The sequence below is a fragment of the Lentzea nigeriaca genome (assembly GCF_016907955.1).
GTDB lineage: Bacteria > Actinomycetota > Actinomycetes > Mycobacteriales > Pseudonocardiaceae > Lentzea > Lentzea nigeriaca.
On sequence record NZ_JAFBCX010000006.1, the window covers coordinates 455613 to 510912 of the forward strand.

Annotated in this window: 59 protein-coding genes (2 of these 59 only partly in view); 29 read left to right on the plus strand and 30 right to left on the minus strand. The window is 69.1% G+C overall.

What is annotated here, in order from left to right:
- Positions 1-506 carry the beginning of an alkaline phosphatase family protein gene (locus JOD27_RS23540; RefSeq protein WP_204764600.1) on the minus strand. Its footprint begins 1069 nt before the window's first position, so the window shows 506 of its 1575 coding nt (coding positions 1-506); the start codon lies at positions 504-506; its stop codon lies beyond the left edge, outside the window.
- 83 nt (positions 507-589) lie between these two features.
- On the opposite strand from JOD27_RS23540, the gene JOD27_RS23545 reads away from it, so the two are divergent.
- Positions 590-1252: a RibD family protein gene (locus tag JOD27_RS23545; RefSeq protein WP_204764405.1), complete on the plus strand. Its 663-nt coding sequence runs from the start codon at positions 590-592 to the stop codon at positions 1250-1252.
- Here the strand turns inward: JOD27_RS23545 and JOD27_RS23550 are convergent.
- Together JOD27_RS23550 and JOD27_RS23555 are read right to left on the minus strand one after the other, a co-directional pair.
- Positions 1233-1634 (minus strand): DoxX family protein, encoded by a 402-nt coding sequence (locus JOD27_RS23550; RefSeq protein ID WP_204764406.1) that lies wholly within the window; start codon positions 1632-1634, stop codon positions 1233-1235. The two genes, JOD27_RS23545 and JOD27_RS23550, sit on opposite strands and share 20 nt — an antisense overlap.
- Positions 1627-2361 carry a CDP-alcohol phosphatidyltransferase family protein gene (locus tag JOD27_RS23555; RefSeq protein ID WP_204764407.1) on the minus strand — a complete coding sequence of 245 codons (735 nt, stop codon included), beginning with the start codon at positions 2359-2361 and terminating at the stop codon, positions 1627-1629. Before JOD27_RS23555 ends, JOD27_RS23550 begins: the two co-directional genes overlap by 8 nt.
- A gap of 41 nt (positions 2362-2402) precedes the next feature.
- Here JOD27_RS23555 and JOD27_RS23560 point away from each other — a divergent pair, with 41 nt between their 5' ends.
- Together JOD27_RS23560 and JOD27_RS23565 are read left to right on the plus strand one after the other, a co-directional pair.
- A complete protein-coding gene (locus tag JOD27_RS23560) occupies positions 2403-3386 on the plus strand; it encodes a zinc-dependent alcohol dehydrogenase (RefSeq protein WP_204764408.1) in 984 nt (327 codons plus the stop codon).
- On the plus strand, positions 3373-4080 hold the full coding sequence (locus tag JOD27_RS23565; protein ID WP_204764409.1) for a creatininase family protein: 708 nt from the start codon (positions 3373-3375) through the stop codon (positions 4078-4080). Before JOD27_RS23560 ends, JOD27_RS23565 begins: the two co-directional genes overlap by 14 nt.
- Here the strand turns inward: JOD27_RS23565 and JOD27_RS23570 are convergent.
- From JOD27_RS23570 to JOD27_RS23585, 4 genes are read right to left on the minus strand one after another with little or no spacing between them, the layout of a single operon-like run.
- Positions 3994-4956 carry a lysylphosphatidylglycerol synthase transmembrane domain-containing protein gene (locus JOD27_RS23570; RefSeq protein WP_204764410.1) on the minus strand — a complete coding sequence of 321 codons (963 nt, stop codon included), beginning with the start codon at positions 4954-4956 and terminating at the stop codon, positions 3994-3996. The two genes, JOD27_RS23565 and JOD27_RS23570, sit on opposite strands and share 87 nt — an antisense overlap.
- A gap of 16 nt (positions 4957-4972) precedes the next feature.
- Positions 4973-5752 (minus strand): class I SAM-dependent methyltransferase, encoded by a 780-nt coding sequence (locus JOD27_RS23575; RefSeq protein ID WP_204764411.1) that lies wholly within the window; start codon positions 5750-5752, stop codon positions 4973-4975.
- On the minus strand, positions 5749-6744 hold the full coding sequence (locus tag JOD27_RS23580; protein WP_204764412.1) for a glycosyltransferase family 4 protein: 996 nt from the start codon (positions 6742-6744) through the stop codon (positions 5749-5751). The genes JOD27_RS23575 and JOD27_RS23580 overlap by 4 nt, the downstream gene beginning before the upstream one ends.
- Entirely contained in the window at positions 6698-7108 is a 411-nt protein-coding gene (locus tag JOD27_RS23585) for a 6-pyruvoyl trahydropterin synthase family protein (protein ID WP_204764601.1), read from the minus strand. The genes JOD27_RS23580 and JOD27_RS23585 overlap by 47 nt, the downstream gene beginning before the upstream one ends.
- Before the next feature lie 94 nt (positions 7109-7202).
- Between JOD27_RS23585 and ribA the strand changes: the two genes are divergently transcribed.
- Positions 7203-7838, plus strand: coding sequence for a GTP cyclohydrolase II (gene ribA / locus JOD27_RS23590; protein WP_204764413.1), 636 nt, complete (start codon positions 7203-7205; stop codon positions 7836-7838).
- Between the two features lie 38 nt (positions 7839-7876).
- A complete protein-coding gene (locus JOD27_RS23595) occupies positions 7877-9058 on the plus strand; it encodes a metal-dependent hydrolase family protein (protein ID WP_204764414.1) in 1182 nt (393 codons plus the stop codon).
- Here the strand turns inward: JOD27_RS23595 and JOD27_RS23600 are convergent.
- From JOD27_RS23600 to JOD27_RS23610, 3 genes are read right to left on the minus strand one after another with little or no spacing between them, the layout of a single operon-like run.
- Positions 9016-9960, minus strand: a complete 945-nt coding sequence (locus tag JOD27_RS23600) for an NAD(P)-dependent alcohol dehydrogenase (protein WP_204764415.1) — start codon at positions 9958-9960, stop codon at positions 9016-9018. The two genes, JOD27_RS23595 and JOD27_RS23600, sit on opposite strands and share 43 nt — an antisense overlap.
- Complete coding sequence (locus JOD27_RS23605; RefSeq protein WP_204764416.1) at positions 9957-10181, minus strand: helix-turn-helix transcriptional regulator; 225 nt, start codon at positions 10179-10181, stop codon at positions 9957-9959. The genes JOD27_RS23600 and JOD27_RS23605 overlap by 4 nt, the downstream gene beginning before the upstream one ends.
- Positions 10178-10600: a hypothetical protein gene (locus JOD27_RS23610; RefSeq protein WP_204764417.1), complete on the minus strand. Its 423-nt coding sequence runs from the start codon at positions 10598-10600 to the stop codon at positions 10178-10180. Before JOD27_RS23610 ends, JOD27_RS23605 begins: the two co-directional genes overlap by 4 nt.
- Before the next feature lie 150 nt (positions 10601-10750).
- Between JOD27_RS23610 and JOD27_RS23615 the strand changes: the two genes are divergently transcribed.
- A complete protein-coding gene (locus JOD27_RS23615) occupies positions 10751-11602 on the plus strand; it encodes a serine hydrolase (RefSeq protein WP_239568290.1) in 852 nt (283 codons plus the stop codon).
- Here the strand turns inward: JOD27_RS23615 and JOD27_RS23620 are convergent.
- Positions 11580-12266, minus strand: coding sequence for an SDR family oxidoreductase (locus JOD27_RS23620; protein WP_204764418.1), 687 nt, complete (start codon positions 12264-12266; stop codon positions 11580-11582). The genes JOD27_RS23615 and JOD27_RS23620 overlap by 23 nt on opposite strands.
- Before the next feature lie 67 nt (positions 12267-12333).
- On the opposite strand from JOD27_RS23620, the gene JOD27_RS45170 reads away from it, so the two are divergent.
- Complete coding sequence (locus JOD27_RS45170; protein ID WP_239568295.1) at positions 12334-13506, plus strand: hypothetical protein; 1173 nt, start codon at positions 12334-12336, stop codon at positions 13504-13506.
- Positions 13507-13521: 15 nt separating this feature from the next.
- Here JOD27_RS45170 and JOD27_RS23630 read toward each other — a convergent pair whose 3' ends face one another.
- The gene (locus JOD27_RS23630) at positions 13522-13869 is read right to left on the minus strand and encodes an MmcQ/YjbR family DNA-binding protein (RefSeq protein ID WP_204764419.1); all 348 of its coding nucleotides are present in this window, start codon (positions 13867-13869) and stop codon (positions 13522-13524) included.
- A gap of 39 nt (positions 13870-13908) precedes the next feature.
- Positions 13909-14823 carry a DMT family transporter gene (locus JOD27_RS23635; protein WP_204764420.1) on the minus strand — a complete coding sequence of 305 codons (915 nt, stop codon included), beginning with the start codon at positions 14821-14823 and terminating at the stop codon, positions 13909-13911.
- Between JOD27_RS23635 and JOD27_RS23640 the strand changes: the two genes are divergently transcribed.
- The 4 genes from JOD27_RS23640 (at position 14822) to JOD27_RS23655 (ending at position 20112) form a co-directional block, all read left to right on the plus strand.
- The gene (locus JOD27_RS23640; RefSeq protein ID WP_204764421.1) at positions 14822-16216 is read left to right on the plus strand and encodes an aminotransferase-like domain-containing protein; all 1395 of its coding nucleotides are present in this window, start codon (positions 14822-14824) and stop codon (positions 16214-16216) included. The genes JOD27_RS23635 and JOD27_RS23640 overlap by 2 nt on opposite strands.
- Positions 16217-16283: 67 nt before the next feature.
- Positions 16284-16718, plus strand: a complete 435-nt coding sequence (locus JOD27_RS23645; protein ID WP_204764422.1) for a Fur family transcriptional regulator — start codon at positions 16284-16286, stop codon at positions 16716-16718.
- Between the two features lie 17 nt (positions 16719-16735).
- Complete coding sequence (katG, locus tag JOD27_RS23650; protein WP_204764423.1) at positions 16736-18967, plus strand: catalase/peroxidase HPI; 2232 nt, start codon at positions 16736-16738, stop codon at positions 18965-18967.
- A gap of 119 nt (positions 18968-19086) precedes the next feature.
- Positions 19087-20112, plus strand: coding sequence for an amidohydrolase family protein (locus JOD27_RS23655; RefSeq protein ID WP_204764424.1), 1026 nt, complete (start codon positions 19087-19089; stop codon positions 20110-20112).
- Positions 20113-20163: 51 nt separating this feature from the next.
- Here JOD27_RS23655 and JOD27_RS23660 read toward each other — a convergent pair whose 3' ends face one another.
- Positions 20164-20805 carry a DedA family protein gene (locus JOD27_RS23660; protein WP_204764425.1) on the minus strand — a complete coding sequence of 214 codons (642 nt, stop codon included), beginning with the start codon at positions 20803-20805 and terminating at the stop codon, positions 20164-20166.
- Between the two features lie 167 nt (positions 20806-20972).
- On the opposite strand from JOD27_RS23660, the gene JOD27_RS46750 reads away from it, so the two are divergent.
- From JOD27_RS46750 to JOD27_RS23695, 7 genes are all read left to right on the plus strand, one after another.
- Positions 20973-22097 (plus strand): sensor histidine kinase, encoded by a 1125-nt coding sequence (locus JOD27_RS46750; RefSeq protein ID WP_204764426.1) that lies wholly within the window; start codon positions 20973-20975, stop codon positions 22095-22097.
- Positions 22088-22732 (plus strand): response regulator transcription factor, encoded by a 645-nt coding sequence (locus JOD27_RS23670; RefSeq protein ID WP_204764427.1) that lies wholly within the window; start codon positions 22088-22090, stop codon positions 22730-22732. The genes JOD27_RS46750 and JOD27_RS23670 overlap by 10 nt, the downstream gene beginning before the upstream one ends.
- Entirely contained in the window at positions 22729-22896 is a 168-nt protein-coding gene (locus JOD27_RS23675; RefSeq protein WP_204764428.1) for a hypothetical protein, read from the plus strand. The genes JOD27_RS23670 and JOD27_RS23675 overlap by 4 nt, the downstream gene beginning before the upstream one ends.
- On the plus strand, positions 22875-23684 hold the full coding sequence (locus JOD27_RS23680; protein WP_204764429.1) for a phosphotransferase: 810 nt from the start codon (positions 22875-22877) through the stop codon (positions 23682-23684). The genes JOD27_RS23675 and JOD27_RS23680 overlap by 22 nt, the downstream gene beginning before the upstream one ends.
- Before the next feature lie 108 nt (positions 23685-23792).
- Entirely contained in the window at positions 23793-25274 is a 1482-nt protein-coding gene (locus JOD27_RS23685) for a glycoside hydrolase family protein (RefSeq protein ID WP_204764430.1), read from the plus strand.
- Between the two features lie 43 nt (positions 25275-25317).
- The gene (locus JOD27_RS23690) at positions 25318-26637 is read left to right on the plus strand and encodes a hypothetical protein (RefSeq protein ID WP_204764431.1); all 1320 of its coding nucleotides are present in this window, start codon (positions 25318-25320) and stop codon (positions 26635-26637) included.
- Positions 26638-26702: 65 nt separating this feature from the next.
- Complete coding sequence (locus tag JOD27_RS23695) at positions 26703-27221, plus strand: pyridoxamine 5'-phosphate oxidase family protein (protein ID WP_204764432.1); 519 nt, start codon at positions 26703-26705, stop codon at positions 27219-27221.
- Here the strand turns inward: JOD27_RS23695 and JOD27_RS23700 are convergent.
- Entirely contained in the window at positions 27214-28008 is a 795-nt protein-coding gene (locus JOD27_RS23700; protein WP_204764433.1) for a Rossmann-fold NAD(P)-binding domain-containing protein, read from the minus strand. The genes JOD27_RS23695 and JOD27_RS23700 overlap by 8 nt on opposite strands.
- Positions 28005-28388, minus strand: coding sequence for a nuclear transport factor 2 family protein (locus tag JOD27_RS23705; protein WP_204764434.1), 384 nt, complete (start codon positions 28386-28388; stop codon positions 28005-28007). Before JOD27_RS23705 ends, JOD27_RS23700 begins: the two co-directional genes overlap by 4 nt.
- Before the next feature lie 95 nt (positions 28389-28483).
- Here JOD27_RS23705 and JOD27_RS23710 point away from each other — a divergent pair, with 95 nt between their 5' ends.
- Positions 28484-29071, plus strand: coding sequence for a TetR/AcrR family transcriptional regulator (locus JOD27_RS23710; protein ID WP_239568297.1), 588 nt, complete (start codon positions 28484-28486; stop codon positions 29069-29071).
- Here the strand turns inward: JOD27_RS23710 and JOD27_RS23715 are convergent.
- A complete protein-coding gene (locus tag JOD27_RS23715) occupies positions 29062-30111 on the minus strand; it encodes an alkene reductase (protein WP_204764436.1) in 1050 nt (349 codons plus the stop codon). The genes JOD27_RS23710 and JOD27_RS23715 overlap by 10 nt on opposite strands.
- Before the next feature lie 59 nt (positions 30112-30170).
- Between JOD27_RS23715 and JOD27_RS23720 the strand changes: the two genes are divergently transcribed.
- Entirely contained in the window at positions 30171-30542 is a 372-nt protein-coding gene (locus JOD27_RS23720; RefSeq protein ID WP_204764437.1) for a MerR family transcriptional regulator, read from the plus strand.
- Here JOD27_RS23720 and JOD27_RS23725 read toward each other — a convergent pair.
- Complete coding sequence (locus tag JOD27_RS23725) at positions 30539-31579, minus strand: NAD(P)-dependent alcohol dehydrogenase (protein WP_204764438.1); 1041 nt, start codon at positions 31577-31579, stop codon at positions 30539-30541. The two genes, JOD27_RS23720 and JOD27_RS23725, sit on opposite strands and share 4 nt — an antisense overlap.
- A 144-nt stretch (positions 31580-31723) precedes the next feature.
- Between JOD27_RS23725 and JOD27_RS23730 the strand changes: the two genes are divergently transcribed.
- The 3 genes from JOD27_RS23730 to JOD27_RS23740 are packed head-to-tail and all read left to right on the plus strand — an operon-like array spanning position 31724 to position 33586.
- Positions 31724-32593 (plus strand): helix-turn-helix transcriptional regulator, encoded by an 870-nt coding sequence (locus JOD27_RS23730; protein ID WP_204764439.1) that lies wholly within the window; start codon positions 31724-31726, stop codon positions 32591-32593.
- Complete coding sequence (locus JOD27_RS23735; RefSeq protein ID WP_204764440.1) at positions 32590-32883, plus strand: Rdx family protein; 294 nt, start codon at positions 32590-32592, stop codon at positions 32881-32883. The genes JOD27_RS23730 and JOD27_RS23735 overlap by 4 nt, the downstream gene beginning before the upstream one ends.
- 40 nt (positions 32884-32923) lie before the next feature.
- Entirely contained in the window at positions 32924-33586 is a 663-nt protein-coding gene (locus tag JOD27_RS23740) for an HAD family hydrolase (RefSeq protein ID WP_204764441.1), read from the plus strand.
- 12 nt (positions 33587-33598) lie between these two features.
- Here the strand turns inward: JOD27_RS23740 and JOD27_RS23745 are convergent, their stop codons facing one another.
- Positions 33599-34171 (minus strand): dihydrofolate reductase family protein, encoded by a 573-nt coding sequence (locus tag JOD27_RS23745; RefSeq protein ID WP_204764442.1) that lies wholly within the window; start codon positions 34169-34171, stop codon positions 33599-33601.
- Positions 34172-34352: 181 nt separating this feature from the next.
- Here JOD27_RS23745 and JOD27_RS23750 point away from each other — a divergent pair, with 181 nt between their 5' ends.
- Positions 34353-34574, plus strand: coding sequence for a hypothetical protein (locus JOD27_RS23750; RefSeq protein WP_204764443.1), 222 nt, complete (start codon positions 34353-34355; stop codon positions 34572-34574).
- Positions 34575-34765: 191 nt separating this feature from the next.
- Here the strand turns inward: JOD27_RS23750 and JOD27_RS23755 are convergent, their stop codons facing one another.
- Positions 34766-35314, minus strand: a complete 549-nt coding sequence (locus tag JOD27_RS23755; RefSeq protein WP_204764444.1) for a GMC family oxidoreductase N-terminal domain-containing protein — start codon at positions 35312-35314, stop codon at positions 34766-34768.
- Between the two features lie 10 nt (positions 35315-35324).
- Here JOD27_RS23755 and JOD27_RS23760 point away from each other — a divergent pair, with 10 nt between their 5' ends.
- Both JOD27_RS23760 and JOD27_RS23765 read left to right on the plus strand, forming a co-directional pair.
- Positions 35325-35684: a hypothetical protein gene (locus JOD27_RS23760; protein WP_204764445.1), complete on the plus strand. Its 360-nt coding sequence runs from the start codon at positions 35325-35327 to the stop codon at positions 35682-35684.
- 9 nt (positions 35685-35693) lie between these two features.
- Positions 35694-36053 (plus strand): MerR family transcriptional regulator, encoded by a 360-nt coding sequence (locus JOD27_RS23765; protein ID WP_204764446.1) that lies wholly within the window; start codon positions 35694-35696, stop codon positions 36051-36053.
- Here JOD27_RS23765 and JOD27_RS23770 read toward each other — a convergent pair.
- Positions 36025-38745, minus strand: a complete 2721-nt coding sequence (locus JOD27_RS23770) for an AfsR/SARP family transcriptional regulator (protein WP_204764447.1) — start codon at positions 38743-38745, stop codon at positions 36025-36027. The genes JOD27_RS23765 and JOD27_RS23770 overlap by 29 nt on opposite strands.
- A gap of 97 nt (positions 38746-38842) precedes the next feature.
- Here JOD27_RS23770 and JOD27_RS23775 point away from each other — a divergent pair, with 97 nt between their 5' ends.
- Positions 38843-39511 (plus strand): DNA alkylation repair protein, encoded by a 669-nt coding sequence (locus JOD27_RS23775; protein WP_204764448.1) that lies wholly within the window; start codon positions 38843-38845, stop codon positions 39509-39511.
- Here the strand turns inward: JOD27_RS23775 and JOD27_RS23780 are convergent.
- Positions 39480-39797, minus strand: a complete 318-nt coding sequence (locus JOD27_RS23780; RefSeq protein ID WP_204764449.1) for a hypothetical protein — start codon at positions 39795-39797, stop codon at positions 39480-39482. The genes JOD27_RS23775 and JOD27_RS23780 overlap by 32 nt on opposite strands.
- Before the next feature lie 229 nt (positions 39798-40026).
- Between JOD27_RS23780 and JOD27_RS23785 the strand changes: the two genes are divergently transcribed.
- Positions 40027-41244: a PucR family transcriptional regulator gene (locus JOD27_RS23785; RefSeq protein WP_204764450.1), complete on the plus strand. Its 1218-nt coding sequence runs from the start codon at positions 40027-40029 to the stop codon at positions 41242-41244.
- Between the two features lie 63 nt (positions 41245-41307).
- On the opposite strand, the gene JOD27_RS23790 is transcribed toward JOD27_RS23785, so the two are convergent.
- Positions 41308-42174 (minus strand): peptidase inhibitor family I36 protein, encoded by an 867-nt coding sequence (locus tag JOD27_RS23790; RefSeq protein ID WP_307830294.1) that lies wholly within the window; start codon positions 42172-42174, stop codon positions 41308-41310.
- Between the two features lie 256 nt (positions 42175-42430).
- Here JOD27_RS23790 and rph point away from each other — a divergent pair, with 256 nt between their 5' ends.
- Positions 42431-44932: a rifamycin-inactivating phosphotransferase gene (gene rph / locus JOD27_RS23795; protein WP_204764451.1), complete on the plus strand. Its 2502-nt coding sequence runs from the start codon at positions 42431-42433 to the stop codon at positions 44930-44932.
- Here rph and JOD27_RS23800 read toward each other — a convergent pair.
- From JOD27_RS23800 to JOD27_RS23830, 7 genes are all read right to left on the minus strand, one after another.
- Positions 44871-45578 (minus strand): phosphatase PAP2 family protein, encoded by a 708-nt coding sequence (locus tag JOD27_RS23800; RefSeq protein ID WP_204764452.1) that lies wholly within the window; start codon positions 45576-45578, stop codon positions 44871-44873. The genes rph and JOD27_RS23800 overlap by 62 nt on opposite strands.
- 15 nt (positions 45579-45593) lie before the next feature.
- Entirely contained in the window at positions 45594-46742 is a 1149-nt protein-coding gene (locus JOD27_RS23805) for a hypothetical protein (RefSeq protein ID WP_204764453.1), read from the minus strand.
- Between the two features lie 113 nt (positions 46743-46855).
- On the minus strand, positions 46856-47875 hold the full coding sequence (locus tag JOD27_RS23810; protein WP_307830296.1) for a Dyp-type peroxidase: 1020 nt from the start codon (positions 47873-47875) through the stop codon (positions 46856-46858).
- Positions 47876-47877: 2 nt separating this feature from the next.
- On the minus strand, positions 47878-51378 hold the full coding sequence (locus JOD27_RS23815) for a S8 family serine peptidase (protein WP_204764455.1): 3501 nt from the start codon (positions 51376-51378) through the stop codon (positions 47878-47880).
- 375 nt (positions 51379-51753) lie between these two features.
- A complete protein-coding gene (locus JOD27_RS23820) occupies positions 51754-52200 on the minus strand; it encodes a DUF4240 domain-containing protein (RefSeq protein WP_204764456.1) in 447 nt (148 codons plus the stop codon).
- Between the two features lie 19 nt (positions 52201-52219).
- On the minus strand, positions 52220-52699 hold the full coding sequence (locus tag JOD27_RS23825; protein WP_204764457.1) for a hypothetical protein: 480 nt from the start codon (positions 52697-52699) through the stop codon (positions 52220-52222).
- 80 nt (positions 52700-52779) lie between these two features.
- Positions 52780-55300: the final stretch of a DNRLRE domain-containing protein gene (locus JOD27_RS23830; protein ID WP_204764458.1), read on the minus strand. It continues 9752 nt past the right edge of the window; the window shows 2521 of its 12273 coding nt (coding positions 9753-12273); its start codon lies beyond the right edge, outside the window — the gene reads right to left on this strand; it ends in the stop codon at positions 52780-52782.

Below are 55300 nucleotides of genomic sequence, written 5' to 3' on the forward strand. Positions count from 1 at the left end.
ACCGGAACTCCAGGCACGGCAAGGGAAACGCATGCCACGACCGCGAGCGCGACGGCACGGATCGCGGCCGGACGCCGCCGAGCCGAGACGGAGCTGAGCCGCAGCACCGACAGCGAGGCCAGCGCCACGATCCCCACGACCAGCGCCACGGCGGCCAGCACGGCGAAGACGGAGGCGACGCGGCCGAACGTCACGTCCACGAAGTCGACGGCGGGCACCAGCAACGGCCAGTCCAGCACCAGGTCGAACGGCCGGTACAGCACCATGTCGAAGCCGATGTCCATGATCTTCACGACCGTGAACAGACCCAGCGCGACGCCGCCCGCGATGGCGAACGGCTTGCGGATGCGGTCCGGCAGCAGCACCAGCACCATGACGCCGATCAGGCCTTCGAGCGGCACCCGCAGGAACGCCTCGAACGTGAACTTCTCCAGGTCGCTCGGTGCGATGAGCACGAACAACACGAACAGCCCCGCCAAGACCGTGGCCGTCCGCCGCAGCATCATCTTCACCGAGAATCCCCTTTCCTGACCTATGAGGTAAACGCGGCACAACCCGCGCCCGGTTCAACTGCACTACCATCGAGCCTGTGACCCGCCCGCACGTTCTGCTGAGCGTCGCCGTCAGCCTCGACGGCCACATCGACGATCGCGGCACCGAGAGGTTTCCGCTTTCCAACGCCGAGGACTTCGATCACGTCGACCGGATGCGTGCGGAGTCGGACGCCATTCTGGCAGGGGCCGAGACACTGCGGCGCGACAACGCGCGGTTGCTCGTCTACAGCGACGAGCGGCGTGCGCAGAGAATAGCGGAGGGCAAACCGGAGTACCCGCTGCGGGTCACCGTCACGAGAAGCGGGCAACTGGACCCTGAGCTGCGGTTCTGGCACTGCGGCGGCGCTCGGCTGGTCTACACTGCGACGACTCCGACGACGGTGGACCACCTCGCCGAAACCAGAACTTTCAGCGATTTCTCAGAAATTCTGGACGATCTGGGCGCACGCGGCGTGAGAAAGCTCATGGTCGAAGGCGGCACGAGCATTCACACGGCGTTCCTCAAAGCAGGGCTCGTCGACGAGATCAGGGTCGCGGTCGCGCCGATGCTGATCGGACAGGCGACGGCCCCGCGTTTCGTGAATCCCGCCGAATTCCCCGGTGGACCGGCTCGCCGATTCCACCTGGAGGACGTCACGAAAGTCGGGGACGTCGCCGTGCTGCGCTACTTCCCGAAAGTCACTTCCGCACCAGTCTGAGCAGGCCGAGGATCTGCTCGCGGCGGTAGATCGCGATGATCAGCGCCCACACCATGAAGATGATCGGCATGGTGGCGCCCTTGAAGCCGCCGTTCGTCACGAGGAAGAGCTCGGTGAGGGCCGCGCCGCCCATGATCCCGGCCAGCGCCAGTGCCGCGATGCCGCAGACGCGCGGGATCAGCAGGCCCAGCGCGGCGGCGATCTCCAGCACGCCGGTGAAGTAGCGGAACCACTGGCCGAAGCCGATGTCGTCGAACTTGGCGACGAACTGGTCGGTGAAGAGCGCGTAGCCGTTCATCACGAACTGCACGGCGAGCACGATCTGCAGGATCCAGACGACGATGTTGCCGATCTTCGCCGCGGTTGAGGTCTGCTCAGGCATGGCGGGATCCTCCCACCGACACACTGGCGTTGCGCCAGAGCCAAAGGACATCGCGGCCGAAGGACCACACGAGCGAGGCCAGCGCGAGACCGACGAGAACACCGGCGAACGGGACCACGCCGGACGCCGCCACGACGAGGAAGATGCCCTGCACGGCGGCCACGACCTTGCGCGCGTAGCTCGCCGGCAGCGGCGCGTTCATCCAGCGGAACTTCCACGACACGGCCACGAACACGTACCGCATGAGCCCGATCGCGAGCACCCACGGCCCCATCTGCACGGCCACGTACGCGCTCAGGACCAGGATCAGGAACGCGTCGACCTCCATGTCGAACCGCGCGCCCAGCGCGGTCGACGTGCCGGTGCGGCGAGCGACCTGGCCGTCCACCCAGTCGAGTGACAAAGCCACTGCCGCGAGCGTCACGACCAGCGCCACCGGAACGTCCTGACCAGCACGATCTGCCACCAACGCCGTCACGGCGCCGACCATCAGGCCGCGGGCCAGGGTGACCCGGTCAGCGGGCCCCAACGACGCCGTGCGGTGCCGTTGCATGCCGTAGCCGAGGAACGCCCAGGTCGCGAACCCGTAGGCCAGGCCGGCGGCCCAGCCCAGCGGACCGAGGCCGGCGGTCACACCGACCACGCCCAGCAGGAGTACCTGAGCGGCTGCCCACGCGGCAGGCTCGCGTACGACAGGGGACGTCCTGGTGTGCTGAAGTGTGATCATCAGGTGCTCCTGGTGAACTTCGTGCGGCGGAGGTGTTGTGAGTGACACGTACGGCGAGTGCCTTTTGGCTCAATGAATCCGGAAAAGGAGAGGTTCGGCAGGTCACACTCGCCGAGCCGGGGCCGGACGAGGTGCAGGTGCGCACGCTGTTCTCCGGGGTCAGCCGCGGCACGGAGACCCTCGTGCACCGCGGTGCTGTGCCCGAGAACCAGTACGCGGTGATGAGGGCTCCCTTCCAGGAGGGCGAGTTCCCGTGGCCGGTGAAGTACGGGTACCTCAACGTCGGTGTCGTTGAACATGGCCCCGAACGACTGCGCGGGCGCACGGTGTTCTGCCTCTATCCACATCAGACTCGTTACGTGGTCCCGGAAACCGCCGTCACGGTCGTTCCGGACACGGTTCCGGCCGCGCGGGCGGTGCTCGCGGGCACCGTCGAGACGGCCGTGAACGCGGTGTGGGACGGGCATCCGCTGATCGGCGACCGGATCGCGGTGGTCGGCGGCGGCATGGTCGGGTCGAGCGTCGCAGGGGTGCTGGCGACGTTCCCCGGTGCGCGCGTCCAGCTCGTGGACGCCGATCCCAGCCGGCAGGCGGTCGCTGATCGGCTCGGTGTCGGATTCGCCTTGCCGGACAACGCTCTCGACGGCTGCGACCTCGTGTTCCACGCCAGCGCGACGGAACCCGGCCTCACGACCGCGCTCAACCTGCTCGCGCCGGAGGGCCGGGTCGTCGAGCTCAGCTGGTACGGCGACAAGAAGATCGCGGTGCCGCTGGGCGAGTTCTTCCACTCGCGCCGGCTCACGATCCGCAGCAGCCAGGTGGGCACGGTCGGCCGTCCGGACCGCACGTACGCCGAACGCATGGCGCTCGCCCTCGACCTGCTCGCCGACGACAGGTTCGACGCGCTCATCACGGGACACAGCGCGTTCGAGGAGTTGCCGGACGTGATGCCGAAGCTGGCCGACGGCGAGATCCCGGCGCTGTGCCACCGGATTGACTACGGTCGAACGCATGTTTCCGAGTGACACCACGGTCGACGTCCGCGACCACCGCGTGGCCGTGCTCCCGGTCGGCAGCACCGAACAGCACGGCCCGCACCTGCCGCTCGCCACGGATTCGGTGATCGCGTGGACGATCGCAGCGGAGATCGCCGCGCGGTACCCGGTCCGGCTGCTGCCGCCGATCCAGTTCTCGTGCTCGCAGGAGCACGCCGGCTGGCCGGGCACGGTCAGCATCTCCGCGCGCACGTTGGTCTCAGTCATCACGGACATCGCGGACTCTTTGCGGCGCAACGGTGTCACGGGCCTGGTCCTGGTCAACGGCCACGGCGGCAACTACGTGCTGTCGAACATCGTGCAGGAGAGCGAGGACCTGGCTGCCCAAAAAATGGCACTGTTTCCCGGACGTGACGACTGGGCGTTCGCGCGGGAGAAGGCCGGCATCGAGACCTCGGCGTACAGCGACATGCACGCGGGTGAGCTGGAGACCTCGATCCTGCTGCACGCTCACCCCGATCTGATCCGGCCCGGTTACGAGACTGCCGACCACCTGGCGGAGGATCGGCGGCACATGCTCACCCTGGGTCTGACGCCGTACACGGAGTCCGGCGTCATCGGGCGTCCCTCCCTGGCGTCAGCGCGCAAGGGCGAGCTCCTGCTCGCGGGACTCGCCGAGTCGTTCCGCCACTACCTCGGGCTTTTCGACCTTGGTCCGGCGTGAGAGGAACAGCACGGCCGCACCGGGCAGTGCCGCGATCAACGCCAGCACGCCGTAGACGATGCCCGTGGTGAAACCGTGCTGGGCGCCCAGTCCGGCGGCACCGAACGCCACCGCGAGGAACGCCTCGCGCGGCCCGAAGCCGCCGATGTTCACCGGGATCGCCATGATCAGCAACGCCAGCACGACGACCGGCGCGAGCTGCGTGATCGTGGCCTGCGACCCGGCGGCGCGGGCGGCGACCACGAACATCGCCACGTACCCGGCGACCGTGGCGGCCGACAGCGCGACGACCGCGGGCCAGGTCCTGAACGACAGCAGCCGGATGCCGTCCGCCAGCGTGTTGACCAGCACCCGGCGGACGGGCCTGATCTGCCAGCCGACGACCGCGGCAACGGCCAGACCAGCGAGGATCAGCCCGACCGCGGTGCCGCTCAGGTCGAGGTCGAAGCCGGGCGCGGGGTGCAGGAGGAGCACCGCGAGCCCGATCCCGATGAGCACCAGTTGCCCGGCGAAGCGCTCGAAGAACACGGCCCGCACGCCACGTCCGACGTCGCCGGACTCACGGCCGTGGTTGACCGCGCGGTGCACGTCGCCGAGCACGCCCGCGGGGAGCACGGCGTTGACCAGCAGCGCCCGGTAGTAGTCGCTGACCGCGGTGCGCATGGTCAGCGACAGGCCGAGGCGGCGCGCGACGATCACCCAGCGAGCAGCGCTGAGCAGGGTCGTCACGAACCCGATCGCCAGCGCGGCGGTGACGGAGAACGCGTCGATCGCGCGCAGTCCGTCCACGAACGCCCCGGTGCCGAGGCGCAGGCCCACCGCAATCAGGATCGCCACCGCCAGCAACAGCCGAAGCCACGGCCAGAACTTCTTCATCACACAGCACCCCGGATCATGGCTTGGCTGGTATCGCTAGCAGGTCGACGTGGTGGACCACCGCGGAGGCCTCTGACCTGCGGCGCAGGTAGTCATCAGCCTCAGCGGCAAGTGCGGGTTCCTGCTCGACCGCCGCACCGACCCAGCCCTTCAGCCATTCGCGCTGCAGGGCGTCGGAGTTCAGGCGCCACGGGCTCGAAGCCGTCCGAACCGAAGCGCCGGCTGCCACGAATGCCTCTTCGGCAGCGGCCGGAGCGTCCGGTCCAAGAAGTTTGCGCCCGTCCACGACGCGGCGCTGGTGAGCGTTGAACGCGTCCTGGAAGGCGGCGTCGAGCGACTCGGCCGGGTCGAACTCGATCCGGCCTGCCACCGAGAGCGTGAACAGTGCGGGCACATGTGCTTCTACGCATGCAACCGCCAGAGCGTTCATCTCGTTGGTAGTGAGCAAGTCGAGCAGCGCGGAGCAGGTGACCAGGTCAGCGCCCGCGAGGTCGGCGGCGGTGAGCGCGGTGAGGTCGCCCTCACGCGTCTCGACGGTGACGTCCTTCAGCTCGCTCATGCTGGCCTCCGCCAGCCCGAGCAGCCGGGGGTCGCGGTCGTGCAGCACCCAGTGCTGTACGCCGCCGAGCCTCCCGGCGAGCCATCGTCCCATCGATCCCGTGCCACAACCCAGGTCACGGATCGTCAGCGGGTTTCGGTTCACCAGAGTTTCGCGGAGCACGTCCACGAGCTCCGTCGAGCGTGCGGTTGCGTCGGCGTTTTCCCGCAGTGCCAGCCATTCCGGCGCGAAGGTCATGGCCGCAGACTAGCCAGCACCCTCCGCAGATCCTCTGTGGACTTGTCCCAAGTGGACAGAGTACCCCGTCGTGTCCGGGCTTTCGCGCGCAACTCGGCGCGGAATTCCCGATCTTGGAACCACCGCGTCAGTGCAGCTTCCCATGCATTTTCGTCGCCCGGCGGCAGCAGCAGGCCACCGTCTCCGAGGGCGTCCGGTACGGCACTCGCGATCACCGGCAGACCCCTGGCGAGCGCCTCGGTGACGACCATGCCGTACGTCTCGGCCCGGGACGCCAGCACGAACAGGTCGGCATCGGCATATGCCCTGGTCAAGGCGTCACCGACCAGCGGTCCCCGAAAGCTGACCCGATCGTCTTCCGGGAGTCGGCCGACGAACGGCCGCAGCGGCCCCACGCAGTCGAGCCGCCACTCGTAGTCGATCTTCTGCAACGCTCTGATCAGCAGGTCGTGGCCTTTGCGGGGTGTGATCGAGGCAACGCAGAGGAGTTGGCTGACGCCGTCCGTGCCGGGTGCTTCCGGCGCTGGATCCGTGCCGGGCACGACCACGTGCACGGTCTCGATGCCGTGGCGTGTCCTGATGTTGTTCGCGGCCGTCGGACTGGTCGCGATGACCGCGCTCGCAGCCCGCAGGACCTGCCGTTCCTTCTCGTCGAGCAGAGCGGCCGTCGTGGGATCGAGGCCCGTTTCGTCGGCCAGCGGCAGGTGGACCAGCACGGCGAGCTTCAAGCGTTGGGCATGCGGCACGACCACCTCGGGCACACCGCAGCCGACCAGGCCGTCCAGCAGCACCACGTCGCCGTCCGGGATGGCCGCAAGCGTTTGCTCCAACGCTGTGGTGTCGCGTGGACGCGGCCAGTCACCAGCGACGGTCAGGCGGGTGAGCCCTGCTCCGACCCTCAGGTCGTAGACGTTGCCGCCGCTGGGACTGGCCGGATCGTCGACGTCAGCCGGTAGGACGAAGTGCACGTTCGTAGCTCGCCCACGCGACATGAGACTCGTGGAGTGTGACGGCGATCGCATCGATGCCGTGAGCACCCTCACCCAGAGCGCCCTCGGAGATCTTCTCCGCAAGCTGGTCGGCGATGTGCTTCGCGAGGAACTCCGTGGACGTGTTGATGCCCTTGAACTGCGGTTCCTCGTCCAGGTTGCGGTAGTTGAACGCCGCCAGGACCTTGTTCAGCTCCTGCGTCGCGAGTCCGATGTCGACAACGATGTTGTCCGAATCGAGTTCAGCACGTTTGAACGTAGCGTCCACCAGGAACGTTGCTCCATGCAGACGTTGTGCCGGACCGAAGACCTCGCCGCGGAAACTGTGGGCGATCATCACGTGATCGCGGACGGTGATGCTGAACAGGATGACCTCCGCTGTGCGGTCGGGTTACGGTGCGACCTCGCATCCGAGCGTAGTTGACCGCTCGGAAGGCGCCAGGTTGACGAGGGGACCCGAGATGTTCGAACAGGCCTTCAACGACGAAGACGTGGCGGAGTCCGACCTGGTGACGCGCCGCGGCACCTTCCGTGCGGTGGCTTTCCGCGCGGACGGCCACGAGCACATGGCACTCGTCTACGGCAAGACGAAGCTGCGCGAGAACGTGCTGGTGCGCATCCACTCCGAGTGCATGACCGGTGACATCTTCGGCGCGATGCGCTGCGAGTGCGGCGAGCAGCTGGACGCCGCGCTGAGCACGATCGTGCGCGAGGGCAGCGGCATCCTGATCTACCTGCGGGGCCACGAGGGCCGCGGAATCGGTTTGGTGGCAAAGGTCCGCACGCACGTCCTGCAGGACGCGGGGCTCGACACCCTGGACTCGGCGACGTCGCTCGGCCTGCCCGTGGACATTCGCGACTACTCCCCCGCGGCTCGGGTGCTGAAGCACCTGCGCGTGCAGTCCGTTCGGTTGATGTCCAACAACCCGGACAAGATCGCGGCGTTGGAGGAGAACGGGATCTCCGTCACCTCGCGGGTGCCGCTGCTGATGGCGCCGAACACGCACAACATCGCGTACCTGACGGCCAAGCGGGACCGGCTCGGGCACGACCTGCCGCAGGTCGAGGAGTTCTCGCAGCTGCCGCACGCCCGCTGACCATTGCTTTCCCAGGATGTGGCGCTCAGAATGTCCCGATGCTGGCGCTGCGGGCGGAGCGTGCGTTCGACGGCGAGCACTCGCTCGCCGGACCGGTCACGGTCCTGACCGAGAACGGCACGATCAAGGCCGTCGAGCGGGGCCATCCGGACATCCCCGGTGCCGAGGTCGTCGACCTCGGCACCGCGACCGTCCTACCCGGACTGATCGACACCCACGTCCACCTGTGCGCGGACGGCCGGAACGGCGCCCTCGAACGCGTTCCGGGACTCAGCGCGGAGCAGCTCGACGCGGTGATCGCGGACAGCCTCGAACGTCACCTCAGGGCGGGCGTCACCACGGTCAGGGACCTGGGTGACCACCAGTGGGCCGTGATCGAGCAGCGAGGCCGGCACGTCCAGCGCGTCCTCGGTTCCGGACCGCCCATCACCAGCGTGGGGGGACACTGCTGGTCGATGGGCGGCGAGGCCTCCGGCGAGGACGAGCTGCGCCTGGCCGTGCGGACACGGGCCGAGCGCGGGGTGGACGTCGTCAAGGTCATGGCCAGCGGCGGGTTCGCTACGCCCGGCACGCAGGTCGGCGACTGCCAGTTCACCGAACAGGAACTCCGCGTGGTGGTCGAGGAAGCGCACGCCCACGGCCTGCCGGTGACCGCCCACGCCCACAGCCTGGCCGCGGCGCAACGGGCCGTGGCCGCGGGCGTGGACGGCATCGAACACCTCACCTGCCTCACCGACCGGGGCATCCAGGTTCCCGCCGACCTGATGGAAGCCCTGGCGGAAGCGGACATCGCGGTGTGTCACACGCTCGGCATCACGCAGGAACCACCGCCCTTCATGAAGGAGGCGTGGGACAGGATCGGCATGAGCTACACCGCCAAGGTCAGCATGGCGGGCCTGATGTACGACCACGGCGTGAAGACCGTCGCGGGCACGGATGGTGGCATCGCCGAGAGCAAACCGCACGGGGCGATCGCCTACTCGGTCGCCGATCTGGTGAGGAGCGGTGTGCCGAACGCGGGTGCGCTGGCGAGCGCCACCAGTCAGGCCGCGAAGGCGTGTGGTGTCGCGAAAGGAATGCTGAAGCCCGGCTGGGACGCGGACATCATTGCCGTGCAAGGAGATCCGATGCGGGACATCACGGCGTTGCACAACGTGCTCACCGTGGTCGTCGGCGGTCAGATCGTGACGACGACCTTGCCCCTCGACCGTCGCGTGTAGACGTAGTCGATCGCGTCGAGTGCTTCGGACAACGGGAACGTGCGGTCCACCGGCGGCTTGATCCTGCCCGCTTCGATCAGCACGCGCAGCTCGTCGAAGACGTCGGCGCGTTCCGTGGACATCAGAGGCACGAACTTCTGCGACACGAACGGATTCAGCGCGACCGAGGCCAGCGACCGCTCGAATCCGCCCGTCACCGAACCGCCGGTCTCGGCACCGACGAGCACGATCCGCCCACGTGGTGTCGAAGCCCTGCGCAGCCTGGACAACGGCCGTTCACCACCGCAGGACAGGATCAGGTCGTACGTGCCGGTGAAGTCCGCGACCGTGTAGTCGACGACCTCGTCCGCGCCCAACGACCGCACCAGCTCCACCTTGCTCGTGCTGCACACACCCGTGACGTGTGCGCCGAGGGCCTTCGCGATCTGCACTCCGTACGACCCGACACCACCACCGGCGCCGAGCACCAGAACCCGTTGTCCCGCTTGCACTCCGCGCAGCCCCTGCAGCGCGGTCCCGCCCGAGATCGGCACCGCGGCCGCCTCCGCGAACGAGATGCCGGCGGGCTTGCGCGCCAGCCGTGCGACCGGCGCGACCGCGTACTCGGCGAACGATCCGCCGCACGTACCGAACACCTCGTCGCCGGGCGCGAACTCGGTGACACCGGGCCCGACCGCCGCGACCACACCGGACACGTCCCTGCCCGGCACCGGCGACTTCGGGCCGCGGAACCCGAACCCGATGACCCGGATCAGGTACGGCTTCCCGGTCAGCAGGTGCCAGGTGCCCATGTCGACGCCCGCCGCCCGCACCTCCAGCAGAACCTCACCCTGCCCAGGCACAGGCACATCCAGCTCACCTAGCACCGCCGATCCATATCTTCGTTGCACCACAGCCTTCACGCCGTCTCCTCCTCCGGATACTGGAACACCTCTTCGAGCGACACCTGGAACACGCGCGCGATCTTGAACGCGACCTCCAGCGAGGGCGAGTACTTCCCCTGTTCGATGGCGATCAACGTCTGCCGCGTCACGCCGATGGCTTGGGCCAGATCGGCCTGCTTCATCTCGCCGTGGGCGAACCGCAGCGCGCGGATGGAGTTCGTGACCTTCGTGGGCTTCATTCCATCCCCCGCCGGTAGGCGGAGATCTTCGCCATCGAGCCGAGCACCGCGGACAGCACGAAGCACAGGTAGAGCACGTTCGCGATCCAGAAGTGCGCGGCCTCGACCATCGCCAGCGCCATCGCGGACACACCCCCGATCGCCACGAACGACTGACCGATGTGTTCGCCGAACCGGCCGATCTCGCGGTCGCGTTCGTCGCTCTGCAGGCCGTCGTCGCGCGCCGCGATGCCGAACCAGATCCCGGACACGATGCCGGCGACGATCCCGAGCCCGATCGTCCACAACATCGCGCCCGCGTACGGCACCTCGGCTAACGGCCGCCCATCGGCACGACCCAGGACAAGCAGCACATACACGGCGTATCCGACCACGGCGATGATCGCCAAGGCCCACGCGCGCTTCTCCTCGTACGCCATGGTCCCGCTCCAGATGTCAAAGAAACCTGACACGGCCAAGGTAAAGCGAAGCAGACACCGTGTCAAACATCTTTGACTTGACCCCCGTTCTTGATCGACGCGTCCGTATGGCGGTGGCCTCCTCCGATCGGAGGCGTTAGCGTGCGGCACATGCTCCGTCCGATCCTTGTTGCGCTCGCGCTTGCCCTGACCGCGTGCGGCCATGCCGAGACGGCGCAACCACAGGAACCGCCGCGGCACACGCCCGCGGCTGCGCCTCTCGTGGCGACGCCCGAGGTCTGCCCGATGCCCGACAGCGGATTCGACTGCGAGTTCCAGAAGCGCATCCAGAACGCGAAGAACTACGCCGAGACCAGGCCGGGCATCATCGGCATCGTGCTGCGGGACCGCAAGACCGGGGCGATGTGGCGCAACGACCACGCGGGCGAGCTGACGTGGACCGCGTCGACGATCAAACTCGCGATGATCGTGAACCTGCTGGAGCGCAACAGGTCCGGCAAGATCAAGCTGACCGCCGACGACCGCCGCCTCATGACCGCGATGCTGCACAGTTCCGACGACGACGCGGCGGACACGTTGTGGAAGCGCTACACCGGCACGACGTTCAACGCCGCGTTCCCCAAGTACGGGATGGCCGATCTGGTGGCCCAACGGGGTTATTCGGCCAACTTTCCCTACTGGGGCTTCGAGAAGTGCACGACGAACGACCTCGACCGGCTGATCAACTACGTGCTCGACACCGTGCCGGCCGAGGACCGCGCGTACATCGTCGAGCAGATGCGCCAGGTGGGGCCCGAACAGCAGTGGGGCGTCTGGGGTCCGGACTCCGGCGCAAAGAACGGCTGGTCGGAGGAGGACGGCGGCTGGGTGATGAACTCCGTCGGGTTCGTCGGGAAGGACGAGCGGTACACGCTCGCCATCATGAACAACCTCAAGGGTGAGGGCGGCTACAACGAGGGCCGCGAGACCGACACGGAGATCACCCGGATCCTGTTCCGCTGACCATCGGCTCGAAGTGGAACGAGCGGATGAAGCAGTCGCGTGGCTGATTCACGGCGAACAACACGCAATCGGCCACGGACTGCGCGGTCAGAACGCCGTGGCGCGGCGCGTGGTCGTCGTTGTCGAAGTCCGGTGGGTACACCGAGATCACGCGGATTCCCTCCGGCCGCAGCCGTTGCGACATGATCTCCGCGTGCCGGCCCTGTCCCGCCTTGGCCGCGTGGAACGCAGCGTGCGCGATGTGTTGCGGGTCACTGCGCGACTCGGCTTCCTGCGACACGATCGTCACGACGTCCGGACGGTCGGAACGCCGCAGCAACGGCAGGAAGTTCTCGGTCGCCAGCACAGTTCCGGCCGATCCGGACAGGATCGTCCGCACGATGCTCTCGTCGTCCGCTTCGGACTGTGCGAGAAACGCCGCACCGTTGTTGACCAGTACGTCGACGTGGCCGAGCAGCTGTTCTGCCTGTTCCGCACAGCGCCGGACCGACGCCGGATCCGTGAGGTCGCACTGCAGCGCATGGGCGTCCGGTAGTTCGTCGCAGGTGCGTTGCGCGGCAGCGAGATCGCGCGCCGTGACCACGACCGTCGCGCCCTGAGCCGCGAACCGCCGCGCGACCGTGCGCCCGAAACCCCTGCCACCACCGGTGATCACGACGTTCACACCGCACATGCTGCAACCTCGACCGAGCTGGAGGTCAAGTCGCAGGTGCCGCACTATCGTGATGCGGGTGATCTTCGCGGACCCACTCGGCCCCGGCCACGTCGCCCGGCAGCGCCTCTGTCGTCCCGGCGAGTCGCTGGTCTGGGCGACGTACCGGCGCACGTTCTACTACGCCGTCGACGGCCTCGACCGGCTCGGCGCGCCCGTCCGGTCGGTGTTCGCGCGCGGTGCCTCCGCCGTGGGCCGGGGTGTGGGTGAGCTGGCGCTGACGGTCGTCGGTGGCGGCGGCGATTCGGGCGACGACAAGGCTCCCGACGCTGATCATCTGGTGTTCGGACCCTCGGGCGAGTCGCTCGCCGTCCGGGCCGTGTCGGGGTTCGATCCGGGTGGGCGCCGGAACCGGTTGTGGGCGTTGACGTCCGAACGGCTGGTGCTCGCCGTGCGGGTCGAGGCTGCCGAGGTTCCTGCCGAACCCGCCCCGAAGTCGTTGCTGGGCAAGGCGATCGGCTTCGGCAAGGAGGTCGGCAAGATCCTCGCGGACAACCGCCGCAAGTTCGGCGAGCACGTCGAGGGCGAGCCGGTCGCCGTGCCGGACTTCCGGGTGGCCGTGGAGATTCCGCGCAACCAGATCGCCGATGTCCAGTCCGGCAAGACGTTGCGGGTGGTCCTGGTCGACGGGTCCGGGTTGGAGTTCCTGCTGGAGGCACCTGCCGTGGCCCAGGACGAGGTCGTCACCAGGGAGCTGGCGAAGTTCTGGCTGCGCGGCGACGAACGGCTGGTGCTCGGCCTGCCACCGATCGTCGGCTACGTGGGCGGGATCGTCGGCGGGTCGTTGCGGGTGCCGTGGACGGCTGTCAGCGCGATGCCGCCGCTCGAACTGGACAAACTCCGGTGGCCGCTGCCCGCGCCCCCGTCACCGCGGGACTGGATCGACGACCCGACGCTCGGCTACTGGGTCGAGGCACCCAGCACGTCGAGCTCCGCGGTACGGCTGGCCGACCACTTTGCCTTCAGCCGCGGCAACGCCCGGCTGGCCGCGAGCGACCAGCGGGTGGCCGTGGTGTACCCGACGCGGCTGTTCGAGGCCAAGCCTGCCGGCGTCTTCACCACGTTCGCGGAGATCCCGCGCAGCGCGGTGCGGTCGCTGGAAACCGTGCACGTCGGCCAGAGCCTGCCCGCACGGCCGGTGGTGAGGCTGACCTTCACCGACGGCTCGCGCCTTGACCTGCGTCAGTCCTGAATGGACTGACCCAGGTCATCGCGCCAGGTCCGGCACCTGGGCGACGAGGTCCTCCGGCGCCGACAACCGCCACGCCTCGAACACGAGCTCACCGAGCTCGTCGGACTCGACGCCCTCCAGGTACACGACGACCCAGCCGAACCCGCCCGACGTGAACTGCTCCTCGAACACGTCGGGGCGTTCGGCCACCAGCGCCTGCTGCTCGGACAGCGTCTGCTTGAGCCCGACGGTCTGCGTGCGCGGCCAGAAGTAGCCGAACACCTTGCCCCGCACGCGGAACGTGTCGTACTGCTGACCGGAGGACCGCTTCGCCTCCGCGAGCGCGTCCACGATCTTGAAGAGTTGCTTGCTCGTCGTCGCCACTGCCGACCCCCAAAGCCGAAGGCAGGCAGTATAAATCGGTCAGCGGACGGGTAGGGGTTCGGCGACCGGTGCCGGTGCGGTGCGGCTGCGCTGGGTCAGCACCACGCAGACGAGCACCACCACGGCGGTGGCGAGGGCGGGCCAGCCGACCGGTTCGCCGAGGACCGCGGCGGACCACAGCAGCGTCAGGACCGGTTGGGCCAGCTGGATCTGGCCGATCTTGGCCACGCCGCCCGCCGCGAGGCCCGCGTACCAGGCGAAGAAGCCCAGGAACATCGAGATCAGCGCCAGGTAGGCGAAGCCGAGCCAGACGACCGGTGTGGCGCGGGAGAAGTCGGCTGTGTACAGCGAAACCGGGACCGTCACGGGCAACGAGACGACCAGCGCCCAGCAGACGGTCCTGGCGCCGCCCAGTTCGCGGGCGAGCGCGCCGCCCTCGGCGTAACCCAGGCCGCACAGCACCACCGCGATGAACAGGTAGGCGTCGGCGAGGCTCAGGGAACCCGAGAAACCGCCGCCGGTCGCCACGAAGGCCACCACCGCGAGCAGGCCCGCGCCGCTGGAGAGCCAGAACGCCGTCGGTGGGCGTTCGGACGCGCGCAGGACGGCCCAGATCGCCGTCGACATGGGCAGCACGGTGACCACGACGGCGCCGTGGGCGGAAGTCTGAGTGGTGAGAGCCAGTGAGGTGAAGAGCGGGAAGCCGATCACGATGCCCGCGGCGACGATCACCAGGCGGCGGAGCTGCGCCGCCGACGGGAGCGGAGCGCGGGATAACGCGAGGTAGGCGATCGCCAGGACGGCGGCGACGAGGGCGCGGCCGAAGGCCACGAACCACGGGTCGAGTCCTGCCACTGCCAGGCGGGTCGCAGGCAGGGAGAAGCTGAAACCCAGGACGCCCAGCGCGCCGAGTGTTACCCCCGCCGGCACAATAACGTTACTCTTGGCTCTCATGAATGAGGATAACGCAGCCGTCCGCGTTATCGAGGATCTGAGAGCTGCGGCACGTGCCGGGCGGGCGGGCGACCGCATGCCGTCCGTGCGCGACCTGATGGCGCGGCACCGGGCCTCGCCGGCGACCGTGCAGCAGGCGATCCAGCGCGTGGCGGCCGAAGGGCTCGTCGAGGTGCGGCCGGGGCGGGGCAGTTTCGTCGCCCCGCGTCCGGCCACGAGCGAGCAGGACCTGTCGTGGCAGGCCGTCGCGCTCGGGGAGGGGCGGCCGGGCGAGGATCTCGTGGCGAACCTCCTCGCGGTGCCGAAACCCGAGGCCATCCCGTTGTCGAGCGGCTACCTCGACCCGGACCTGCAGCCGACCGAGGCGCTCGGCGCCGCGCTCAGCCGGGCGGCGCGCAGGCCCGCCTCGTGGGGCCGCGTGCCGGTCGAGGGCAAGGAGGAGTTGCGCGCCTGGTTCGCCAAGGAAGCCGGGGGTGAGCTCAGGGCCGGGGACATGACGGTGTGCGCGGGCGCGCAGGAGGCGCTGGCGACGGTGTTCCGCGGGCTGGCCGACCGCGGTGACACCGTCCTCGTCGAGTCGCCGACCTACCTCGGTGCCATCGCCGCCGCGCGCGACGCCGGGCTCAAGGTCGTGCCGGTGCCGGCGGACCAGGACGGCGTGCGGCCGGATCTGCTGCGGGCCGCGTTCGAACGGACCGGCGCGAAGCTCTTCTACTGCCAGCCCCTGCACGCGAACCCGCACGGCGCGGTGCTGTCCGAAGAGCGGCGGCCCGAGGTCGCGCGGATCGTCCGCGCGGCGGGCGCGTTCCTCGTCGAGGACGACTGGGCACGCGGCTTCACCGTCGACGGCGCCGCACCGCCGACGCTGGCCTCGCAGGACGCCGACGGGCACGTCGTCTACGTCCGGTCGCTCACCAAGGTCGCGGCGCCGGGGCTGCGGGTCGCGGTGATCGGGGCGCGCGGACCAGCGGGCATCCGGCTGAAGAACACGCGGTCCAAACAGGACCTCTACGTCGCGGGCCCGTTGCAGGAGGCCGCGATCGACTTCGTGACGTCGCCGGTGTGGCGCCGCCACCTGCGCACGCTCCAGCAGTCCCTGCGGGGAAGACGCGACTTCCTGGCTCGCGCGGTCCACGAGCACCTGCCGGAGTTCGAGATCGCTCCGTCGTCCGGTGGCCTGCACCTGTGGGCGGAGCTGCCGGACGGCGTGGACGACCTGGAGCTGACGGCGGCCGCCGCGGCACGCGACGTCGTGGTGTTTCCGGGACGGGCGTGGTTCGCCGCTGAACCACGCGGCAGTTTTCTCCGTTTGACCTACGGCGGAGCACCTGAGCACGTGCTCGCCGAGGGTGTGCGGCGGCTGGCCGACGCCATGGCCGCCGTGCGGCGGTGACCGGTTCGGGTGAATGGCATCGTTCAGTAACTTGACTCGCTCCAGAAAAGGCGGCATGGTGTTCCCCGTGCCCACGGCTTCCGACTTCGAGCGCATGTTGCGTGGAGTGTCACTGCGTGTGACCGCTCCGCGGATAGCTGTGCTGTCCGCGGTGCACGAACACCCGCACGCCGACACGGACTCGATCATCGGTGTCGTGCGACAGAACCTCGGCGCTGTCTCCCATCAGGCCGTGTACGACGTGCTGCGCGCGTTGACCGGGGCCGGACTGTTGCGCCGCATCGAGCCGCAGGGCTCGGTCGCGCGTTATGAGGCGCGCGTCGGGGACAACCACCATCACGTCGTGTGCAGATCCTGTGGCGCCATCGCCGACGTCGACTGTTCTGTCGGTTCCGCGCCGTGCCTGGACGCATCCGACGACCACGGGTTCGTCATCGACGAGGCCGAGGTCATCTACTGGGGCACCTGCCCCGAGTGCACGACCGCCGCGAAAAGTTCCTGAACACCGGAAGGATTCCCGTGTCCGACAGCACTGACGCCAAGGTGAGCGAGCTGAACGTGGAGGAGGCTGGCGGCTGCCCGGTCGCACACGGGCGGCTCAGCCACCCCACCGAGGGCGGCGGCAACCGCGACTGGTGGCCCAAGCAGCTCAACCTCCGGATCCTCCGCAAGCACCCCGTCCAGGCCAACCCCATGGGCGGTGAGTTCGACTACGGCAAGGAGTTCCTGACCGTCGACCTCGACGAGCTGGCGCGCGACGTCGACGCCGTGCTCACCGAGTCGAAGGACTGGTGGCCCGCGGACTTCGGGCACTACGGCCCGTTCATGATCCGCATGGCGTGGCACAGCGCGGGCACGTACCGCACGCACGACGGCCGCGGTGGCGCCGGCGCGGGCATGCAGCGGTTCGCGCCGCTGAACAGCTGGCCGGACAACGGAAACCTGGACAAGGCGCGCCGCCTGCTGTGGCCGGTCAAGAAGAAGTGGGGCAAGAAGGTCTCCTGGGCCGACCTCATGATCTTCACGGGCAACCGCGCGCTGGAGACCATGGGCTTCAAGACCTTCGGCTTCGCCGGTGGCCGCGCGGACGTGTGGGAGCCGGACGAGGACGTGTACTGGGGTCCGGAGACCGAGTGGCTCGGCGGCGACGCCCGCTACAGCGGTGAGCGCGACCTCGAGTCCCCGCTGGCCGCGGTCCAGATGGGTCTGATCTACGTCAACCCAGAGGGCCCCAACGGCAACCCGGACCCGCTGGCCGCCGCCCGCGACATCCGCGAGACGTTCGGCCGCATGGGCATGAACGACGAGGAGACCGTCGCGCTCATCGCCGGTGGCCACACCTTCGGCAAGGCGCACGGTGCCGGCGACCCGTCGCTGGTCGGCGCGGAGCCGGAGGGCGCGCTGATGGACGCGCAGGGCTTCGGCTGGATCAGCACGCACGGCACCGGCAAGGGCCGCGACACGATCACCTCCGGCCTCGAGGTGACCTGGACGCAGCAGCCCACCAAGTGGACGAACCTGTTCTTCAAGAACCTGTTCCAGTTCGAGTGGGAGCTCACCAAGTCCCCGGCGGGCGCGCACCAGTGGAAGCCGAAGGACGGCGCGGGCGCCAACACGGTGCCGGACCCCGAGGACGGCACGCTCAACCGCACGCCGATGATGCTGACCACGGACCTCGCGCTGCGCTTCGACCCGATCTACGAGCCGATCTCGCGCAAGTTCGCGGAGAGCCACGAGGCGTTCGCCGACGCGTTCGCCCGCGCGTGGTTCAAGCTGACCCACCGCGACATGGGCCCGATCCAGCGCTACCTCGGCCCGCAGGTGCCGCAGGAGGAGCTGATCTGGCAGGACCGCCTGCCCGTGCGCGACTACGAGCTGATCTCCGCTGAGGACGTGGCTTCGTTGAAGGCCAAGATCCTGGAGACGGGTCTCTCGGTGTCGCAGCTGGTCAAGACCGCGTGGGCGTCCGCGTCGACGTTCCGCCAGAGCGACAAGCGCGGTGGCGCGAACGGTGCCCGCATCCGCCTGGAGCCGCAGCGCAACTGGGAGGTCAACGAGCCGGACGAGCTCGCCCAGGTCCTGCGTGCGCTGGAAGGCGTGCAGGAGGCGTTCAACAGCTCCGCGACCGGCGGCAAGAAGGTCTCGCTGGCCGACCTGATCGTCCTCGGCGGCGCCGCGGCGATCGAGCAGGCCGCCAAGGCCGCCGGCCACTCGGTGGAGGTGCCGTTCCTCCCCGGCCGGACCGACGCCACGCAGGAGCAGACCGACGTCGAGTCGTTCGCGGTGCTGGAGCCCAAGGTCGACGGCTTCCGCAACTACGGCACCAAGGCCAACCCGCTGCCGTCGGAGTACCTGCTGATCGACAAGGCCAACCTGCTCGGCCTCTCCGCGCCGGAGATGACCGTGCTCGTCGGTGGCCTGCGGGTGCTGGGTGCGAACCACGGCGGCTCGACCGCCGGCGTGCTCACCCAGAAGCCGGAGACGCTGACCAACGACTTCTTCGTCAACCTGCTCGACATGGAGACGGAGTGGAAGTCGGTCACCGAGGACCAGGAGAACTTCGAGGGCCGCGACCGCGCCACCGGTGCCGTCCGCTGGACCGGCACGCGCAACGACCTGGTGTTCGGCTCGAACTCCGAGCTGCGCGCCCTCGCCGAGGTCTACGCGAGTGACGACGCGTCGGAGAAGTTCGTGCAGGACTTCGTCGCCGCGTGGAACAAGGTCATGAACGCGGACCGCTACGACGTCTGATCCAGCCCCTCCGGGTGCTGTGATCGGTAGCCGCCGCCCGTATTTCGACGCGGCGGAGGTGGCCGATCACAGCACCGCGTACCCCAGGCCACTCCCCCGGCCTGGGGTACCGTCGTCTCATGGGGGTCAGGATCTCGGGCATCGCGCTGCCAGCGCGGGAGCCGGTCTCGTTCGTGGTGGACGGAGAATTCCTGCGCGCCGCCGACGCGTCCACTTCGGACGGTCTCTGGCTGCTGCCGGGACTCGTCGACGTGCATTCGCATCCCGGGATCGAGGCCCCGGGCGACGTCTACGACCACGAGGTGTTCCGCCGGCACATGCTCGCCCACCGGGCCGCCGGCGTGTTGACCGTCCGGTCGCCGGGTTCCGCGGATCCCGTGCTGGACCGGCCTGACGATCCCGATCTGCCGCGCCTGGCCCGCGGTGGCCGGTGGCTCGCGACGCCGGGCCGGTTCTTCGAGGGCTACGGCCGCCGGGTCACCGAGGAGGACCTGCCGCGGGCCGCCGTCGAGGACTCGGTCTCCGGCTGGTGCAAGGTGATCGGCGACTGGGAGCCGGACGACCCGCCGGTACCGCTGGACGTGCTGACGGCGACGGTCGAAGCCGTGCACGCCGCCGGTGGGCGCGTCGCGGTGCACTGCCAGACCGCGGAGGGGTGCCGCAACGCGGTGCTGGCAGGCGCGGACAGCCTCGAACACGGAATGCATCTGGACCATTCGCTCCTTCCGCGGATGGCGGCGCAGGGGACGGCGTTCGTGCCGACGCTCACGACGTTCGGCAAGACGGTGCAGAACCTGGGCAACGCGAAGAACCCCCGGCGCGCGGAGTGGATCCGGAGCGGGTGGGAGCACGCGTTTCCCACCGTCCGCGCGGCTCACGAGGCCGGGGTGACCGTGTTGACCGGGACCGACACCCAGCCGTGCGGCGAGGTGGCCGGGGAGATCGCGTGGCTGATCGAGGCCGGGATGCCGGTGGAGGCCGCGATCGGGGCCGGGTCGTGGGTCGCGCGGGAGTGGCTCGGGTTGCCGGGGCTGGTGGACGGTGGCTTCGCGGACGTCGCCGGGTACGACGCGGATCCGGCCGAGGATCCGGGCGTGTTGTCGCGGCCCACGCGGATCGTGTTGCGCGGCAACGAGATCCGCTAAACGCCTCGCTCCGTTTTCGCAGCCGGGAGTGGAGTGTGTTGCGCGGCAACGTCATCGCCTGACACGCGGCAGCACCACCGTGGCTTCCGGATCGCCCTTTGCGCGTTGACGCAGGCGGATGACCACGAAGAGGAGCACGGCGATGGCCACCGCGGCCAGCACGAGCTTCTGGAAGATGCCGGCGTAGGACTCGACGCGGTGCCAGTTCTCGCCGAGTAGGTAGCCGGCGCCCACGAAGATGGTGTTCCAGATCAGGCTGCCCAGCGTGGTGAGCCATAAGAAGTGCGGGAAGTTCATTCGTTCCACGCCTGCGGGCAGGGAGATGAAGCTGCGGAACAAAGGCACCATTCGGCCGAGGAACACGGCTTTGGTGCCGTGGCGGGTGAACCAGGCCTCGGTCTTGTCGAAGTCGGTCACGTTCACCAGTGGAATGCGAGCTACCAGACGGCGGGTGCGGTCGCGACCGAGGAGCATGCCCGCGAAGTAGACGATGACGGCGCCCGCCACCGAGCCCAGGGTGGTCCAGAGCAGGGCCGCCGGGAGGCTGAACACGCCTTTGCTCGCGGAGAAGCCGGCCAGCGGCAACACCAGCTCGCTCGGGATCGGCGGAAACAGGTTGTCCAGGCCCACCACCACGGCGGCGCCCACCCCTCCCAGCGTTTCCATCAGGTCGACGGCCCACTCAGCCAGCATTGCGGAGTTCTCCTTGCGGTGACGGAGGAATTGGTCGGGGTCAACGCTAGGAATGGGGAGCGGGGAGGGCCATGAGGTAAGCCGTTGGGAATCGTGGGGGAAACCGCAGGGCGATACTGTGGAAAACCGCAATGCCGGGGTGCTGGGCGGACAGTACGGTTGGCGGTGTGCATCAGGATGGTCAGCTCAGCGCCGGATCGCTGGTGCTCGGGTGGCTCCGGATGCTCTTCGGGTTGTCTCTCGGGGCGGTGACCGGGCTGGTGGGTCTGGTCGCGGCGGCGCTGGGCACGCGGGTGGTCGTGCTGACCGAGTACGAACTCGGTCGCATCGCGCGGTTCGACCGGGTCGTGCACACCAACCCGCTCAGCAGGAGCGGGTGCCGGCGGTATCTCGCGGTGCGGTGGCTGGTCGGTGCGGTCGGTGCGGGCGTCATCTGCATGCTGATGTTCTGGTACGCCGTCGCGATCTCGATGGTGACGGCGTGGCTGTTCGACGGCACCTGGGGGATGATCAAGGACGGTGAGCACGTCACCGCGGTGCTGCTCGCGGCGGTGGCGGTGCCGGGTGCGCTGGTCATCTTCGTGACGACCGCCGGCGTGCCCGGAGTGGCGGCGCTGGACAGGTGGCTCGCCACCAGGATGCTCGGCACGAGTCAGCAAACGCTGCTGCGGCAACGGGTCGCGGAGCTGACGAGCACGCGCGCCGAGGTGATCGAGGCGATCGACGACGAGCGCAGGCGCATCGAGCGGGACCTGCACGACGGGGTTCAGCAGCGGCTCGTCGCACTCGGCATGCTGATCGGCAGGGCCCGGCGGGCCAAGGACGACGAGCAGCTGGGGCAGCTGCTGCGCCAGGCGCACGACACCGCGGCCGAGACCATCGACGAACTGCGCGAGGTCGCGACGCGCGTCTACCCCGCCGTGCTCGACGACTCCGGGCTGGACGCGGCGCTCGAGGTGCTGGCGGAACGGTCCAGCGTGCGCGTCGAGATCGACAACCTGCTGAAGTCCCCGCCGGGCACCGCACTGGAGACGGTGATCTACTTCGTCGTGTCCGAGGCCGTCAACAACGCGGCCAAGCACGCCGACCCGTCGGTGGTCGAGGTCTGCGTGTGGCCTGGCGAGGGCGACATCACGATCATGGTGTGGGACGACGGGATGGGCGGGGCGGACGAGACCGGCACCGGGCTGTCCGGCCTGGCGCGCCGGGTCAAGGCCGTGGACGGCGACTTCGAGGTGACCAGCCCGCTCGGTGGCCCCACCACGATCTACGCGAGGTTGCCGTGCGGGTGATCCTGGCCGAGGACTCGACGCTGCTGCGCGAGGGCCTGATCCGGCTGCTCGCCGAGGAGGGCCACGAGGTCGTCGCCGCCGTCGGCACCGCACCGGAGCTGCTCAGGGCCACCGAGGAACACGAGCCGGACATCGTGGTCACCGACGTCAGGATGCCGCCGGACCACAAGGACGACGGCATGCGCGCCGCGCTCACGATCCGCGAGAGGTGGCCGGACGTCGCGGTGCTCGTGCTCTCCCAGTACGTCGAGAACCGCTATGCCACCGAGCTGATCACCAGCACCGGCGGCAGGGTCGGCTACCTGCTCAAGGACCGCGTGGCCCAGGTCGACGAGTTCCTGGAGGCGCTCGACAGGGTGGCGGCGGGCGGGGCGGCGTTCGACCCGGAGGTCGTGCGCAGGCTGCTGACCAGGACCACGCACGTCGACCCGCTCGAAACGCTGACCCCGCGGGAGAAGGACGTCCTCGAGCTGATGGCGCAGGGCCTCACCAACGCGCGCATCTCCGAGCACCTGCACATCTCGCAGAGCGCAGCGGAGAAGCACATCAACGCGATCTTCGACAAGCTCGGTCTCGCCGGCTCGTCCGGCGTGAGCCGCCGGGTCATGGCCGTCGTCCGCTACCTGGGCAGTTGACCCAGCAGATGATGGAGATGCTGTGGCGCTCCGGGCTGAAGCCGCGGCTCTGGAACGACGGCGGCATCGCCGTGGTGCCGGAGGTTCCGCGCAGGCCCGTGGTTCTCTACCTTCTCGCGGTGCCGGCGGCAGTATTCGGAGAATGGCTGGTGACGACCCTGTGACGGAGTTCGAGGCGCTGCTCGCGACGCCGGGTGCGGAGGCGGCTCGGGGGACCTTCCACGACGCCGTTGTGGTGCGGGAAAAGTGGGTCGCCCGCTTTCCCCGTGCCGATCTGACCGATGCCCGGCGCCGCGCTCAGGCGCTCAGGCTGATCTCGCGGCTCGATCTGCCTTTCGCCGTGCCGGAGATCATCGAGGACCGGCTGGATCTGCCGTTGGGTCAGGCTCACGTCGTCGTCACGTACCTGCCCGGCGAACCGTCGGACACCGCGAGCGACGAGGCCGTCCTCGAAGTCCTCGACGCGCTCGCCTCGACAGAACTCGACGACGAGCTCCTCGCCGTGCTGGACGAACCCCTGCACCACGCGGGTGGTCACCAAGCGATCGAGACGATCACCGAGCTCGTGTTCCCGTTGCTCACCGCCGACGAGCGCGGTCAGGCTTCCGAAGTCCTGCAACGGTTCGCGGACCTGCCCACCGTGACGGGCTTCGTGCACGGAGACCTGGCCCCGGTGAACCTGCGCTGGCACGACGGGAAGATCAGCGGAATCATCGACTGGGACTTCGCCTGCGCGGGCGACCCCGCGCTCGACGCCGCCGCGTTCGCGAGCTACGGCTGGCCACTGGTCCGCCGCGTCCGGCCGGAACTCTACGAACGGGCGCGCACGCACGCGGCGATGTTCCCGCTGACCGGTGCGGTGGCCGTGCTCCGGCTGGGCGCCGACCCGGCGAAGTTCCTCGCCTGGTTCCGCCGCCGCTGTGCGGTTCGGGAACACCCGCCGGCCGGCTGACCGGGCGTGCTCACGGTCACAGTCGGGAAACGCGTGCTCACGAGCTGGAAGCGGGCCCGCGGTCACGGACTTCACCCGTCCGGAGGACTTGATCACTATGATGGATGAGTGCCCCTGCGACCTCGCCCCTTCGCGCTGCTGGCTGCGCTCGCGCTGCTCGGCGCGGTCACGGCGTGTACCAGCGCCGCGGTCGGCGACCCGGTCGGCGCGCAGATGGGACAGCCGCAGGTGCCGGAGAGCAACGCACCGGTCGCGCCGCGGGACCTCATCAAGCTCACGGTGGAGAACTCCCGGCAGAGCTCCGGCGTCGTCGTCGCGGGTGTCGAGGACGCGGTCTACAACTACGCGCCCGCCGTGATGCTCGACGGCGGCAAGGTCCGCACGTGGTGGTGCAGCCAGATGGGCAGCGCCAAGCCGAACGGCGACGACATCCTCTACAGCGAGGGGCCGAGCGCGGACGGCCCGTTCAGCACGGCGCGCGCGGTGCTGTCCGGCAGCGGCGGCAGCTTCGACGCGATGCACACGTGCGACCCGTCGCTGATCAAGGTCGGCGACACCTACTACATGTATTACACAGGGGCGTCGCGCGACAACCACGCGAACGGCAGCTCGGTCGGCGTCGCGACCAGCAAGGACGGCATCAACTGGTCCCGCGGCAACGGCGGCCAGCCGATCCTCGTCCCTTCCGGCGACGTCATCCGGGCCAACACCTACGGCGCCGGCCAGCAGTCCGCGATCTACCTCGACGGCTGGGTCTACCTGCTCTTCACCGACACCACCGGGTACGCGGCGGCCTCGAACGGCGCAGGCCAGTACGTGCTGCGGTCGAAGGACCCGCTGTTCGGCAAGGGTGTCGAGGCGCTGGGTCCGCAGGGCTTCCAGCCGGTGGAACGGACCAACCAGCCCCGCACCCGGTCGGTGGTCGAGGCGTTCAGCGCCGACTGGATGTGGATCGAGGCGGCGTCGGCGTTCGCAATCGCCCACTCGACCGAACACGGCACGACCGTCACGTTCTGGAACAAGGAGTTCACCCGGCACCCCTTCCAGTCCGTGCTGATCCCCGGCCCGTGGAAGGAAGGCCCCGGCCTGGTGCGCACGCCGGAAGGGCACGCGTCGGCCACCTACGACCCGTGCAACAGGATCGCGCTGGACGTCCTGCGCGCCACGTCGAGCGACGGGTCGGGAGCGCCGACGAACATCAGCCACTTCGGCATGGACGTCGTCGGGCTCAACGGGTGCCTCACGGCGGACGAGGCCAGGACGCTCAACGGCTTCGCGATGCCCTCGCCCGAACGCACGGCGGACGTCGTGATGAACGGCAAGATCATCCGGTTCGAGCGCGGCTCGGTCGCGGCCAAGTACGCCGTCGGCGTGCTGGCCAAGCGCCCGAAGATCGCCGACTCGATGAAGGTCGCGGTCCGCGTCCCGGCAGGCGCCCCCGCCGTGCGCAGCCTGAGCGACCAGCTGGGCTTCCTGGTCAACAACAAGCTGATCGTCATGAACTCGCTCGACGCGGCTCAGCTCAACTCCTCCGAGGTCACCGTCGTGACCCAGGAGCAGTGGGACCGGTACGAACGCCTGGTGACCTGACCCCGTACCGTTTCCCCGGTTCGAAAACGGACATGGGGGACCGATGACGGCGACGATCGAACGACAGAGGGCTCTCGCGGACAGCGTCATCCCGCTGCCCGCCGATCCTCCGCACGAACGGGCGTGGCTCGGCTTCACGGCCGCGTTCGTGGCAGCGGTGGCGTTCCTGCTGCTCATCCCGGCCGGCTGGGCCCGGCTCGACCACCTGTGGGCCGAGGACGGCGCCCGGTTCATGGTCGACGCGGTCCGCTCCCCCGCGCTCACGAACCTCGTCGAGCCGTACGGCGGCTACCTGCACACGTTGCCGCGCCTGGTCGCCGAAGTGGTCGCGCTGCTGCCGATCGGGTGGACCGCCGCCGGGTTCGCGATCGCCGCCGCGATGCTGCGGGCACTGGTCGCGTTGATCACGTTCGCGGCCTCCGGGGCGTACCTCAGGTCGGCACCGTTGCGGTTCGCGCTGGCGGCGCTCGTGATCGTGTTGCCGGCGGGCAACTCCGAGACGTTGAACAACATGTCGAACCTGCACTGGTTCCTGCTCTACGGCGCCTTCTGGGCGTTGTTGTGGCGCAACGCCCCGCGCGTGCCGGTCGCCGTGTTCGTGTTCCTCGCCGCCGTGTCCAGCCCGCTGGTGTTCCTGCTGGCACCCATCGCCGTCGTGCGGCTCTTCCTGCCGCGCAGGGAAGTGCCGATCGCGTTCCTCGCGGGTCTGGTGGTCCAGGCCGCGGCGATGGTGTTCGCGACGAGGACGCCGTACTCGCACGACGAGGTCGACCCGGTGCAGGTGCTGCTCGCGAGCCTGCTGCGGGTGCCGGTGGTGGCGCTCACCGGTTCCGAGCGGGTCAGCCAGTTCTACCCGGCGCACGGCAACCTGGTGATCGTCGTGGCGCTGCTGGTCGCCGCGGTGCCGATGGCGGCCGGTCTGCGGTTCGGTGACCGGGCGGGCCGGACCCTGGTGCTGGTCACGGCCGTGTACAGCGCGATCGTCATCGTCGCGTGCCTGGTGCTGAACTGGACGCACATCCTGCAGGTGCAGGCGCCCGAGGTCGTGATGGCCGGGCAGCGCTACAGCATCGCGCCGTGCCTGTTCCTGTTCACCGCGATCTTCGTGGGGCTCGACGCGACGCCCGCGAAGACGTGGGAACGCGCGGTCGTGGCCGGGAGCCGCTACCTGATCGGGATCGCCGTCGTGGTCAGCGTCTTCGCCCACCTGCGGGTGCCCAAGACCGTGCTCACCGGCATCCCGTGGGACGAGAGCCTCGCGCGGGCCCGCGCGGAATGCGCCGCGGGTGCGCCGGAAGCCAGGCTGGAGCATGAGCCGAAGGACTGGTTCTTCGTCGTGCCGTGCCGCTCAGTGGGCCGATAGCGAGCGGTGACCGACCTCATCCGAGCCGGCTGTCGAAAACGGCGGGGCTCGTTCGACGGATGTGCATGACGAACACGACGATTGAGACCCGCAACCTCGACCAGTACGGCAACACCGCCCTGCCGTGGAGCCTGGCGCAGGACCTCCTCCTGAACGAGTCGGCGTCGAAGGACGTGCCGTTCTTCCTCAACACCGTGCGGCCGGACGGACGGCCGCACTCGGTGGGCATCGGCGCCGTGTGGTTCGAGGACGCCCTGTACTTCGTGAGCGGGCCGGGCACCCGCAAGTCGCGCAACCTCGCGGAGAACCCGGCCTGCACGGTGTCGGTGCGGCTGACCGGAATGGACCTCGTGCTGGAAGGCGACGCGCACCGGATCACCGATGAGTCCACTTTGGACCGGGTCGCCGCGAGGTACCGCGAGTCCGGCTGGCCGGCCCGGCGGGAGGGTCAGGCGTTCACCGCGCCCTACACCGCGCCGAGCGGAGGTCCGCCGCCGTGGTACGTCTACCGGATCTCGCTGCGGGCCGCGCACGCCGTGGCCACCGTGGCGCCGGGCGGTGCCACGAGGTGGACGTTCAGCTGAGGGACAGCTCGCAGAAGTCGCGGAACGACCGGGGCGGCCTGCCCGTCACGTCCTCCACGGTCGTGGTGACCCGGTCCTCCGCGCCACCCCGGATGTCCTCGTCCAGCCCGGCGAGGACCGCGGCGAACTCCTTCGGCAGGCTCGTCGCGAGCCGTTCGGTCATCTCCGCGGTGCTGACCGAGTGGTGCCGGACCGGGCGCCCGGTGAGCTCGGTGATGATCGCGGCGGCGTCGGCGTAGCTCAATGCCTCCGGGCCGGTGATCAGGTGGTCCGTGTTGTGCGGCAACGGGTCCAGCAACGCCCGTGCCGCCACGGCCGCGATGTCGGCGGCGTCGACGAACGCGACCCGGCCGGCACCGGTGGCCGTGACGATCTCGCCGGCGCGGACACCCGCCGCGACGGGGTGGTCGCCGGTGAAGTTCTGCATGAACCACGACGGCCGCAGCACGGCCCACTCCGGCATCGCCCGCACCAGCGCGGGGAGAGCGCCCATGCCCGTGGCACTGTTCCCCACCGCGGACGAGCTCAGCAGCACCACCCGCCGCACGTGCCGCGCTCGGGCGAGAAAGGACTCCACCACCGGCGCCGGGTCGGCGACTCCGACCGGCGGGATCAGGTAGACGCGGTCGACGCCCTCCACCGCGGGGCCGAAGGTCGCCGGGACGTCCCAGTCGAACCGGACGTGGTCGTCCCGCACCGGCTTCCTCGTGCCGATGCGGGCGTCCGGCAGCAAGGACGCGAGCAGGCCGCCGGTCGTGCCCGTGCCGCCGATGACCAGCACGCTCATGCCGCGAGCTCCTGCACGTAGAGCGGGTTCCAGTAGTCGCGGTACGAGACGATCTCGCCGTCACGAGTCGTGATCACCGCGATGTACGAGAACCGGTAGGGCTTGCCCGTGGCCACCACGACTCCCTCGGCGTCGAACTCGACCACGACGACGTCCTGGTCGACGCTCCGGTGCACGACCTGCTTGGGGAAGCCCTGGATGTCGAGCATTTTCGGGTAGTCACGCAGGTAGTCCTCGATCGCCGCCCGGCCCTCCAGCCGGGTCGGGTAGCCGGGCGGGGCGAACGGGAACTCCATCACACCGTCGACGGCCCACAGGCCCGCGAAGCCGGCCATGTCCTTGTCCAGCAGCAGTTGCAACGCCCTCGGGACGAGATCCACGAGTGATCCTCCAAACGAAATGGACGAGACGGTACCGTCCCGCCCACAACGTTAGGCGGGACGGGACCGTCTCGTCCAGTCCTATGATGTGCGGCATGACCAAGCGCACCCCGACCGGCGCCGCCGTCCTGCAGCCGCAGGTGACACAGGCGATCACCGAGGCCGTGCTCGACGAGCTGGCAGAACACGGTTACGGCCGGCTGTCGATGGAGGCCGTCGCCAAACGCGCGGAGGTCGGCAAGAGCGCGCTGTACCGGCGGTGGCCGTCCAAACAGGACATGGTGGTCGCGGCGCTGTCGGAGTTCTCCGTGCCACTGGCCGAAGTTCCGGACACCGGCTCGCTCAGGGGCGATCTGCTCGCGACGGTGACCGCCGTGCACGACTGGCTCACCCACCCGCGGTTCGCGCCGATCCTGCCGGACCTCACGGCCGAGGCCGCCCGCAATCCAGCGCTGGCCGAGGCGATCGCCGCGACCATCGGCGAGCCACGGCGCGCGCTCGGGGCCGTCACGCTCCAGCGAGCGGTCGAACGGGGCGAACTGCCGGCGGACTTCGACGTCGAGATCGCGCTCGACCTGGTCGCCGCGCCGGTCTACTGGCGGCTGTCGGTGCGGCGGGCGGAGGTCGAGCCCGACTACCTCGAACGGCTCGTCGACCACCTCATGCGCGCGCTTCAGTGCTGATAGCTGGGGTAGTCGACGTACCCGGCCTCGGTCTGGAACCACGTCTCGCGGTTGGTGGGCACCAGCGGCAGGCCGAGGCGGAACCGTTCGACGAGATCGGGATTGCCGATGTACGCACGCCCGTAGCTGATCAGGTCGGCACCGTTGGCGAGCCAGCGCTCGCCCTGCTCGCGCGTGCCCTCGTGCGGGCCGATCTGGCCGCCGGGGTTGAGGATGAACGCCGTCGGCCACGCCTTGCGCAGCTCCATCAGCAGCTCGTCGTCCGCAGTGGCGAGCACGTGGATGTAAGCGATGTCCGGCAACGCTTTCAGCAACGCGTCGTAGAGCTGAGGCATGTCGGATTCGACGATGTCCTGGACCTCGCCACCCGGTGAGAGCCTGATGCCGACGCGGTCCGCGCCGATGGCGTCCACCGCCGCTTCGACCGCCTCGACGGCGAACCGGATGCGTCCGGTGATCGAGCCGCCGTAGGAGTCAGTGCGCTGGTTGGCGTTGGACGACAGGAACTGCTGGATCAGGTAGCCGTTCGCGCCGTGCAGCTCGACGCCGTCGAATCCGGCTTCGACCGCACGCCGGGCCGCGTCGCCGAACGCCTGTGCCTGGCCGGGAACCTCGGCGGAGGTCAGGGCGCGTGGCACCGGCGCGGGCGTGATGCCGGCGGTCGTGAACACGTCGCTCTTCGCGGCGATCGCCGACGGGCCGACCGGGTGGTGGCCGGCGACGTCGGGGTGGCCGATGCGGCCGCCGTGCATGAGCTGGGCGAAGATCCGGCCTCCGTTGGCGTGCACGGCATCCGTGACGACGCGCCAGGCCTCGACCTCCTCGTCGGTGTGGATGCCCGGCATGAACGGACCGGCCTGGCCGACGGCGTTCGGGTGCACGCCTTCGGTGACGATGAGACCGGCGGTGGCGCGTTGCGCGTAGTAGGTGGCCGTCGTCGCGGTTGGTTTGCCGTCCACGGCTCGTGCGCGGGTCATGGGCGCCATGACGAGACGGTTCGGCAGGGTCAGGTTCCCGAGGCGGTAGCTGGTGAGAAGCATGAGGGCTACGGTAGGAACCTGACGTTGACGTCAGAGGTAGCTTTTGTGGCGGAGGTCTCATGCGCATCGGCGAGCTGTCCACGAAGACAGGCGTGAGCGTGCGCGCGTTGCGCTATTACGAGGAGCAGGGTCTCCTCGCCGCCGAACGCAGCGAGAGCGGGCAACGGCACTACGGCGACAAGGCCGTCGACCGGGTGCGGCTCATCCAGCAGCTCTACGCCGCCGGCATCTCCAGCGCGTCGATCCTGGAGATGCTGCCGTGCGTGACGACCGGGGTGGCGTCCCCGCAGGTGCTGGCCAAGCTGCGGGGACACCGGTCGTCGGTCGTCAAGCAGATCGAGGACCTCCAGGACACGCTCCGGCAGCTCGACTCGGTACTGGCCGGTGCCGTGAAGTCGCACGAGTCCGGAGTGCCCTGCCCTCCCGCCTAGATAGTCGCGGTGTCGATCACGAACCGGTACCGCACGTCACTCGACTGCACCCGGTCGTAGGCCACGTTGATCTGGCCGGCGTCGATCAGCTCGATCTCCGCGCCCAGGCCGTGCTCGGCGCAGAAGTCCAGCATCTCCTGGGTCTCCGCGATGCCGCCGATCATCGAGCCCGCGATCGTCTTGCGGCCGCCGAGCAGCGCGAACAGGTTCACCGAGACCGGCTCCTCCGGCGCGCCGACGTTGACCAGCGCGCCCTCGGTCCCGAGCAGGCCGAGGTAGGCGCTGAAGTCCAGCGGCGCGGACACCGTGGAGACGATCACGTCGAACTTCCCGGCCAGCTCGGTGAACGTCGCCGGGTCGTTGGTGGCGCGGTAGTCGTGGGCGCCGAGCTTGAGGCCGTCGTCCTTCTTGCGCAACGACTGCGACAGCACGGTCACCTCGGCACCGAGCGCACGGGCGATCTTGACGCCCATGTGGCCGAGGCCGCCGAGGCCGACGATCGCGACCTTCTTGCCGGGGCCGACGTTCCAGTGCCTGAGCGGCGAGTACAGCGTGATGCCGGCGCACAGCAGCGGCGCCGCCACGTCCAGCGGGAGCGAGTCCGGGATCCGCACGACGTAGTTCTCGTCGACGACGATCTGCTTCGAGTAGCCGCCGTAGGTGACCTCACCGTTGCGGTCGAGGGCGTTGTAGGTCATGGTGTTGCCGTTCGCGCAGTACTGCTCCAGCCCACGCAGGCAGAACTCGCACTCGCGGCACGAGTCGACCATGCAGCCGACGCCGACCCGGTCGCCGACCGCGTACTTCGTCACCTCGGAACCGACCTCGGCGACCACGCCGGCGATCTCGTGGCCCGGCACCATCGGGAAGATCCCCTCGAACCAGCCCTCGTTGACCTGGTGGATGTCGGAGTGGCAGATGCCCGCGTACTTGATGTCGATCAGAACGTCGTGCGCGCCGACCGCGCGACGCTCGATGGTGGTGCGCTCCAGCGGTGCCTTGGGTGCGGGAGCGGCGTAGGCAGCGACGGTGCTCATTGGTTTCTCCTCGTTCTGTCGTGTCGCTTGACGACACTGCTGGAGTTCGAGGGCGCTACCCAGACACCTGGTTTTCGTACGACTGGCGTGCCTACCACTGGCAGTAGCAGGCACGACGGGTTTCGTCCGGGGATACTCGGAGCCATGACCGTCGATCCGCGCACCGAGCTGAGCGAGTTCCTGCGCAGCCGTCGAGCGCGGCTGTCCCCCGACGACGTCGGCCTGCCCCAGTACGGCCGCACCCGCCGCGTTCCCGGCCTGCGCCGGGAGGAACTGGCGCAGCTCGCGGGCGTCTCCGTCGCCTACTACACGCGTCTGGAACAGGGCAACGGACGCAACGTCTCCGCGGAGGTGCTGGACTCGATCGCCCGCGCGTTGCGGCTCAACGAAGCCGAACGCTCGCACCTGCGGAACCTGACGTCGTCCAAGCCGGGCAAGAAGAAGGCCGTACGAACGCAGGTCCGCCCGGCGCTGAGGCACCTGATCGACGGCGTCGGCGTGCCCGCGTACATCGGCGGGCGCCGCTCGGACATCCACGCGTGGAACCCGATGGCCGCCGCGTTGTTCGGCGACTGGGGCGAGCTGCCGCCGAAGGAGCGGAACTGGGCCCGGCTGGTCTTCCTGCGACCGTCCTACCAGGACCTCTTCGTCAACTGGCAGAGCAAGGCCGAGGACGTCGTCGGGTTCCTGCGCATGGACGCGGGCTGCTACCCCGACGACCCCGAGCTGGCAGCGCTGATCGGCGAGCTCTCGGTGAAGAGCGAGCCGTTCCGGCAGTTGTGGGCCAAGCACGACGTCAAGGAGAAGAGCTTCGGCACCAAGGTGCTGAAGCACCCGCTCGTCGGCGAGATGACGCTGTCGTACGAGACGCTGAAGATGCCGAGCGACCCCGACCTGTTCCTGAGCACCTACCACGCCGAACCCGGCAGCGCGTCCGCCGAGGCGTTGCAGCTGCTCGCGAACTGGGGCTCCGACGCGGCCAGGGCCGGCAGCTCTGTCAGGACTCAGGCATGAGGACACCACGTCTGGAGATCGAGTACTGCACCCAGTGCCGGTGGCTGCTGCGTGCCGGGTGGACGGCGCAGGAGCTGCTGACCACGTTCACGACGGAGCTGGGCGAGGTCGCGCTGATCCCCGGCACCGGCGGTGTGTTCGACGTGCGGCTGGACGGCGAGACCGTGTGGTCGCGCAAGGAGCAGGACGGGTTCCCGGACCTCGCGGTGCTCAAGCAGCTGGTGCGCGACCGGGTGGCGCCGGAGAGGTCGCTGGGTCACACCGATCGCAAGCACTCGGCCGACGCCTGAGATCTGATCGGACGTCAGCTCGTGGCGGTAGGTTTGTCCCATGAGCCGCTGCGTGATCTTCGACCTGGACGGCACGCTGATCGACACCCCACACGGGATCGTCACGACGTTCGCCGCGGTGTTCGACCGGCTCGAACTGCCCGCGGTGGACTACGGCACGATCCGCGGCACCATCGGGCTGCCGTTGCCCACCGCGTTCGCGAAGGTGCTCGGGGTCGCCGCGGACGAGCCGGTGGTCGCGACGTGCGTCGAGCTCTACCGGTCGACGTTTCGCGCGACCGTGCTGCCGAAGGCGCCGCGGCTGGTCTTCCCCGGTGTGGCCGACGGGCTGGACGCGTTGCGGCAGGCCGGTTTCCTGCTGGCCGTCGCGACGAGCAAGTTCTCCGCGAACGCCGAGGCGCTACTCGACGCGGCCGGCCTGCGCGACGCGTTCTCCGTGGTCGTCGGCGCGGACCAGGTCTCGAAACCCAAGCCCGATCCCGAGGCCGGTTTCCTCGTGCTGAACGCACTCGGTGTGTCGCCCGCGAACGCGGTGATGGTCGGCGACACGACGCACGACGTGCTGATGGCGCACGAGGCCGGCATGTCGTCGATCGGCGTGACCTACGGCGTGCACAGCACCGAGCAGCTCCTCAGCGCCAACCCGACGTGGCTCGTCGACTCGTTCGCCGGTGTCGTGGCCGCCGCCGAGGAGTGCTGCTGACCCCGTGCGGTACTAGCGCACGACGTCGTAGACGAGCTTCTGGATGCCGTTCGAGTACGACTCGCTCTCGACGAGCTTCAGCATCTGCTTGTCCTTGTCGGTCTCGCTGAACATGCGCTTGCCCGCGCCGAGCAGCACCGGGAACACCAGCAGGTGGTAGCGGTCGATCAGGCCCGCGTCGGACAGGTTGCGGTTGAGCGTCGCGCTGCCGTGAACGGAGATCGGGCCGCCGTCGGTCTCCTTGAGCGCCGCCACGTCGTCGAGCGAGCGGAGGATCGTGATGTCGCCCCAGTTGTCGACGAGCTGGTCCTCCTTCAGCGTGCTGGAGACGACGTACTTCGGCATCGCGTTGTACTGCGGGAAGTAGTCGAGGGTCGGCCACACCGGGGAGAACGCCTCGTAGCTGACGCGGCCCATCATCATCGCCGCGGCTTCCTCCTGCTCACGGCCCTTGATCTCGTAGGCGGCCTCGTCGAACTCGATGTCCTTGAAGGTCCAGCCGGAGCTGCGGTGCCCGGGCTCGCCGCCGGGCGCTTCGACGACGCCGTCGAGCGAGATGAACGCGGTGGCGATGAGGGTGCGCATCGGGGTTCTCCTTGAGGTGTTCGAACGGGCTGTCATCAGTGCGTCGAACGGGAGATGCCGTGGATCGACATCTCGCGCTGAGAAATCTTCCGGCATGCGGTCAGGAATCGAGAAGCACGGGTGCTCGCCCCGCTCCTAACGTTGTCCACAACGAACCGCAACAACCTGGAGGACAGCGAAAATGAGCGGCACCAAGAGGATCCGGCAGTTCCACCGCGTCGTCAGCATGATCTTCATGGCCACCGTCGTCTTCACGGCCGTCGCGCTGACCGTGGACAACTCGGTGGTGTGGGTGTCCTACGTGCCGCTGCTGCCGTTGTTCGTCCTCATGGGCACCGGCGTCTACATGTGGTTCCTTCCGTCCATCGCGAGGCGCCGCGCCCGCCAGGCGACTGTCCAGTAGAGCGTCGCGGCTTGGTTGTGCTCCGTTGAGTCGGGCAGGGGGCGGTCTGGTGCTCGTCTCCGAAACCCCGGATGGTCGCGCTCTCATGCACGTCGCTGCCGAGATGGCGGTAGGGAAATGCTGACGCAAACGTTTGCTGATCACCCCGACTGCTGCCAACCGTGCAGCTGGCAGCCATGAGAGCGCGATCTTCATGATCGAAGCGCGGCTGCGCACCTGCGCGGACACGACGACCAGCGACACCGCCCGTTTCTCCGTATCGATGACCAGCCCGTCCGGCCCCACCGACGCGGCGACGGCGACCGCGTCGGCAGCAGGTCGGCGTAACCCCAGCTGGCGCAGCCGTAGGTGTCGCGCCACGCGTCGTCGTCGGCGCGGTTGCCACGGATGTAGATCATGCCGTTGATCGACGAGCTGCCACCGAGTGCACGCCCGCTGGGCCACGGGACCTGCCGCTCATCGGCGTTGTCCTGCGGCACCGTGATGTTGTCCCACACGAACTGTCCCTGCCACAGCGTCGCGGCCAGGGCGGGCACGCGCATCTCCTGCGCGCTGTCCTCCGGTCCCGCCTCGATCAGCAGTACCTGGCTCGCCGGATCCTCACTCAGCCGGTTCGCGAGGACACACCCCGCACTGCCGGCCCCGACAACGACGAAGTCGTGCACGAGAACCCCCGAGCACTTGTCCTGCCACCACCTTCCTCCTCCCGGCTTGACCCTGCACCACGGTTCAGGGTCCATCGTGATCACCATGACGCGAGAGGTGGCCCGGTGGGGCCGGGCGGGTGCGCTGTACGACCTGGTGGCGAGCATCGCCTTCGTGACGCCGTGGACCGCCGCGGGGATGCTGACCTTGTTCGGCAGCACGACCGAAGACCCCATGACCCTGTTGTTCGCCACGCTGTTCGGCACGGTGGTGGTGATGTGGTCGGTCGCCAGGTGGCGGCGCCCCGAGCCGTTGCTGATCGGTATCGACACGGTCGGACGCGGCCTGTTCAGCATCTGGTTCGCGTGGGCGTTGTGGCACGGGCAGACGCCGGTCCTCGCGCTCTTCCTGGTTCTGGAGCTGTTCTGGGGCGCGGCCCAGCTGCGCGCGTTGCTTCGGAGGTAGTTTCCGTTGGTGCGCATATCCGAACTGGCCCGCGCCGCCGGGGTGGGCATCAGCACCGTGCGGTTCTACGAGCGCCGCGGCCTCGTCGTCCCCACGGCCCGCACTCACGGCGGATACCGCCACTACGACGAGGAGGCGTTGCGGCGGTTGAAGTTCATCCGCCGCGCCCAGCGACTCGGCTTCACGCTCACCGAGCTGGAGCAGCTCCTCGACGTCGACGAGTTCGGCGACGTGATCACCGAGAAGGTCGCCCAGATCGAGGAACGCATCCGCGACCTGGACCGCGTGCGCCTGGCGTTGCTGGAGGTGGCCGAGAACGGTGTGCAGGAGCAGTGCCCGATCATCGCCGCACTGAATGAGTCTCCATAGGACTGATGCGGGCCCGGACGGCGTCGGCGTGCGGATGGCCGAGATCTTCCAGGATTCCCAGCGCTTCCTGCCACGCCGCACCGGCAGATCCGGGGTCACCGGCCGCGAGGTGGCTGTCCCCGAGGTGGACGAGCACGTCCGCGGTCCAGTACCGGTCACCGAGCGACCGGAACACGTCGAGAGAGCGCCGGTAGCAGGCGATCGCCTCGCGATGATCACCGCGGTGGTGGTGGATGTAGCCGAGGCTGTCCCAGGTCGAGGCCTCGCCGTCGGGGTCGTCGAGCTCCTCCAGCAACTCGAGCGCCGCCTGGCACGACGTCAGCGCCTGTCCCAGGTCGCCGAGCAGCGCCTGGTACCAGCCCACGGCGTTGAGCGCGCCCGCCTGACCTCGCCGGTGGCCCGCCGCCTCGTACAGCTCCATGGCCTGCCGGGAGTGGTCGAGGGCCTGGTCGTGGCGGCCCTGCCGTTCGCACACGTAGGCGAGCTCACGGTGCGAACGCGCCTGCCCGACCGGATCACCTGCCACGTCGAGGCTGCGCCGGTGGTGCAGGTGCGCGTCGTCGAGACGGTCGAGCTGGGTGCTCGCGCGGGCGAGGAAGCGGTGGGCGTGGCTCTGGGCCAGCGGGTCGGCGAGGCGCAGCGCGGCAGCGAGGGCGACGTGACCGACGGCGGCGAGGTCGAGCCAGTGGCCGCGGCGTTCGAGGAACTCGGCCAGCGCCCAGGCCAGATGCCCGGCGTGCGGGTCGAGGCCCGTGGCGGCGGCGTGGTCGACGGCGGCGAGCAGCACGTGGTGTTCGGCGGTGAACCACGCCAGGGCCTGGTCGAAGTCGCCGAGGCTCTCCGGGTGCACACCGGGCTGCGGCGTCGGCGGGGTGATCACCTCGCGGGCCGGGCTCAGCAACCGGGTCGCGGTGTGCGCGGTGTGCACGTAGTGGTCGTGCAGCCGGGTCGTGGCGGCACGTCGTTCGGCGTCGGAGTCGTGGTGCTGAGCCTGTTCGGTGGCATAGGCCCGGAGCAGGTCGTGGAACACGTACCGGCCGGGCTGGTGCTCGGTGAGCAGGTGCGCGCGCGTCAGTTCCGCGAGCACCGGCCGGACCGGGGCACCGAAGAGGCTCGCGGCGGCCGCGGCGGAGACATCCGGTCCGGGATGCGGGCCGAGCAGCCGGAACAGGCGGGCCGCCGCAGGCTCCAGCGCGTGGTACGACCAGGAGAACACCGCCCGGACGTCCGTGGCCGAGTCGCCGCCGTCGAACGGGTCGAGGCCTCCGCGCAGTTCGGCGGCGATGGCCTGCAACGAAAAGCTGGTGCAGTCGACGCGCGCGGCCACGATGGTCAACGCGATCGGCAGACCGGAGCAACGCGTGATGATCTCGTCGGCGGCATCGGGTTCGGCACGCAGCCTGTCCTCGCCGAGGCGGTCGGCGAGGAGGACACGTGCCTCCACTGTGGACAGAAGATCCAGCGCGAGCGGGTGCGCGCCGTGCGTGGCGACCAGGCCCGCCAGCCGGTTGCGGCTGGTGACGAGCACCACGCAGCCGGGACTGCCCGGCAGCAGAGGCCGGACCTGGTCGGCGTCACGGGCGTTGTCCAGCACGACGAGCACACGCTTGTCCGCCAACGCGCTGCGGAACAACGCGGTCTGTGCGTCCAGGCTCGCCGGGATGCGCTGCGGGTCGACGCCGAGCGCGTCGAGGAACGCGCGGACCGCCTCACCCGGTGCCATGACCGCGCCGCTGGGATCGAAGCCGCGCAGGTTGACGTACAGCTGACCGTCCGGGAACCGCCCCGCCACCCGATGCGCCCAGTGCACCGCCAGCGCCGTCTTGCCCACCCCCGCCGTGCCGGACACGACGATCGGGTGCCGCCCGTTCATGATCACGTCGAGCGCGGCCAGCTCGCGGCCCCTCCCTGCGAACGCCCGCGGCGGCGCCGGCAGCTGCCGCGGCACGGGCCTCGCGGCCGGTGAGCTGATCGTCAACGCGTGGTCCGCGGTCAGCATCTGCTTGTGCAGCAGCCTGAGCGCCGGTCCGGGGTCGGTGCCGAGCTCCTCGGCCAGCCGCATCCGGACCTGTTCGTACCGCAGCAGCGCGTCGGCCTGCCGCCCGCACCGGTACAGCGCCAGCATCAGCTGCCCTGCCAGCCGTTCGTCCAACGGGAACGCGGCTGCCATCACCTCCAGCTCGGCCAGCAGCTCGGTGTGCCGGCCCTGCTCCAGCACCAGGTCGTTGCGGTCCAGCAGCGCGGCCGTGCGCCGGGCCTCCAGGCCGGACCGCACGGTCGCGAGCCACGGAGTGTCCACAGTGGAGAAGGGCTCGCCCCGCCACAGCCCGAGCGCCTCGGTGAGCAGGACGACGGCCTGATCCGGCTGCTGCCGCGCACGGGCGACCAGGGCGTCGAAGCGGTGCAGGTCCACCGACATCGGGTCGACGGCCAGCACGTAGCCGCCCTGTCGTCCGGTGATCCGCACGTCCGGGAGAACCTGCCTGAGCCGCGACACGTAGCCGGCCACGGCGTTGCGGGCGCGGTGCGGGACCCGGTCACCCCACACACGGTCGACCAGCACGTCGACGGGCACGAGCCGGTTCGCGTCCACCAGCAACGCGGCCAGCACACACCGCTGCCGGGAGTGGCCGACGTCCACCACGTGGCCGTCCACCCGGACCTCGACGTCGCCGAGCAGCACGAACTCCACCACCGAACTCCCCCTCAGGAGCCGCCGAAGCCTCGAAGCGGACGCACATTGTGCACCGGCGACCTAAGCTGTGCGGCACCGGGACGGGAGGCCTGAGGTGGCGGAGACGACAGTGGCCGAGGTGCTGGCCGAACTGGCCGCGCTGGAGGACCCGAAAGCACGCGCGGTCAACGAAAAGCACGGCGACGACCACGGCGTGAACCTCGGCAGGCTCCGGGCGATCGCCAAGCGGCTCAAGACCCGGCAGGAGCTGTCGCTCGACCTGTGGGCGACCGGCGACACCGCGGCACGGCTGCTGGCGTTGCTGATCTGCCGCCCCAAGGCGTTCTCCCGCGACCAGCTCGACACGATGATGCGCGAGGCCCACCGCCCCAAGGTCCACGACTGGCTCGTGAACTACGTGGTGAAGAAGAGCGCCCACGCGGAAGACCTGCGCGTCGCCTGGTTCGCCGACCCGGACCCGGTGGTCGCGAGCGCGGGCTGGGCGTTGACGACCGAACGCGTGGCGCGCGAGCCGGAGGGTCTCGACCTCGACGCGCTGCTCGACACCGTCGAGGCGGAGATGAAGGGCGCGCCGGACCGGCTGCAATGGGCGATGAACCACTGCCTGGCCCAGATCGGCATCGAGCACCCCGAGCACCGGGCCCGCGCGATCGAGATCGGCGAACGGCTCGAAGTCCTCAAGGACTACCCGACGCCGCCGAACTGCACGTCGCCGTTCGCTCCCGTCTGGATCAACGAGATGGTTCGCCGCCAGAACGCGTAGCGAACGCCGACTGCCCCGGCACGGGCGGCAGGTCGAGCAGCTGTCCCGCGACGTCGAGGAACTCGCCGCCGCACTGCCACAGCGTGAGATCGGGGTCGACGACGAACGGGTCCGCCGGGTCCACGTCATCCTCACGCACGCGATAGGCCAGCGCCTCCGACTCGGAGTACGCGAGCACCGTCTCGTTGACGCCCTTCCACACGCGCCGGAACATCACGGCGTTCACGCACGTCAGCCGGTCCTGCACGAGGGACCGCTGGAATCCACGCCGCAGCAACAGTTTCATGCACTCCTGGACACTGCTCACCTGGTGCGCCAAGTCTCCTGCCCCTGCTCGAATGAACTGCCAATTCTGGCCCGACACACCTGTCCACCCCAACCGCCCATCACTCGATCAGGGCACACCTTTGGGGCAGATGCACAACGCGGCGTACACCCGTTCGTGCACAGTGCCCACGAAAGACGACCGAATCGGGCGATGGCACCGGGCCTGCGGCGTGCGCAAGCCTCTGCCGGTGGTCGACATACCGACACCGGACCCGCGCGCCCCGCTGTACGAGCGGGCGGCGACGCAGATTCCCGCCATCACCGAGCAGGTGCTGGAGGTGTTCTTCGCCAGATCGGCTGCCTACCGGCACCTTCCGCACCAGCTCGTCGACCGCGAGATCACCGAGGCGGTGGCCCGCAACATCCAGGTCTTCCTGCGGGCCCTGCGCGAACAACGCCCGCCGGCACCCGACGAGCTGGCGGTGCAGATCGCCACGGCCGTCCGCAGAGCCCAGCAGGGTGTTCCGCTGGACGTGGTGCTGAGCACCTACCACGTCGCCGCGCACGTCGGCTGGACCGCGATGGCGAACGTCGCCGAGCAGGACGAGGTCGGCGACCTGCTCGCGACCGTGCCCGCGCTGCTGCGGTACCTGAGCGTCGCCGTGCCCGCCGTCGCCGCCTCGTACCTGACCGAGCAGCAGTCCCTGCACGCCGAACGCCGCGAGACGGCCCGAGCCCTGGTGGCCGCGCTGCTGACCGGCCGCGAGGCGGAGCCGTTGGCCGAACGGATCAGCCTCGACCTGTCCAGCCACCACGTGGTCCTGGCCGTGCGAGTCGAGGCACCCCCGTTGCCGGAGGGCGCGGGCAGCCACGACGCGAGGCTCGCCGCCCAGGCCCTGGTCCGGCGACTGCGTGCCGAACTGCCGAAGCACGCGCTCTCCGCACTGGACCGCGACGGCGGCACGGTTCTGCTGCCCACCACGGCCGAGACGCTCGACCAGGAACTGGCCGACGCCGCCGACCTTGTCCGCGACCTGCGCACCGCCGTGGCGATCGACCTGGTGGGCGGGATCGCCGCCGCGGAACGCCGCGAGGACATCCCGACGGCCGCCCGGCAGGCCGCCGACATCGCCGAACTTGCCCAGCGCCTCGGCCGTCCGCCTGGCGCGTACGTCCTCGACGACGTGCTGCTCGAGTACCAGCTCTGCCGTCCTGGTGCCGGCCGCAAACGCCTGGCCCGCGTGATGGACCGGCTGGCCGAACACCCCGACCTGCTGCACACGCTGCGCGAGTTCATCAACTGCGACCACAACCGCCACCGCACGGCCGAGAAGCTGCACCTGCACCGCAACACGTTGAACTACCGCCTGCGCCGCGTCACCGAACTGACCGGCTACAACCCCGCCGATCCCGCGGACATCCGGCTGCTGGCCGCGTCGCTGACCGTCCACGACCTGCGTCCGTGAACGCGAAAAGGCCGCCTGATCTCGCGAGATCAGGCGGCCTGTCGGCAACTGCGGTTCAGGAGATCAGTCGCCGTACGGGTTCTGCATCGAGACGTGCACGTGGTCGTAGTGACCACCGGTGACACCGCTGCCCGCGGTGTAGTTGCGCCAGCCCTCGTCGGCACGGGCGACGCTCCAGATCTTGCCCTGCCAGATCACGTAGCGGACGTCGAGCCTGTTCGCGTGCTTCTTGAGCCAGTTGGCGAGCTTCCAGCCCTGCTCCTTCTGCGCGGAGCTCGGGTAGGTGCCGATCGCGTTGGAGATGGTGCAGTCGAGGGCGTTACCGGTGTTGTGGTTGCTCGTCGACGGCTCGTTGCTGCGGTAGTCGCCGACCCAGCAGTCCTTCTCGCCGGTCAGGCGGCGGATCTCGTCGTCGACGAACTGCGTGCGCCTCGTCGCGTTGGGCGCGCGGACCGCCTCCGACGGGTTCGTGTTCTCGCGCGGCGTGCCGTAGGTACCGCCGCCACCACCGCCACCGCTGCCGCTGTCGTTCAGCTTGTGCGAGGCGTTCTCGTTCTTGAGCTCCGAGTTCAGGTTCGCCTTGGTGTTCGCGGCGATCGTCTGCTTCGGGCCGGCGTAACCGCTGTTGAAGTACACGGTCACGGGGTTGCCGGTGCGGTTCCAGACCGAGGCGGCCTCGTTCTTCACGCACTTGCCCTTGCCGTTGCCCGCGCCCTTGAACTCGTAGCAGCTGGGCTGCTCGTCGCCGTAGTCGGAAATCGACGAGTCGAAGTCGGAAACCGACCCCTCCTGGTTGCTGTTGAAGTACAGGCAGAATTCGCCCGACTCACAGACACCGTTTCGGTCCGTGGCCGCGTTTGCCGCGGCCGCGCCGAAAGACACGCTGATCAGCGCGCCCATCATCGTCGCGAGAGCCAATTTCTTGAACACGATGCGTCCTTCTCTTCTTTGCAGGATCCGGCCCCGTTGAAATCGCCGGAGCCCACTTAGTGCAGGGATGCTTCTGTTTTCCGCTGGCAGCAGCATCTCGGCGGCCGCTGACATCTCGCTGACACCCGAAGTCACCGGACAGTCAGCGCTGGACGCGGGCACACTGGACTCATGAGCGACAAGGACACGAACCCTGTGCCGGGAGCGCTCGCCGAGGCCGAGGCCGACCGTGTTCACGAACGGGGGAAGTGAACGAATGAGCAGCTCCGTGCTCGCTCTCGGGGACGTCGACAGGACGCAGGCCGCTGTCGTCGGCGGCAAGGGTGCGAACCTGGGCGAACTGTCGCGGATCGAAGGCATCCGCGTGCCGGACGGCTTCTGCGTGACGACGGAGGTGTTCCGCGCAATCGTGGAGCCGTCGATCACAGATCAGCTGGACCGGCTGGCCGGCGTCGGCCCGGACGACCGGGACGCTATCCGCGCGTGCAGCGCGGAGATCCGGGGCATCATCGAGGGGATCGTCATCCCTCCCAACCTGGCGGCGGAGATCACCGGGATGCTCGACGAGCAGACCGCCTACGCCGTCCGATCGAGCGCGACCGCGGAGGACCTGCCGGGAGCGTCGTTCGCGGGCCAGCAGGACACGTACCTGAACGTCGTGGGAGCGGCGGAGATCCTGCGGCACATCAGCCGGTGCTGGGCCTCGTTGTTCACCGAGCGGGCGGTGACCTACCGCCTGCGCAACGGCTACGACCACCGCAAGGTCACCATGGCGGTGGTCGTGCAGCGGATGGTCTCCCCGCGTGCGTCCGGCGTCCTGTTCACGGCGGACCCCGTCACGTCCAACCGGAAGGTCGCCGGCGTGGAGGCGATCTTCGGCCTGGGCGAGGACCTGGTCTCCGGGCTCGTGAACCCGGACAGCTACCAGGTGCGGGACGGCGAGGTCGTCGCCAGGGCCGTGGCGGCCGAGCCGACGTTGACGGACGCGCAGGTCGTGCGTCTCGTGGACCTGGGCAGGCGGATCGAAGCGCACTTCGGCCGTCCCCAGGACATCGAGTGGTGCCTCGCCGACGACGAGTTCCAGATCGTCCAGAGCAGGCCGATCACCACGCTGTTCCCCGTGCCGGAGGCCGCTGACCAGGCCAACCGCGTCTACGTCTCCGTCGGCCACCAGCAGATGATGACCGACGCCATGACGCCCCTGGGGCTCTCCGTGTGGCAGCTGACGACCCCGAGGCCCATGGCGGAGGCCGGCGGGCGGTTGTTCGTCGACATCACCCGGATCCTGGCCTCGCCGAAGAGCCGCGAGAGTTTCCTGAGCGTCGCGGGGAAGTCCGACACGCTGATCGGCGACGCGCTGCGGACCGTCCTCGACCGCGACATCGTCCCGACGCTCGACGACGACGCTCCCAGCCAGCCGATTCCCGGCGCCGCACCGGCCACCATCGAGACCGATCCGGCCGTCGTGACCGAGCTGATCGAGCAGAGCGAGGCGTCCGTCGCGACGTTGCGCCGCGACATCCGCACCAAGTCCGGTGTAGAGCTGCTCGACTTCATCCTCGCGGACTTCCAGGAGCTGAGGCGAATCCTGTTCGACCCACGCAGCTCCCAGGTGATCATGGCGGGGATGCAGGCGTCGTGGTGGCTGAACGATCATCTGCGGGACTGGCTCGGTGAGAAGAACGCGGCCGACGTCCTCACGCAGTCGGTGCCCCACAACGTCACGTCGGAGATGGGACTCGCGCTCCTCGACGTCGCCGACGCCATCCGCCCGCACCCGGACGTCGTCGCCTTCCTGGAAGGTGCTCCGGACGACTTCCTGGACGACCTGCCCAAGTTCGAGGGCGGGCAGGAGGCACGTGACGCCATCCAGTCCTATTTGGACACCTACGGCATGCGCTGCGTCGGCGAGATCGACATCACCAGGCAGCGGTGGAGCGAACGTCCCGCCACGCTGCTGCCGTTGATCCTCACCAACGTCAGGAACTTCGAGCCGGGCGCCGGCGAACGCCGCTTCGAGCAGGGACGGCAGGAGGCGTGGCACAAGGAACAGGAACTGCTGGAACGCCTGCGAGCCCTGCCCGACGGCGAGCGGAAGGCGGAGGAGACCAAGCGGATGATCGATCGCGTCCGCACGTTCGCCGGATACCGCGAGTACCCGAAGTACGGCATGGTCAGCCGCTACTTCGTCTACAAACAGGCCCTGCTCGACGAGGCCGAACGGCTGGTGCGGGCCGGCGTGCTCGGCGAGAAGGAGGACATCTTCTTCCTGCGGTTCCAGGAACTCCACGAAGTCGTGCGCACCAACGAGGCTGACCCCGAGCTCATCCGTCAGCGCAGGGAGGCGTTCCGGTCGTACCAGGCGCTCACGCCACCGCGAGTGCTCACCTCGGACGGCGAGGGCATCTCCGGCACGTACCGGCGCGACGACCTGCCGAGCGGTGCGCTGGTCGGCCTGCCGGTGTCCGCGGGAACCGTCGAGGGCAGGGCCCGCGTCATCCTGGACATGGCGGACGCCGACGTCGAACCGGGCGACATCCTGGTCACGGCGCACACGGACCCCAGCTGGTCACCGCTGTTCGTCGCGATCGCCGGCCTGGTGACGGAGGTCGGCGGCCAGATGACCCACGGCGCGGTGGTGGCCAGGGAGTACGGGCTGCCCGCCGTCGTCGGGGTCGAGCACGCCACGCGGCGGATCAAGGACGGGCAACGGATCCGCGTGAACGGAACAGACGGCTACCTCGAGATCCTGCCCTGACCAAGCCGATCGCGACCGCGACGAGAGCGACACCGGCCACCACGTCCAGCACGTAGTGGTGGCCGGTGACCAGGACGACGAACGCGACCAGCACCGGATACAGCCAGGCAGCGCGGTACCGGAAAGCCGACCACACGGCGTAGGCACACCACGTCGCCCACGCGACGTGCATGCTCGGCATGGCGGCCAGCAGGTTCACGCCGGGCCGCGGAACCCGTGCCGCGGCCCCGCCGAGGATGTCGTGCGTGGCCATGTGGTCGACGATGCCGGGTTGGGCGAACCGCGGTGGCGCCTCCGGGAAGAGCCACACCAGCGCGATGTCCAGGAGCATCATCACGACCAGCACGGTGCGCAGCCGGCCGTACCGGCTTCGCCGGGCGAGGTGCAGCCAGACCAGGACGACCGGCACGGCGAGGACGCTCAGGCGGTAGAAGTAGCCGGTCACCTGGATCGCTGCCGGGTGCGCGAGGAGCGCGTGGTTGAGCGGGCGCTCGATCGCGAGGTGGAGAACCTCTTCCAGACGTTGCACACGCAGCGCGTTGATCGTCGCCGCCGGATCGCCCCTGTCGACCGCCGCCCTGGCGAGTCCGAACGCGAAGTAGCCGGCGACCAGCAGCAGCACTTCGAGGTACCACTTGGTTCGCATGTCCCCCAGAGCTTTCTACAGCGGTCCGTGCGGCCGCCGTCCGCTGGTCAGAGCCTCGACCTGCTCCGCGGTGAACGGCGGATCGAGCAGATCCTCGCGCAGGGCGTGGCACCGGAACATGTCGGCGATGTAGTGCATGCGGTCCGGCAGGTCGGCCCAGTCGCGCGCGGCCGTGCCGAGCACGCTGTCCGGCGTCGGATCGACGATCTTCAGCAGCGCCAGCAGGTCCGGGTCCGTCAGCTCGGCGAGCAGCGGCGGGAACGTCCCGGGCAGGTCCTCGCTCAGGTCGAGCAGCTCACCGCGGGGCAGCGCCAGGGTCATCAGGTGCTCGGTGACGGCCCGGCGGACCAGCACGCGCACCTGGTCGGCCAGCTGCTCGCCGGCGATGCGCACGGCCGTCCGCCTGCCGAGCACGGTCAGCCATGCCAGGCGCAGCCACTTCACGACCCGGTTGCCAGGCAGGAGCAGGTCGAACAGCCGTCGTTCGAGCTCGCGGGGATCGACCACCGGTGCCTCCAGCGCGGCGGCGATCTCCGGTTGCAGCCGGGTCTGCTCGTGCAGGCCGACCTCGATGTTGGCCAGCAGCAACAGTTCCGCCCGTCGCTTCGGGTCGCTGGTGGTCATCGCGCGGTGGTAGCGGCTGAAGGCCTGCCGGAGGAGGCGTTGTCCCTCCGGTGGCTCGCCCGGCCGCAGCGCGTCACAGAACTCCTCGATGCTGTCGAACCCGGCGAGGAACCGGGCGAACTCACGCGCGATCTCCGCGAAGACCTTGAGGTTGCCCCGCGCCGACGCGGCACTCACGTCGTCGAGCCGCGCGGTCGCCACCACGGCCCTGCGCACCATCTCGTGAGCGCGGTCCAGATCCTCCTTCGCAACGGCCCTCCTCAGACCACGTGCCACGAGGCCGACCCCGGCGGCGACCTCTGGCGAGGACTTCAGCAGCCGTTCCACCGCCTGCGCCAGGTCCTCCTGCCGGATCGTCCGCCCCACCTGCTTGGACGCCCACACCGCGAAGGTGCACCAGTTCGCCGCGTTGCCCGTGCGAGCGGCCAGCGCCAGCGACAACAGGTGGTAGCAGTGGGTGATCTGCAGGTTCCTGACGACGGGATCGGGATTCGCCGCGATCCGTTCGACCTCGTGCACATCCACGCCGGAGCTGCTCATGACGCCGCCTTCCTCCCCAGGGTGACGTCTACTGGATCGTCCCCAGCACGACGAACGTGACGGTGGATCGGCCAAAGTCAGAACGACTTCGACTGCTGCGAGCCGACCGGGTGCTACCCCAGGCTCACGTGACCGTCGTCGGTGCCGGGCAGGACGAAGAAGTAGCCCCCGCCGAACGGCAGCAGGTACTTCTCCAGCGCCTCACCGGCCAGGCGACGCTGGATAGTGGCGAAGCCGAGTTCCACATCCCGTTGGTAGCAAACGAAGATCTGCCCGGCGTCCGACTCGCTGAGCCGGTAGGAGTGCCCGCGGCGCAGGATCTTGTGGGCCTCGCTCTCCGGCGTGCGCGGGTTGGCACGGCGGATGTGGGCGTTGAGCGCGATGCGCCTGCCGCCGGGATCACTGGCGAAGTCGGGCCGGTCGTGCTCGGAGGCCTGGCCCAGCGGAGCACCGGTGTCCTTGGTGCGGCCGAAAACCCGTTCCTGGACCTCCAGCGGTTCCGCGTCCCAGCTGGGCATCGCGAGCCGGATCAGCCGGACCACCTGGTAGGTGCCGCCCACGCACCACGCCGGTTCGTCGTCACCGGGTTGCACCCACACGTGCTCGTCCATCAGCTTCGCGTCGGACGCGTCCGGGTTTCCCGCTCCCTCGCGGAAACCGAACAGGTTGCGCGTGCCGTCCGGGTGGAACCCCGGCATCCGCCAGCGCGGGGTCAGGCCGGGGATCTGCCGTGCGAGCGCCGCGTCGACGGGTTCCCGGCTGTCCGCGCTCACCTGGACGAGCAGATCACCGTGACACCAGGCCGGATCCAGCACGTCGCTGCGGAAGGACGGCATCGGCGTCAACCGTCGCGGACGTTCCAGACCGAACCGGCCGTCGAACAGCGACGCGCCCACGGCGATCGTCACCACGGCATCCGCGACCGGGGAACTCAAGGCGCGCAACACCTCCGTGAGCCCGGCGCGGCCGCGAACGGTGACGTCGAAGGCCATCAGCTCCGTTGTGGACAGTGCGGGGGTCACCACCCCCGGCTGCTTCCGGACGGGCAGGTGCACCTCGGGAGCAGGGGCGGGGCTGGCGGTGCAGCCCGCCAGCCCCGTCCCGACAGCGGCCAGAAACGTCCGCCTCCCCACGGTCACGGCACTCTGGCCAGACCGACGTTGACCGAACCCGTTCCCGCGACGGAAGGATCGATCAGCACCACGTAGGTGCCCGCCGCGGGCAGCACCGGCAGGTCGAACGCGCCCTGGTCCGTCTGGAACTTCCTGTCCACCAGCTTCGTCCCGTCCGGGTTGAGGACCGTGAGGCTGAACGCCTTGTTGGTGAACGTGCTGCCACTCGTCGTCAGCCGCAGCTTGTCACCCGTGGCGCCGGTGAACGACAGCTGGCCGTCCTGACCGGCCCTGCTCACCGACACCCGCACCGTCGAGCCGCCGATCGTGAGCGTTCCGGCGTTGACGGGCGTGGACAGGGTCAGCGAGACGGTGCCGGTGACACCGTTGGTGTTGCTCGAATTGATGACGATCTCGTACACCCCCGACACCGGCAGCACGTCGAACGCGATGCTGCCCGGCGCCGGGTTGAAACCCCCGAGGTCGACGCCGGCGCCGTCAGGTTTGACCAGCCGGACGGTGTGATCGGCGAAACCCGCGGAGAAGGTCGTCAGGCCCAGACTGAGCCGCTGGCCCGCCACCCCGTCGAACTTCACCCTGCCCTGCTGGCCGGGCCTGGAGAGGGACGCCGACTTCTGCGAACCGGTCACCGTGATGACACCGAGGTCGAGGTCTTCCGACAGCCACGAGGTCAGCGTTCCGGTGCTGGGGCCGGCGTTGACGAGCAGGTCGTGACTTCCCGTCCTGGTGAGCACCGGTACGGCCGCGCCACCGGCGTGCGAGTCGAGCGACTTCGTCGTCCCGTCCGGGCCGACGACGAAGGCTTTCGGCCTGTTGCCGTCGGTCAGGCTGATGTCCGCGTAGCCGACGGCGAGCCGCTGGCCCTGCGTCCCGTCGAACCTCATGCGGGCGTGCTGGCCGGGCCGGGTCAGGGTCAGCTGCCGGCCTGTCTGCACGGTGGTGACGTCGCCGGCGTTGATCTCGTTGGACAGCCACAGCTTCGCGCTGCCCGACCCCTCACCGAAGATGTACCCGATCACCACGCGGTACTTCCCGGCTGCCTCGGTCTTGAACCGGCCGGCGTCGATCGCGGTGAGGTACTGCTGGTTGCCGACGCGTCCGCCCTTGGCGTCGAACACGTCCACGGACATCAGCGCGGTGCTCGTCGTCCAGTCGGTGAACCCGAGGTCGTACCAGGAGTTCAGCTTTCCGTCGATGGTGAACTCGGCGAACTGCCCCGGCCTCGTCACCGTGAACGGCGTGCCCTGCACGACGACATCGGTCGTCGCCGTGCTGTTCCTGGACAGCTGCACGGTCGCGTTACCGGTTCCGGCGCCATCGGGATCGATGAACACCTGGTAGGTACCCGTGATCGTCAGGGTCGGCAACACGGCTGCCCTGCCGAAGCCCTGGTAGACGTAGGAGGAGCCGCTGTTCTTGTCGACGCTGAACGAGCGGCCCGCCGGGTCGAGCACCCACAGCTTGCTGAAGGCGTTCACCGTGTACGGGGTGACGCCGATACCGAGCTTGTCACCGGCCACACCGTCGAACCGCAGCCGCAGCACCTTGTCCGCGGGAATGGTCGTGCCGACACTCGCGCCGTCGGCGGTCAGCGTTCCACCGTCGACGACGTCACCGGCCCCGGCGACCACGAACTCGTAGGTGGTCGGCGCGGACTGCGTGGTGCCGTTGGACGTACGCACCGTCAACGTCCGCCTGCCCGCCGCTTTCGGTGTGATGGCAACGGAAATCTCGCCGCCCGCGACGATCTCCGTCGGCTGCGCGTCGCCGTCGAGCTGGTAGGAGTACTTGTTGAACGCCTGGGTGCCGCCCGGCTTGAAGGTGAACGTGCCGAGGATGCCCACGCCACCGTTCACCCGCCCGTCAGCGGGATAGTCGTACGACGACACCTGTGGCGGCGCGGGCGTGGCCGGTGCGACGACCGATTCGGCCAGGGTCAGCGTCCACCCGGCGAACGTGCCCTCGTCGAAGCCGAAGTTGTCGCGCACGACCAGCTTCCACACCCCGTTGGCATCCATTGTGGACATTCCGGTGAGCGGGAAGGTCTGGTCGAGGTCGACAGCGGTGTCCTCGCCGTTGGCCGCCTTCACCACGCGTTCGGTCCCGTTGGGCGCGACCAGCAGGACCGACAGGTCACCGCGGAACGGGTGCTCGGCCCGCACGCGCACCCGCGCGGTGTCGGCCACCCTGCCGGGACAGGCCGTGAACTCCACCGTGCTGGTGACCGATCCCTGGTCGGGAATGGCCTGGCGGGTGTCGTTGGCCAGCGTGCAGACCCCGGTCACCGGAACCCCGGTGTAGAGCAGCCTGTTCGGCGACCCGGCGCCCAACCCGTTGGCGGCGAGCACATCCGTCGTCGCCCGGCTGAGCAACGTGGCGGACACCTCGGCCGGCGTCGCACTGGGCGTCTCGGCGAGCAGCAACGCGATCGCACCCGTGACGTGCGGGGAAGCCATCGACGTGCCGTGCAACGTGATCGTGGCGGAGTCGGTGGCGTTGTGCGCGGACTTGATCGCCTCCCCCGGCGCGAACAGGTCGAGGCAGGACCCGAAGTTCGAGCCACCGGTGATCTTGGTGGGATCCCTGGGGTCGTCCTTCCAGTCCCGAGCCCTCTCGTCGACCGGGTTGCTCGCGCCGACGGTGATGGCCTCGCTCACGTTGGCAGGACTGTTCTCGCAGGCGTCCTTCTGGTCGTTGCCCGCGGAAACCGCATACGTGATCCCGGATGCGATCGAGTTCCTGAGCGCGATGTCCTCCACAGCGCTCTTTCCCCCACCGAGACTCATGTTGACCACGGCGGGCCGCTGCGCGTGCGCGGTCACCCAGTCGATCCCGGCGATGATCTGACTGGTGGTGCCGGAGTTCTCACAGCTCAACACCCGCACCGAGACGAGCTTGACCTTCTTGGCCACGCCGTACGTCCTGCCCCCGATGGTGCCCGCGACGTGCGTGCCGTGCCCGGCGGTGCTGCAGTCCTCACCGTTCCACCCGTCACCGATGGCGTCGAAGCCCACGCTGGCCCGACCCTCGAACTCGGTGTGCGCGGTGCGAATCCCGGTGTCCATCACATAAGCGGTGACCCCGCCACCGGCACTCTCGGGATAGGTGAACGCGTCGTCGAGCACGGTGGTGTGCTGGTCGACCCGGTCCAGATCCCACGGCGGGTTGGTCTGCGTCCCGGTCGCCCGCACCAGCGAATCGGCCTCGACCCGCGCGACCCTCGGATCGGTAGCGAGCCGCTTGGCCTGAGCCTCCGTGGCGGTCACGGTGAACCCGGTCAACGCCGAGGCGAAGGTCCGCTTGATCTGCCCGCCGTACTTGCCGGCGAGCGCGCCCTTCTCCGCCACCGCCTGTTTCAGCAGCACGATGTACTGCCCCGCAACGACTTCGGCGTTCGCGGGCCGGTACACCTGCCCCTCCTGCGCCGACGCCACACCCGTGGTGATCCCGCCCAAGACCGCGATCGCGGCACCGACGGCAAGCAGCCGTCTCCAACTCCCCAACACAAGTCCCCCAGCCATTCGAATCACTGCCTGGTAAGGCGAATCCCGACTCGGTATCCGCGGCCAGGTCTGAGCAGCTCAGCTCCAGCCATCGGCGTTCGATCCCGTCTCGTAGTCCAGCGGAGTGACGTGCTCCCACTCCCTGCCAGTCGAGCTTTCGTACGCGTGTTGCGCCACGTGGAGCAGGAACTCGGCCTCAGGCCCACCGGGTTCGGTGAACCGGCGAAACCGCCCCGGATCCGCCAGCACAGCCCGGTAAGCCTCTTCCCCTGCCGGCACCACCGCCGCCCGGTACTGAAGAAGGAATCTGACGAGAGAGCTAACCCGGTCGCGCTGGACGGCAACGCCGCGAGCCCCCCAACGTCGCCCAGCAGGCTAATTCCAGCCGTCCGGGTTCGGCTTCATGTCGATCGGAAACGTCCTCCGGCGCTCCATCGGGAACCCCATCTTGTCCTCGTAGTGCTCGTCGGCCAGGTACAACAACCGCTCAGCCGGTAGCTCGGGCACCGTGAAGGGCTCGAACCCCTCCCCCGTGGCCGGCACCTCCTCGAACACCCTCCGGCCGGCGAGGACGCAGGCGCACCTGGCGTACTGGAAACCGTCCTCCGACTGCGGGATCGCCAGGTCCCGCACGAAGACGGGGATCTCCGCGAACTGCCTGCGGTCCAGCCTCGACAACGCCTCGTGCAGGCCGTCGACGAAGTTCAGCAGGTCGTACGTGGGCAGCGGGGCCAGCCGCGCGGAGACCCGCTCCAGCGTGGCTTCCACGTCGGCCTCGGTCCGCAGTTCGTTCTCGCCGATGATGCCCCAGAACTCGGTCACCACAGGTTCCATCGTCGCCCTACTCGATGCCACCGCGCGCTCCGTGTACCGCGAGCAGTCGCTCGAGGCCTCTGGCTCGATCGTGTTCCCGGAGCTGCGCCAGTGCCCCTTCGTCATGACCAGAGGAGATCGCTCGACGCTGGAACTCGTGCTCAGCGCCGAGCAAGTCAGATCCGGGAATGTTCTGATCCGCCAGCGCCATCGAGGTCAAGCTCGCATGCGCGCACTGGACAGCCTGTTGCGCGTCACCCGTGGCACGGAACAGAACCGCGTATCTCATGCAGAGGACCGCTGAGAACGCATCTATGTCCGCGTCATCGGTCAATCCTTCCTCGCTGGGCACCAGCTCCGGAAATCCCTCCAGAACCGCGGCCCTGCCGTCGAAGTTCTCACTCGGCAGGTCCAGGGCCCACAGGTCGTCCAGGTACTTCAGGTACAGCTCGATGTCCGCAGCACGACCGGGATCGTCTCCGCGCAGGCCGGTGAAGAACTGCGCCATCCGTTCCACGCAGCTCGCGACGAAGACCGCGGCTCGTGCGGACTCTCCCGCCACGAGGGCATCGGACACCTCAGCGGCCACTACCATTCAAAGCTCCTCTGACGTGTTGTCGTCTTTCCGTTTCCGGGGAAGACGTTGCCCGTCATTCTGCCGCCGGTCTCCCGGATCCACGGGGCGCACACTCCCAGACAGACGTTGCGCGAGGTGCCGCCTGCGATCGGAATCCAGCCCTGCTGGTTCGCGTAGAGGAAAGCGTTCTGCTCGGCATGCGTTCCCGGGATGTTGGGCACGTGCATCTCACCCGGTCGCAGCGGCACCGCCAACTGGTCGGGCGTCAGGCCCTTGCCGCTCCCGGCGATGAGGTCGACGGGGCCGCGCGGCGTCTGGACCCGGATCACGGCCACGGTGCTCACGTTCTCGCGGTACCACGCGTCCCGTTCGGCGGCGTGAATCTCGCTGGCCCGATCGGAGAAACCGCAGTTGTGTACGAGAACCGGGGTTTCTCCGGCCAGGACGTAGTACGTGTGCAGTTCGTCGACGGTGAGGTTGTGCACCCGTTGCGTGGCCGTGCGTTGCGCCACTGCCGTGACCTGGACGTACGTGCCGGCCGACGTGCGCAGTAGCGCGCCAGGACGCAGGTCCTCGGCCTTGACCCATTCGTCGAGCTCAGGCACCCAGAACGGGTGACCATCCGTCGCGGTGAGCGTGCTGTCGCCCTTGCCGTCATCGTCGGTGTCGATGGTGATGTCGACGAGCGACTTCTGCCCCTGACCCACGATCGTCGCGGTGACGACCCTTTCCTCGGTGAGTCCCGTCGACGGGTCCGTGGCCAGTACCTTGTCGCCCAGCTGGATGTCCCCGATCGGTTTGGCCGAGCCGTCGGCCATCCGCACCTTCGTTTCCGGGGTGAAGCTGTTCTGCTCACAGCCTCCTCGTGACGATGTGGGTTTCGTGCCCATCGGGTCGGTGAGCTTCGTCGGCTGGTTGGCCACGTAGCCGTAGAGGTTGCTCCCGCCGTCGAAGCCGATCGGGTCCTCGCTGAGGAATCGCTGCAGCACAGGGCTGTAGTACCGGGCACGGTTGTAGTACAGGCCGGTGCCGTCGTCCTCACGCCCAGCGAACTGATACGGGTTGCCGCCGTCGTCGCCGGCCGTGTAGGTGCGCCCGAACGGCTCGTACGAATACGAAGCGCCGGCACCGGAGTTGTCGACCAGTCCGAGTGTGCTGCCCAGCCCGTCGACCAGGTACCGGCGAGTCGTGCCGCCGGACTCACGCAGCTGGAATCCGTCGGTGCCGATCGAGGTCATCGTCGCGGTGACGGCACCGTTCACCTTCTCCTGCAACGGGTTGAGCCCGTCGTACAGGTAGTTGGTGGTGACGCCGTTGACCGTCCGCCCCTGCCTGCGTCCATCGGCCGCGTAGTCGAAGCTGGCCGTCATACCCGGTCCGGCCTCGCCTGCGAGTTGTCCGCGGGCGTTCCAGCTGAACGTCGTCACCCCATCGGAGATCAGGTTGCCGTCGGGATCGTGGCTGATCGTCGTGGCACCGACCGCGCTGACGCGGTTCGCCCGGTCGTAGACCGCGAGCCCGAACTGCTCCGGCAGCATCGCGCGGGAGTAACTGCCCGTCGTGCGGACCGGATATCCGGCCGCGTCGTAGTTGTAGGTGAGGTCTCCCAGCACTGTCGTGCCGGACCGGTAAGTGATCGACTTGATCTGGCCGGCATCGTCGTAGGCGTAGGTCTGCGACACCCCACCACCGCCGGGAGCACCGACACGTTCCGGCCTGCCCACCCGGTCACGGCTGATGGTGCTCACAGCGGTGTCGCCTTGGCGCACCTCGGAGAGGTCGCCCACCGCGTCGTAGATGTGCCGGACCGGAGCTCGTCCCGCCACGGTCATCGTCCGGTCTTGCACGGTCTTGCCGTACTCGTAGGACACGGTGCCGTGAGTGGTGGACTCGACCTTCACGCGGTCGAATCCGTCGTAGTCGATCGTCGAGACGCCCGCCACCGAGTCCTCGGTGCGCTTCACCCTGTCGCCGAGGTCGTAGCCGAACTTCGTGGTGCTCTCGGACCCGAACCTGCTCTCCTTGCGCCGGTCCAGTTCGTCGTAGTCGTGTTCGGTGACGATGCCGCGACGGCTCGTGTGCTTCGCCAGGTTGCCGTTGCGGTCGTACTCGGCCAGCTCGAACTTGCCCAGCGGATCGGTGACCTTCTCCACCCGGTCCATCCGGTCGTAGTCGAAGACGGTCTGACCGCCGCGGGCGTCGATGACCTTGGCCCGATTGCCGTTCCCGTCGTACTCATACGCCACGGTGCGGCCGAGCGGATCGGTCACCGAGCGGATCTGAGTCGCCGCATCGAACGTGGTGTCGGTGCTCGCGCCGCGCGGATCTGTGGTCAGCACGGGCCTGCCGATGGCGTCGAAGCCAGTCCGGTCGACCTTGCCGAGCGGGTCGGTGCGGCTGACGACGTCCGCACCGGCGTAGTCGACAGTGCTGGCCTTCTCCGCCGGATCCGTGACCTTGGTGACGAGCCCCTTCTCGTTGGTGTCGTACAGCGTCTTGCGGTTGGCCGGATCCGTCACCGACTTCACCGCA

Excerpts from the sequence above, each read along its gene's own strand:
- JOD27_RS23720 (WP_204764437.1), top strand. The coding sequence starts at position 30,171 with ATGCGCATCGGCGAGCTGTCCACGAAGACAGGCGTGAGCGTGCGCGCG.
- JOD27_RS23640 (WP_204764421.1), top strand. The coding sequence starts at position 14,822 with ATGAATGAGGATAACGCAGCCGTCCGCGTTATCGAGGATCTGAGAGCT.
- JOD27_RS23550 (WP_204764406.1), bottom strand. The coding sequence starts at position 1,634 with ATGCCTGAGCAGACCTCAACCGCGGCGAAGATCGGCAACATCGTCGTC.
- JOD27_RS23780 (WP_204764449.1), bottom strand. The coding sequence starts at position 39,797 with ATGAAACTGTTGCTGCGGCGTGGATTCCAGCGGTCCCTCGTGCAGGAC.
- JOD27_RS23825 (WP_204764457.1), bottom strand. The coding sequence starts at position 52,699 with ATGGCGCAGTTCTTCACCGGCCTGCGCGGAGACGATCCCGGTCGTGCT.
- JOD27_RS23575 (WP_204764411.1), bottom strand. The coding sequence starts at position 5,752 with ATGACCTTCGCGCCGGAATGGCTGGCACTGCGGGAAAACGCCGACGCA.
- JOD27_RS23805 (WP_204764453.1), bottom strand. The coding sequence starts at position 46,742 with ATGAGCAGCTCCGGCGTGGATGTGCACGAGGTCGAACGGATCGCGGCG.
- JOD27_RS23555 (WP_204764407.1), bottom strand. The coding sequence starts at position 2,361 with ATGATCACACTTCAGCACACCAGGACGTCCCCTGTCGTACGCGAGCCT.
- JOD27_RS23695 (WP_204764432.1), top strand. The coding sequence starts at position 26,703 with ATGACGAACACGACGATTGAGACCCGCAACCTCGACCAGTACGGCAAC.
- JOD27_RS23610 (WP_204764417.1), bottom strand. The coding sequence starts at position 10,600 with ATGGCGTACGAGGAGAAGCGCGCGTGGGCCTTGGCGATCATCGCCGTG.
- JOD27_RS23800 (WP_204764452.1), bottom strand. The coding sequence starts at position 45,578 with ATGCGAACCAAGTGGTACCTCGAAGTGCTGCTGCTGGTCGCCGGCTAC.
- JOD27_RS23715 (WP_204764436.1), bottom strand. The coding sequence starts at position 30,111 with ATGCTTCTCACCAGCTACCGCCTCGGGAACCTGACCCTGCCGAACCGT.
- JOD27_RS23730 (WP_204764439.1), top strand. The coding sequence starts at position 31,724 with ATGACCGTCGATCCGCGCACCGAGCTGAGCGAGTTCCTGCGCAGCCGT.
- JOD27_RS23605 (WP_204764416.1), bottom strand. The coding sequence starts at position 10,181 with ATGAAGCCCACGAAGGTCACGAACTCCATCCGCGCGCTGCGGTTCGCC.
- JOD27_RS23735 (WP_204764440.1), top strand. The coding sequence starts at position 32,590 with ATGAGGACACCACGTCTGGAGATCGAGTACTGCACCCAGTGCCGGTGG.
- JOD27_RS23745 (WP_204764442.1), bottom strand. The coding sequence starts at position 34,171 with ATGCGCACCCTCATCGCCACCGCGTTCATCTCGCTCGACGGCGTCGTC.
- JOD27_RS23725 (WP_204764438.1), bottom strand. The coding sequence starts at position 31,579 with ATGAGCACCGTCGCTGCCTACGCCGCTCCCGCACCCAAGGCACCGCTG.
- ribA (WP_204764413.1), top strand. The coding sequence starts at position 7,203 with ATGTTCGAACAGGCCTTCAACGACGAAGACGTGGCGGAGTCCGACCTG.
- JOD27_RS23635 (WP_204764420.1), bottom strand. The coding sequence starts at position 14,823 with ATGAGAGCCAAGAGTAACGTTATTGTGCCGGCGGGGGTAACACTCGGC.
- JOD27_RS23750 (WP_204764443.1), top strand. The coding sequence starts at position 34,353 with ATGAGCGGCACCAAGAGGATCCGGCAGTTCCACCGCGTCGTCAGCATG.
- JOD27_RS23700 (WP_204764433.1), bottom strand. The coding sequence starts at position 28,008 with ATGAGCGTGCTGGTCATCGGCGGCACGGGCACGACCGGCGGCCTGCTC.
- JOD27_RS23690 (WP_204764431.1), top strand. The coding sequence starts at position 25,318 with ATGACGGCGACGATCGAACGACAGAGGGCTCTCGCGGACAGCGTCATC.
- JOD27_RS23580 (WP_204764412.1), bottom strand. The coding sequence starts at position 6,744 with ATGTCGCGTGGGCGAGCTACGAACGTGCACTTCGTCCTACCGGCTGAC.
- JOD27_RS23570 (WP_204764410.1), bottom strand. The coding sequence starts at position 4,956 with ATGAAGAAGTTCTGGCCGTGGCTTCGGCTGTTGCTGGCGGTGGCGATC.
- JOD27_RS23710 (WP_239568297.1), top strand. The coding sequence starts at position 28,484 with ATGACCAAGCGCACCCCGACCGGCGCCGCCGTCCTGCAGCCGCAGGTG.
- JOD27_RS23615 (WP_239568290.1), top strand. The coding sequence starts at position 10,751 with ATGCTCCGTCCGATCCTTGTTGCGCTCGCGCTTGCCCTGACCGCGTGC.
- JOD27_RS23760 (WP_204764445.1), top strand. The coding sequence starts at position 35,325 with ATGACGCGAGAGGTGGCCCGGTGGGGCCGGGCGGGTGCGCTGTACGAC.
- JOD27_RS23755 (WP_204764444.1), bottom strand. The coding sequence starts at position 35,314 with ATGGACCCTGAACCGTGGTGCAGGGTCAAGCCGGGAGGAGGAAGGTGG.
- JOD27_RS23740 (WP_204764441.1), top strand. The coding sequence starts at position 32,924 with ATGAGCCGCTGCGTGATCTTCGACCTGGACGGCACGCTGATCGACACC.
- JOD27_RS23595 (WP_204764414.1), top strand. The coding sequence starts at position 7,877 with ATGCTGGCGCTGCGGGCGGAGCGTGCGTTCGACGGCGAGCACTCGCTC.
- rph (WP_204764451.1), top strand. The coding sequence starts at position 42,431 with ATGAGCAGCTCCGTGCTCGCTCTCGGGGACGTCGACAGGACGCAGGCC.
- JOD27_RS23655 (WP_204764424.1), top strand. The coding sequence starts at position 19,087 with ATGGGGGTCAGGATCTCGGGCATCGCGCTGCCAGCGCGGGAGCCGGTC.
- JOD27_RS23565 (WP_204764409.1), top strand. The coding sequence starts at position 3,373 with ATGTTTCCGAGTGACACCACGGTCGACGTCCGCGACCACCGCGTGGCC.
- JOD27_RS23660 (WP_204764425.1), bottom strand. The coding sequence starts at position 20,805 with ATGCTGGCTGAGTGGGCCGTCGACCTGATGGAAACGCTGGGAGGGGTG.
- JOD27_RS23680 (WP_204764429.1), top strand. The coding sequence starts at position 22,875 with ATGGCTGGTGACGACCCTGTGACGGAGTTCGAGGCGCTGCTCGCGACG.